This window comes from Prevotella veroralis, from assembly GCF_018127765.1.
GTDB lineage: Bacteria > Bacteroidota > Bacteroidia > Bacteroidales > Bacteroidaceae > Prevotella > Prevotella veroralis.
In genome coordinates this window covers 1,903,160-1,960,830 of sequence record NZ_CP072330.1, presented here as the reverse complement: position 1 = coordinate 1,960,830, position 57,671 = coordinate 1,903,160, and the positions used below count along the sequence as shown (strand labels likewise).

46 protein-coding genes (2 of these 46 running past the window's edge) are annotated in these 57,671 nt (G+C 43.5%); 19 read left to right on the top strand and 27 right to left on the bottom strand.

Annotated elements, in window-relative coordinates:
* The 6 genes from J5A55_RS08195 to polA form a co-directional block, all read right to left on the bottom strand.
* Window positions 1-1,038, bottom strand: the 5' portion of a protein-coding gene (locus J5A55_RS08195; RefSeq protein ID WP_004383055.1) for an Ig-like domain-containing domain. It extends 963 nt beyond the left edge of the window; only the first 1,038 of its 2,001 coding nucleotides appear in the window; the start codon lies at window positions 1,036-1,038; its stop codon lies off the left edge, out of view.
* A gap of 79 nt (window positions 1,039-1,117) precedes the next feature.
* A complete protein-coding gene (locus J5A55_RS08190; protein WP_004383052.1) occupies window positions 1,118-2,629 on the bottom strand; it encodes a GH3 auxin-responsive promoter family protein in 1,512 nt (503 codons plus the stop codon).
* Window positions 2,630-3,011: 382 nt separating this feature from the next.
* Window positions 3,012-3,230 (bottom strand): hypothetical protein, encoded by a 219-nt coding sequence (locus J5A55_RS08185; RefSeq protein ID WP_004383049.1) that lies wholly within the window; start codon window positions 3,228-3,230, stop codon window positions 3,012-3,014.
* Complete coding sequence (locus J5A55_RS08180) at window positions 3,227-3,703, bottom strand: DUF3990 domain-containing protein (RefSeq protein WP_004383048.1); 477 nt, start codon at window positions 3,701-3,703, stop codon at window positions 3,227-3,229. The genes J5A55_RS08185 and J5A55_RS08180 overlap by 4 nt, the downstream gene beginning before the upstream one ends.
* On the bottom strand, window positions 3,700-3,927 hold the full coding sequence (locus J5A55_RS08175) for a DUF3791 domain-containing protein (RefSeq protein WP_004383047.1): 228 nt from the start codon (window positions 3,925-3,927) through the stop codon (window positions 3,700-3,702). The genes J5A55_RS08180 and J5A55_RS08175 overlap by 4 nt, the downstream gene beginning before the upstream one ends.
* 106 nt (window positions 3,928-4,033) lie before the next feature.
* Window positions 4,034-6,796, bottom strand: a complete 2,763-nt coding sequence (gene polA, locus J5A55_RS08170; RefSeq protein WP_004383046.1) for a DNA polymerase I — start codon at window positions 6,794-6,796, stop codon at window positions 4,034-4,036.
* A gap of 94 nt (window positions 6,797-6,890) precedes the next feature.
* Here polA and J5A55_RS08165 point away from each other — a divergent pair, with 94 nt between their 5' ends.
* A complete protein-coding gene (locus J5A55_RS08165; protein WP_004383045.1) occupies window positions 6,891-7,871 on the top strand; it encodes a polyprenyl synthetase family protein in 981 nt (326 codons plus the stop codon).
* 390 nt (window positions 7,872-8,261) lie between these two features.
* On the opposite strand, the gene deoC is transcribed toward J5A55_RS08165, so the two are convergent.
* From deoC to mnmG, 6 genes are all read right to left on the bottom strand, one after another.
* The gene (gene deoC / locus J5A55_RS08160) at window positions 8,262-9,209 is read right to left on the bottom strand and encodes a deoxyribose-phosphate aldolase (RefSeq protein WP_004383044.1); all 948 of its coding nucleotides are present in this window, start codon (window positions 9,207-9,209) and stop codon (window positions 8,262-8,264) included.
* Between the two features lie 44 nt (window positions 9,210-9,253).
* Entirely contained in the window at window positions 9,254-9,601 is a 348-nt protein-coding gene (locus J5A55_RS08155) for a nucleotide pyrophosphohydrolase (RefSeq protein ID WP_004383043.1), read from the bottom strand.
* Window positions 9,601-10,053, bottom strand: coding sequence for a D-aminoacyl-tRNA deacylase (dtd, locus tag J5A55_RS08150; protein ID WP_004383042.1), 453 nt, complete (start codon window positions 10,051-10,053; stop codon window positions 9,601-9,603). The genes J5A55_RS08155 and dtd overlap by 1 nt, the downstream gene beginning before the upstream one ends.
* Window positions 10,054-10,087: 34 nt before the next feature.
* Window positions 10,088-11,920 (bottom strand): excinuclease ABC subunit UvrC, encoded by a 1,833-nt coding sequence (gene uvrC, locus J5A55_RS08145; protein ID WP_004383041.1) that lies wholly within the window; start codon window positions 11,918-11,920, stop codon window positions 10,088-10,090.
* Window positions 11,921-12,164: 244 nt separating this feature from the next.
* Window positions 12,165-12,695 carry an adenine phosphoribosyltransferase gene (locus J5A55_RS08140; RefSeq protein ID WP_004383040.1) on the bottom strand — a complete coding sequence of 177 codons (531 nt, stop codon included), beginning with the start codon at window positions 12,693-12,695 and terminating at the stop codon, window positions 12,165-12,167.
* A 74-nt stretch (window positions 12,696-12,769) separates the two neighbouring features.
* The gene (mnmG, locus tag J5A55_RS08135) at window positions 12,770-14,641 is read right to left on the bottom strand and encodes a tRNA uridine-5-carboxymethylaminomethyl(34) synthesis enzyme MnmG (protein WP_004383039.1); all 1,872 of its coding nucleotides are present in this window, start codon (window positions 14,639-14,641) and stop codon (window positions 12,770-12,772) included.
* 434 nt (window positions 14,642-15,075) lie between these two features.
* On the opposite strand from mnmG, the gene J5A55_RS08130 reads away from it, so the two are divergent.
* Window positions 15,076-16,305: an MFS transporter gene (locus J5A55_RS08130; RefSeq protein ID WP_004383038.1), complete on the top strand. Its 1,230-nt coding sequence runs from the start codon at window positions 15,076-15,078 to the stop codon at window positions 16,303-16,305.
* A 487-nt stretch (window positions 16,306-16,792) separates the two neighbouring features.
* Window positions 16,793-19,363 carry a beta-N-acetylglucosaminidase domain-containing protein gene (locus J5A55_RS08125; protein ID WP_004383036.1) on the top strand — a complete coding sequence of 857 codons (2,571 nt, stop codon included), beginning with the start codon at window positions 16,793-16,795 and terminating at the stop codon, window positions 19,361-19,363.
* A gap of 230 nt (window positions 19,364-19,593) precedes the next feature.
* On the opposite strand, the gene J5A55_RS08120 is transcribed toward J5A55_RS08125, so the two are convergent.
* The 3 genes from J5A55_RS08120 to J5A55_RS08110 form a co-directional block, all read right to left on the bottom strand.
* Window positions 19,594-20,667, bottom strand: a complete 1,074-nt coding sequence (locus J5A55_RS08120; RefSeq protein ID WP_004383035.1) for an acyltransferase family protein — start codon at window positions 20,665-20,667, stop codon at window positions 19,594-19,596.
* Window positions 20,668-20,900: 233 nt separating this feature from the next.
* Window positions 20,901-22,313 carry an aspartate ammonia-lyase gene (aspA, locus tag J5A55_RS08115; protein WP_004383033.1) on the bottom strand — a complete coding sequence of 471 codons (1,413 nt, stop codon included), beginning with the start codon at window positions 22,311-22,313 and terminating at the stop codon, window positions 20,901-20,903.
* 52 nt (window positions 22,314-22,365) lie between these two features.
* Window positions 22,366-23,574: a porin gene (locus J5A55_RS08110; protein WP_039851294.1), complete on the bottom strand. Its 1,209-nt coding sequence runs from the start codon at window positions 23,572-23,574 to the stop codon at window positions 22,366-22,368.
* A 505-nt stretch (window positions 23,575-24,079) separates the two neighbouring features.
* Between J5A55_RS08110 and J5A55_RS08105 the strand changes: the two genes are divergently transcribed.
* Window positions 24,080-24,718: a DUF4294 domain-containing protein gene (locus J5A55_RS08105; RefSeq protein ID WP_004383031.1), complete on the top strand. Its 639-nt coding sequence runs from the start codon at window positions 24,080-24,082 to the stop codon at window positions 24,716-24,718.
* A 324-nt stretch (window positions 24,719-25,042) separates the two neighbouring features.
* Here J5A55_RS08105 and J5A55_RS08100 read toward each other — a convergent pair whose 3' ends face one another.
* Genes J5A55_RS08100 through dapB form a run of 3 tightly spaced genes read right to left on the bottom strand, consistent with a single transcriptional unit; the run spans window position 25,043 to window position 27,960 of the window.
* Window positions 25,043-25,657, bottom strand: a complete 615-nt coding sequence (locus tag J5A55_RS08100; RefSeq protein WP_004383030.1) for a WbqC family protein — start codon at window positions 25,655-25,657, stop codon at window positions 25,043-25,045.
* 3 nt (window positions 25,658-25,660) lie between these two features.
* A complete protein-coding gene (gene lepB / locus J5A55_RS08095; protein WP_004383029.1) occupies window positions 25,661-27,190 on the bottom strand; it encodes a signal peptidase I in 1,530 nt (509 codons plus the stop codon).
* Between the two features lie 14 nt (window positions 27,191-27,204).
* Window positions 27,205-27,960, bottom strand: a complete 756-nt coding sequence (dapB, locus tag J5A55_RS08090) for a 4-hydroxy-tetrahydrodipicolinate reductase (RefSeq protein WP_004383028.1) — start codon at window positions 27,958-27,960, stop codon at window positions 27,205-27,207.
* A 174-nt stretch (window positions 27,961-28,134) separates the two neighbouring features.
* Here dapB and J5A55_RS08085 point away from each other — a divergent pair, with 174 nt between their 5' ends.
* The 3 genes from J5A55_RS08085 to dprA all read left to right on the top strand — a co-directional run bounded on the left by J5A55_RS08085 (window position 28,135) and on the right by dprA (window position 31,214).
* A complete protein-coding gene (locus J5A55_RS08085) occupies window positions 28,135-29,493 on the top strand; it encodes a DUF2851 family protein (RefSeq protein WP_004383026.1) in 1,359 nt (452 codons plus the stop codon).
* A 100-nt stretch (window positions 29,494-29,593) separates the two neighbouring features.
* Window positions 29,594-30,010, top strand: coding sequence for an acyl-CoA thioesterase (locus J5A55_RS08080; RefSeq protein WP_004383025.1), 417 nt, complete (start codon window positions 29,594-29,596; stop codon window positions 30,008-30,010).
* An 85-nt stretch (window positions 30,011-30,095) separates the two neighbouring features.
* Entirely contained in the window at window positions 30,096-31,214 is a 1,119-nt protein-coding gene (dprA, locus tag J5A55_RS08075; RefSeq protein WP_004383024.1) for a DNA-processing protein DprA, read from the top strand.
* A 1,234-nt stretch (window positions 31,215-32,448) separates the two neighbouring features.
* Here dprA and J5A55_RS08070 read toward each other — a convergent pair.
* On the bottom strand, window positions 32,449-33,378 hold the full coding sequence (locus J5A55_RS08070) for a tetratricopeptide repeat protein (protein ID WP_004383021.1): 930 nt from the start codon (window positions 33,376-33,378) through the stop codon (window positions 32,449-32,451).
* 142 nt (window positions 33,379-33,520) lie between these two features.
* Here J5A55_RS08070 and yfcE point away from each other — a divergent pair, with 142 nt between their 5' ends.
* Window positions 33,521-34,060 (top strand): phosphodiesterase, encoded by a 540-nt coding sequence (gene yfcE / locus J5A55_RS08065; protein WP_039851201.1) that lies wholly within the window; start codon window positions 33,521-33,523, stop codon window positions 34,058-34,060.
* Window positions 34,061-34,149: 89 nt separating this feature from the next.
* On the opposite strand, the gene dusB is transcribed toward yfcE, so the two are convergent.
* Window positions 34,150-35,106 (bottom strand): tRNA dihydrouridine synthase DusB, encoded by a 957-nt coding sequence (gene dusB / locus J5A55_RS08060; RefSeq protein WP_004383019.1) that lies wholly within the window; start codon window positions 35,104-35,106, stop codon window positions 34,150-34,152.
* A gap of 135 nt (window positions 35,107-35,241) precedes the next feature.
* On the opposite strand from dusB, the gene J5A55_RS08055 reads away from it, so the two are divergent.
* Window positions 35,242-37,119, top strand: coding sequence for a heavy metal translocating P-type ATPase (locus J5A55_RS08055; RefSeq protein WP_211802927.1), 1,878 nt, complete (start codon window positions 35,242-35,244; stop codon window positions 37,117-37,119).
* Window positions 37,120-37,387: 268 nt separating this feature from the next.
* Window positions 37,388-38,047 carry a hypothetical protein gene (locus J5A55_RS08050; RefSeq protein WP_004383017.1) on the top strand — a complete coding sequence of 220 codons (660 nt, stop codon included), beginning with the start codon at window positions 37,388-37,390 and terminating at the stop codon, window positions 38,045-38,047.
* Window positions 38,048-38,416: 369 nt separating this feature from the next.
* Here the strand turns inward: J5A55_RS08050 and J5A55_RS08045 are convergent, their stop codons facing one another.
* From J5A55_RS08045 to bamJ (J5A55_RS08020), 6 genes are all read right to left on the bottom strand, one after another.
* The gene (locus J5A55_RS08045; RefSeq protein ID WP_039851291.1) at window positions 38,417-39,439 is read right to left on the bottom strand and encodes a M28 family peptidase; all 1,023 of its coding nucleotides are present in this window, start codon (window positions 39,437-39,439) and stop codon (window positions 38,417-38,419) included.
* A gap of 24 nt (window positions 39,440-39,463) precedes the next feature.
* A complete protein-coding gene (locus J5A55_RS08040) occupies window positions 39,464-41,323 on the bottom strand; it encodes a gamma-glutamyl-gamma-aminobutyrate hydrolase family protein (protein WP_004383015.1) in 1,860 nt (619 codons plus the stop codon).
* Window positions 41,324-41,380: 57 nt separating this feature from the next.
* Complete coding sequence (locus J5A55_RS08035) at window positions 41,381-41,845, bottom strand: Lrp/AsnC family transcriptional regulator (protein ID WP_004383014.1); 465 nt, start codon at window positions 41,843-41,845, stop codon at window positions 41,381-41,383.
* Between the two features lie 208 nt (window positions 41,846-42,053).
* Window positions 42,054-43,070, bottom strand: a complete 1,017-nt coding sequence (bamJ, locus tag J5A55_RS08030) for a BamJ family beta-barrel-assembly machinery protein (RefSeq protein WP_004383013.1) — start codon at window positions 43,068-43,070, stop codon at window positions 42,054-42,056.
* Between the two features lie 265 nt (window positions 43,071-43,335).
* On the bottom strand, window positions 43,336-44,262 hold the full coding sequence (bamJ, locus tag J5A55_RS08025) for a BamJ family beta-barrel-assembly machinery protein (RefSeq protein ID WP_004383012.1): 927 nt from the start codon (window positions 44,260-44,262) through the stop codon (window positions 43,336-43,338).
* 94 nt (window positions 44,263-44,356) lie between these two features.
* Entirely contained in the window at window positions 44,357-44,962 is a 606-nt protein-coding gene (bamJ, locus tag J5A55_RS08020; RefSeq protein WP_004383011.1) for a BamJ family beta-barrel-assembly machinery protein, read from the bottom strand.
* Window positions 44,963-45,078: 116 nt separating this feature from the next.
* Here bamJ (J5A55_RS08020) and J5A55_RS08015 point away from each other — a divergent pair, with 116 nt between their 5' ends.
* The 6 genes from J5A55_RS08015 to J5A55_RS07990 all read left to right on the top strand — a co-directional run bounded on the left by J5A55_RS08015 (window position 45,079) and on the right by J5A55_RS07990 (window position 52,706).
* Complete coding sequence (locus tag J5A55_RS08015; RefSeq protein ID WP_004383010.1) at window positions 45,079-45,771, top strand: SIR2 family NAD-dependent protein deacylase; 693 nt, start codon at window positions 45,079-45,081, stop codon at window positions 45,769-45,771.
* Window positions 45,772-45,845: 74 nt separating this feature from the next.
* On the top strand, window positions 45,846-46,457 hold the full coding sequence (locus tag J5A55_RS08010; RefSeq protein WP_004383009.1) for a glutathione peroxidase: 612 nt from the start codon (window positions 45,846-45,848) through the stop codon (window positions 46,455-46,457).
* 1,118 nt (window positions 46,458-47,575) lie between these two features.
* A complete protein-coding gene (locus J5A55_RS08005; protein ID WP_004383005.1) occupies window positions 47,576-48,772 on the top strand; it encodes a serine/threonine-protein kinase in 1,197 nt (398 codons plus the stop codon).
* A gap of 142 nt (window positions 48,773-48,914) precedes the next feature.
* The gene (locus J5A55_RS08000; protein WP_039851289.1) at window positions 48,915-49,646 is read left to right on the top strand and encodes a M15 family metallopeptidase; all 732 of its coding nucleotides are present in this window, start codon (window positions 48,915-48,917) and stop codon (window positions 49,644-49,646) included.
* 127 nt (window positions 49,647-49,773) lie between these two features.
* Complete coding sequence (locus J5A55_RS07995; RefSeq protein WP_004383003.1) at window positions 49,774-51,084, top strand: THUMP-like domain-containing protein; 1,311 nt, start codon at window positions 49,774-49,776, stop codon at window positions 51,082-51,084.
* Between the two features lie 71 nt (window positions 51,085-51,155).
* Window positions 51,156-52,706 carry an endonuclease I family protein gene (locus tag J5A55_RS07990; protein WP_004383002.1) on the top strand — a complete coding sequence of 517 codons (1,551 nt, stop codon included), beginning with the start codon at window positions 51,156-51,158 and terminating at the stop codon, window positions 52,704-52,706.
* Between the two features lie 295 nt (window positions 52,707-53,001).
* Here J5A55_RS07990 and J5A55_RS07985 read toward each other — a convergent pair whose 3' ends face one another.
* Window positions 53,002-53,229 (bottom strand): hypothetical protein, encoded by a 228-nt coding sequence (locus J5A55_RS07985; RefSeq protein ID WP_004383000.1) that lies wholly within the window; start codon window positions 53,227-53,229, stop codon window positions 53,002-53,004.
* A 743-nt stretch (window positions 53,230-53,972) separates the two neighbouring features.
* Between J5A55_RS07985 and J5A55_RS07980 the strand changes: the two genes are divergently transcribed.
* From J5A55_RS07980 to J5A55_RS07970, 3 genes are all read left to right on the top strand, one after another.
* Window positions 53,973-55,154 (top strand): hypothetical protein, encoded by a 1,182-nt coding sequence (locus J5A55_RS07980; RefSeq protein WP_004382998.1) that lies wholly within the window; start codon window positions 53,973-53,975, stop codon window positions 55,152-55,154.
* A 176-nt stretch (window positions 55,155-55,330) separates the two neighbouring features.
* Window positions 55,331-57,274, top strand: a complete 1,944-nt coding sequence (locus J5A55_RS07975; protein WP_004382997.1) for a DNA topoisomerase IV subunit B — start codon at window positions 55,331-55,333, stop codon at window positions 57,272-57,274.
* A 320-nt stretch (window positions 57,275-57,594) separates the two neighbouring features.
* Window positions 57,595-57,671 carry the start of a S41 family peptidase gene (locus J5A55_RS07970; protein ID WP_039851192.1) on the top strand. It continues 1,510 nt past the right edge of the window, so 77 of the gene's 1,587 nt are visible here — the first part of the coding sequence; it begins with the start codon at window positions 57,595-57,597; its stop codon lies beyond the right edge, outside the window.

Sequence of the window (57,671 nt, the reverse complement as noted above, 5' to 3'; positions counted from 1 at the left end):
CGTCATATTGTAAGTCATCTTCATACGCAGGGTGTCTTGATTGATAAGCGCAGAGTCACGAAGCCAATAAGTAATGGTATCTTGGTTCATACTTGGCTCTTCCAAGAAGGCATCCTTAGCGTTGAAATTCAGTGGAGTAAGCTGTGGTAGGCTCGCATCTCCATAGCTAAAGAAGAGCGTGAAATGGTCTGCATCCTTTCGTTCTGACTTTATGAAGTATCGATCCGTTTGTACTGCTGTGAAGGCAGAGAGCGTTACGTCGTCTGGAAGAAAGTGGGTGTAAGGCACCTGCTTAATGTCTTTGATGTGCAAAGAATCCGTCCACAGCGTGTCTTGTCGTATGTCCGGCTTCCACGAAGGCATGATAACTTCAGGCGTGAAAGCTATCTCTTCGCTCTTTTGATCATACTTGTAGTTGCCGTCCGCATCCTTTAGAGCATAGATGCGATAGTCTCCTTTAGCAACACCACGTATCACAAAGTGCCCTCGACTATCGGTTCTTGAGACGCGCAACATCGGTAGTTTCTGGAAAGCAGTGTCACTTTGATTGCTGTAAAGACCCACGAGTATACCCTTGATAGGCTCTAGATTCTCTGCTTCCAACACATAGCCAGATACTTCGAGAGTATCAATATGATCGCCAGTAGAGAAGCTGTAAGTGTAATTACCTAGTGGATTGCCCTCGTTGTTATCGGAGATTGCATCCGAGAAGTCGATAGTGTAGGTTGTATTTGGCTGTAGTTTGTCTTGCAAAGCGACAGAGATATGCTTGCCTTGAGCCTTTATCTCTGGTGCTTCCAGCTGTGGCGGAGACACAACAACCTTCTCTGATGCGTTCTCTAACTTGATGAACTCATCGAAAAAGATGTTCACTTTCTTACTGTTTACATCGGTTGCTCGATCAGAGGGAGAGGCTCCTACGACCTTAGGAGGCGTCTCATCAAACCATCCACCATCGGGTTGTCCCATCTTAGCACACGACACTAACGATAGGAGAAGGAGGGTTATAAGACTATATGCGAGTGTTATTTTCTTCATATCTTATTGAACTTTTGTAGTCGATGAGGGGTGTATTCCAAGCATTCCATGAGGGTATTTACAATTAAGAAGAGCGTATTTACTGGTTCATTGTCAGTAATTCTTCGAGGTTAGAACGGCTGTTTGACAAGCGAGGAATCTTGTGTTGACCACCGAGCTTACCCTTTGTTTTCAGCCAATCATTGAAGAGATTCTTACGAGCAACAATGATTTCGAGGGGCTGAAGGGTCACATTATGATAGCGTTTAGCCTCATAATCAGAGTTGATCTCTTGTAGTTTGTTATCAAGGATAGTGGCAAACTCTGCAATAGACGCTGGTTCCTTAGCAAACTCAATGAGCCATTGATGTCGGCACTTAGCCTTTGCATCCATATAAATAGGTGCTGCGGTATAGTCTAATATTTGCGCTCCTGTAGCCTTACAAGCGGCATCAAGTCCCTTTTCTGCATTGTCCATGATGAGTTCCTCACCAAAGGCATTGATGAAATACTTGGTTCTTCCAGTGATAATAAACTTATAAGGACGGGTGGAAGTAAACTGTACTGTGTCGCCAATCTCATATCTCCAAAGACCGCAGGAGGTACTAATAAGCATAGCATAGTTGCGTCCTACCTCTACACCAGATAGTGGAACGATGTTAGGATGATCGTTTCCAAACTCGTCCATAGGCAAGAACTCGTAGAATACTCCATAATCAAGCATGAGCGACATACTGCTATCTGAAGGGTCATCCTGTATTCCGAAGAACCCTTCCGAGGCGTTATATGTCTCCATATAGTTCATTCCCTGCTTTGTTATAAGCTGTTCGTATTGTTCACGATAGGGTGTGAAAGCAATGCCACCATGGAAGAATACCTCTAAATTAGGCCATACTTCTTCAAGATGTCGTTTACCACTTAGCTCCATAACACGCACTAATACGGATAGCATCCATGATGGTACTCCAGAGATATTAGTGATGTTTTGCTTAAGAGTTTCCCGTGCTATTCGATCGCGTTTCACCTCGAAGTCACTCAATAGAGCAGTCTCTTTCTTGGGGACACGCACGATATTTGCAAGTGGATTAATGTTCTCTATGAGTATTGCACTTAGGTCTCCAACAAGTGAGTTGTGCAAGTTGTAATTGGGAGAATGACTACCACCAAGGATCAAACCTTTGCCATTGAAGAGCTTACTCTCTGGGTGATTACTAAGGTAATAAGCGATTACATCCTTACCACCTTGGTAATGAATGGTTTGCAGTCCTTCGTGAGTTATGGGTATAAACTTGCTCTTGTCGTTTGTAGTTCCTGATGACTTAGCATACCATCTAACCACTCCTGGCCATAGAATATCACGTTCTCCATGACGCATTCTATCGATGTCGTCCTTCAGTTCTTCATAGGTATTGACGGGCACGTTATGCACGAAATCATCATAAGAAGTGATGGTTGAGAACAGATGTTTGCGTCCGTATTCTGTATCTTTAGCCCGTTCTATAAGGTATTCCATAACCTCCTGCTGTATAGCTTCACCATCAGTTGTATAGCGATCTAGCTCCTTGCGGCGTGGTTGGAAGTATAGTTTGTTTACTAAACTAGTAAGACTCATTCAAATTTCATTGCTTGATTAAATTACAAAAGTACGCCAAAAATGCTAGATGTTAAGGCTTTTCTATCTTTTTAACATTGCTATAAGCAGTCTAAAAAGTGGTTTGTTAGTGTTTTTCACGTCGTTATTAACATGCCATTTAGCTGTCTCTAAGAGTTGGAATGGTTAACGGAAAGTCTCCTAAAGTTCCTCTGAAAGAAGGGATGTAAAGCTCCACTCAATCTCCCAAGTAGGGGAGGAATAGTTAACGGGATAGTGTGCTGTAAAGAAGGAAAGGCTCTCCTTGATTTGAAGAGGGCGTTTCCTTACTGCGAAGAGAGGCTTCCTTTGATGCAAAGAGACGCCCTCTTCAAATCGAAAAGGTCGTCTCTTTGGTTATTGCTTATTGCATTTTCCCTGTTAACAATTCCTTGTTAAGATAGTCATAGACGTATCCAGTACTCTGGAAATAAAGCCCTGTTCGGGTATCCTTGAGCTTTTCGTATGTGTCAGAATTATAGAGAGTATCAACTGCCTCTTGCATATCCATGTCCTTATCAGACATGAGTTTGAGAATGAGGTCACGTGTTATACACTCTATCATATACTTTGTTTCGTTCATAAGCGTTTAAGTAGTTGGATGGACTGTTGGGTTCCGAAGAAGTATTGAAAGGTTATTCCTTTCATGTACTTCAGCCTTTCTAGGAAAGTTTCGAAGGTTATCTCTTGTTCTATATAGCGTCTGATCTGTAGTCCGACACGGTCATTTGCGATTGGACCAATGACAATATCATAGTCATGTGTACTTTCACCGTCTGCAGAGTTGCGGTTGGCAAAAACGAACTCAGCCCATTCCTTGGTATATCCTTCAAATCTTTTGACCTTTAGGTTGGGGTTATCTAATTGCTTTTCGTCGAACTCATAGACATTTAAAATAGGTTTACCACCATTGGTGAAGGTCTTATATTCTGCCATCTCAAGGGCTTGTTTCTTGTCAGCACTTAGGTAGAAGCCTTTACCAAAGTCCTTGTTTGGTTTGGACTTAGCAAAGTCTATGACCGTTATTATCTGATTGGAACCATGGTATAAGGTCATACTAATGCTCCTCCTTGCCTTTGACAGAATGTTATTAAGTCATTGATAACGTCTCGAAAGCTCTGCGTGTGCATCACACCATAGAACCGATCAATGAGTTCAATAGCCTTATATCGTTTCAAATATCTATAGGCTTGTTTGTCAGTGAGATTCTTTCTTTTTGCGAACTCACTGATGATAGCAACGAAATATTCCGCTTTGTTCTTTGTTTCTTCCTTATCCATAACTCTGTTTTAAGCTATAAATACTAATGGAAATAACCCTTAATTGAGGAAGTTAAGTTTGTTTTTAGCACCATTCTCCTTTGATCCTGAAGAATTGAAAAGAGCCTTAATGTGCTTCTAACCAGTTCTTTCCCCAACCAGCATCAGCTATTAGTGGGACATTGAGGGGATAGGCATTCTGCATCTCTTCGAGGACTATTTTCTCCACCTTCTCACGCTCATCTGGATAAACAGAGAAGTTGAGTTCGTCATGTACCTGTAGTATCATCTTTGAACGGATACCCTCTTCTTTGAATCGATTCCATATCCGCACCATCGCAACCTTTATAATGTCTGCCTCTGTCCCTTGTATTGGTGCGTTGATAGCATTGCGTTCATCGAAACCACGGATGGTACCATTTCGACTGTTGATATTCGGTAGATAGCGGCGACGATGGAACAAGGTTTCTGCATAACCTTTGCTTCTTGCAAGCTCTTTCGCATGTTCCATGTAGGCTTGAACCTTAGGGAATGTGCGGAAGTAGTCCTGTATCAACGCCCTTGCCTCATTGTTGGGTATCTCCATCCTTTGGGCTAATCCAAAGGTAGTTATACCATATATAATACCAAAGTTAGCCTGCTTTGCCTTCTTTCTCTGTGCGTCCGTCACGTCATCAAGAGCCTCATGCCAGATCTTGGCAGCCGTCGCCCTGTGTATGTCGTAACCCTCTCTAAAGGCCTCCATCATATTGTCATCCTCTGATAGATGAGCCATGATTCGCAGTTCAATTTGGCTATAGTCAGCTGAAAAGAACATACATCCTTCCTCTGGAATAAAGCACTTTCTAATCTCTTTCCCATCGTCTGTTCGCACTGGAATATTCTGTAGATTAGGGTCGCTGGAGGATAGTCTTCCCGTTGCAGTTAACGCCTGATTGAATGAGGTGTGGATGTGTCCTGTACGGGAGTTTATTAGTTTCGGCAAGGCTTCGACATAGGTACTTAGCAACTTCTTCATGCCTCTGTAGTTCAGTATATTACGTACTATTGGGTGCTTAGATTCGATACTCTGCAACACTTCTTCACTAGTGACATACTGCCCAGTCTTGGTCTTCTTGGGCTTATCCAATATCTGCATCTTACCGAAAAGGATGTCTCCTACCTGCTTTGGGCTCGATATATTGAACTCCTCACCAGCCTCTTTAAAGATCTTCACCTCATATTGCCTCATACGTTCAGTGAATATCTTTGACGTTTCTTTTAACGCTTCCGTATCAATGCGAACACCGGTAAGTTCCATGTCAGCCAGTACACGGACAAGGGGCATCTCAATGCTCCAGAACAACTCTTCAACATTGAGTTCTTTCAGCTTAGGAGCGAGTACATTCTTTAGACGTAAGGTGATGTCGGCATCCTCGGCAGCGTATTCATAGATATCGGTAGGGCTCAAGTCGCGCATATTCTTTTGCTTCTTTCCTTTAGAGCCAAGCAACTCTTCGATGTGTATGGTTTGATATCCAAGGAGTGTTTCAGCCATGTAGTCCATGTTGTGACGAAGCTCTGGTTGGATGAGATAGTGTGCTATCATCGTGTCGAACATCGCTCCTTTCAATTTCACCCCATAGTTGCTTAGCACCTCATAATCGTACTTGATGTTCTGACCAACCTTTAGAATCGACTCGTTCTCATATACTGGCTTGAATATTGCAACACGTTTCAAGGCTTCTTCGCGGTTCTCTGGAATAGGGACATAATAGGCTTCCTTTTCCTCAACAGAGAAGCTCAAGCCCACCAATTCAGCACTGATAGCATCGGTAGAAGTGGTTTCTGTGTCTAAACTAAGTGTTTTCTTTGTTAAAAAAAGCTCACATAAGCGATGCAGATCAGCCTCATTATCAATGAGTTGATAGTTGTGTTGGGTTGTTTTAAGGCTCTCAAAACTCGCTTTTTTCGCTTCGCTTGGGGTGTCGGGCGTAAATTCTGCAAATAAATCAAGCTGATTTTCGACAACTTTTGACTTCTCTTTATCTTTGTTAAGAAACTTGTTAATAAGTGTCTTAAACTCTAATTCTTCAAATATTGCACGTAGTTTCTCCTCGTCCGGTTGCTGAACTTTCATATCATCGAGTTCCAACTGTATTGGAACATCCGTGCGGATTGTTGCAAGGAATTTAGATATTTTGATGTCCTCGACGGCAGCTTCAACTTTTTCTCGTAGTTTCCCCTTTATCTCATCAGTGTGAGCAAGCATGTTATCAATGCTCCCGAATTGGCTAATCAACTTCGCCGCAGTCTTCTCGCCAACCCCCGGACAACCGGGAAAGTTGTCTGCTGTATCGCCCATCAACGCCAGAATGTCTATGACTTGGGCTGGGGTAGGGATGCCATACTTACTTTCTACCTCCTTTTCACCAAGTGTCTCGTATCCTCCGCCATGCTTTGGACGATACATGTAAACGTTTGGTCCAATCAATTGACCATAGTCCTTGTCAGGCGTAAGCATAAAAGTTTCGATTCCATCGGCACCGAATCGGGTTGCAACAGTACCTATGATGTCATCTGCCTCGAAGCCATCTACCTGCAAGATGGGGATGTGCAACGCCTCTAATATTTGTTTGATTAAAGGAACAGAGAGCTTAATATCCTCTGGTGTTTCCTCTCTTTGCGCTTTATACTGGGGATACGCGTCGTGTCGGAAAGTCTTTCCATGATCGAAAGCAACCGCTATATGCGTTGGTTTCTCCTTCGTCAACACCTCATTCAGAGTGTTACAAAAGCCCATAATAGCCGATGTATTCAGTCCTTTGGAGTTAATGCGAGGACTGCGAATGAGTGCATAATAAGAGCGAAAGATCAGTGCGTATGCATCAAGAAGAAACAGTTTTTCCATAAAAGTAAATATGTATTTTAAGCTGTAAAAGTACTAAAAATATTCCATAATATGCGATTTATTGACTAAATTTGTATCAAATTTGAAGTCAAAGATGGATACCCTTTCACTAATAAAGCAACCGATTGAAGCAGAATTAGTCGATTTCATCGACCTTTTTAATAATGCTCTTGACCATGAGGACGGGCTTTTACAGATGGTTTTGAACCATATTAAGCAACGTGCGGGGAAGCGTATGCGCCCCATTCTAATTCTCTTGATAGCTAAAAACTTTGGTAAGGTTTCAAGCATAACACAGCATGCTGCAGTGGGATTGGAGCTTCTGCACACAGCATCACTTGTCCATGATGATGTCGTGGATGAGGCTGCTGAACGTCGAGGACAGGCTAGTGTGAATGCTGACTACGATAATAAGGTGGCTGTGTTGGTTGGTGATTATGTGCTATCAACGGCACTTTTGCACGTTAGTTATACCCATTCAGAGATGATAGTGCGCCGTTTAGCTGAATTGGGGCGCACCTTAAGTGATGGAGAAATACTCCAGTTATCTAATATACAGAACAAAGAAGTAACAGAAGAGGTATACTATAAGATTATAGAACGTAAGACTGCGGCTCTTTTCGAGACCTGTGCTGCGATTGGAGCAGAGTCTGCTGGCGCTACAGAAGAGCAGGTTGAGGCTGCAAGACTATTCGGTAAAAACCTCGGGATAGTGTTCCAAATCCGTGATGATATCTTCGATTACTATGATTCGGAGGTTGAGATTGGTAAGCCAACAGGCAATGATTTTGCAGAAGGTAAGCTCACTTTACCTATCATATATGCGTTGAATGCAACGCAAAATGAGGATATGATGAGGCTAATTCATAAGGTGAAAGCACATAATGTGACACATGAAGAGGTCGAGACCTTAGTTCGGTTTGCAAAAGAAAATGGTGGAATAGAATATGCGCAACGCCGTATGTGGGACTTCCATGCCGAAGCGCAAGGCTTCATCGACAAGTATGTTAAGGATGAAACGATACGTACTTCTTTGCAAACTTACCTTGATTATGTTATCAAGAGAAGGAAGTAATCACTCTTTCTTGTAGATTGATAGCACTCAATACGACGTCAGTCAATTTCGCAATCAAGCTATTTTATTAGTTATAAAAACGCCCTTCTTCAATGGATATAACAATTAGTTATCTTGGAGAAGGGCGTTTGGTGTTTTGAAAAATAATTTATTTATAAATTAATAATAGACTAATAATACAAAATTAATAATCTATTTTTAAAATTACGAAAAGCCTTTTTCTAATTTTAGGGAATGTTTTCTCTGATAAAGGTAAGTGTTTCTTGCTGTTTAAAGAAGCGTTTTCTCTTATAGTAATAGGTGTGTGGCAGGAATAGAGAAATGGGCTACAATGAAAAATCCCCACGCCTTTTATGAAAGGGTGGGGACGTTATGTGTTATGGTGTCAGTCTAGAAGAACTTAGTCTCCGAACCGATGATCTCACTTAGAAGAAGGTTTGTCAATCGACTTGTACCCATTCTGAACCAATAGTTAGTGAGCCACTTTTCACCTAGAACCTCTTTAACGATAGTATAGTAGATAACGGCATCCATAACCGTATTAATGCCTCCTGCGGGCTTTAAACCGATCTGTATGCCAGTCTTCTTGTGGTACTCCTTGATGGCTTGACAGAGCACATAAACCGACTCGGGAGTAGCACTAATCTTCTCTTTACCCGTACTTGTCTTCAGATAGTCAGCCCCGGCGTACATAGCGAGGATGGCTGCTGTCTTGATATCATGTGCATTGCGGAGGTCACCAGTCTCTAGAATTACCTTCATGGGGACGTCTCCACAGGTCTGTTTAAGTTCACTGATGGTATCACAAACGCCCTCGTAATCGCCTGAAAGGAACTTACCTACAGGCATAACAATGTCGATCTGCGTTGCACCATCCTTGATGGCAAGTGCCGTCTCAATGGTTTTTACCTCGAGAAGAGCCTGTGATGAGGGGAAGTTACCCGTCACATTCGTAATGTCAACACCATCTACTTCGAGGCTATCAGCGATGAGCTTCGTGAAACAAGGGTATGCGCAGACAGCTGCGACATGCGGAAGATCAGGGTATTCGCTATCGAACTTGTTTACTTTCTCTACCATTGCGAGCACCTTCTCTTCGGTGTCTGCAGTGCTAAGAGTGGTTAGTTCGACGCTACCAAGCAAGAATTTCTTTACTTCAAGATTATCATTCTCTGATACTTTCTCGGCTATAATCTTTGTCACAGCAGCCTTTACTTCCTCATCAGTGATGTTGAGGTTGTATTGCTCTAAAGCCTGATCGTACTCGCTCTTCTCAACGATTCCATTCGCTTTCTGCGCCTGGATATCCTTTGAAACGGTGTCTTTAATGATTCCCATATTGTTTGTTTTGTAATTAAGATATAGATGTTTTATTTATTAGTTTATGCTTTGTTTGATTGCTGATTATCAGTGAGTTTAGGGTTATTCTTGTGCCTGTATTTGTCACGTGACGTCTTTTTAGCAAAGCTGCGTTGCAGTTCTTCTGTGAGATTAACGCCTGTCTGGTTTGCAAGACAGAGCAAAACCCACAGAACATCAGCCATTTCTTCACCGAGGTTGGGCTTTTCTCCTGCCTTAAAGCTCTGGTCTCCATAGCTTCGAGCTATGACTCTTGCCAGCTCGCCAACCTCTTCTGTGAGGCAAGCCATATTGGTTAGTTCGCTAAAATAGCGTACACCATACTCCTTAATCCACTTGTCTACGGCCTCTTGAGCCTCTTGTATTGTCATTATTCCTTGTTTTTAGTGTCCATGCAGATGGTTACCGGACCATCATTTAGTAGTCTCACTTTCATGTCGGCACCGAACTCTCCCGTGCCAACGGGCTTTCCTAATGCTTCGCTTAACGCCTTGCAGAAGTAGTTGTAAAGTGGGATTGATACTTCATGGCGAGCTGCGTGGATCCAACTGGGTCGGTTTCCTTTCTTGTAACTAGCCATTAGGGTGAATTGAGAAACAACGAGTATCTCACCGTTGATGTCCATAATGCTGCGGTTCATTATGCCTTGTTCGTCATCGAAGATACGAAGTCCTATAACCTTATTAACCAACCACTTAGCATCTTCCTCAGTGTCTTCTTCACCAATGCCAAGCAAGATGAGTAATCCTGCTTGAATGCTTGACTTCACTTGCTGTTCGATAGTTACGGACGCTTCAGATACCCTCTGTATTACAATTCTCATACGGCAAATGTACAATAATTATTTGGTTATCTGCTTATTCAGCATGAAAATAATTGTAAACTAAGCTTGCTTTGCTTGCTCCTATTATACTCGTAAGTATCTGTCTATCAGCTTCTTTTATGTTCTTAACACTCTTCAGTTTCTTTAATAACATGTCTTTCGTCTTCGGACCAATGCCTTTTATGTTGTCTAACTCGCTGTGCAGCTGATGTTTAGAGCGTTGATTGCGATGGAAAGAGATAGCATATCTATGCACTTCGTCCTGTATCTGTGTGAGAACTCGGAATAGTTCGCTTTTCACATCAAGTGCTACTACCTGTTGCGGAAAGCCGAAGAGGAGTTCATTGGTGCGGTGTTTGTCGTTCTTGGCAAGTCCAGCAATAGGGATATTGAGGTGCAGTTCATCCTCAATCACCTCTCTTACGACTTCCATCTGTCCCTTGCCACCATCTGTAATGATGAGGTCGGGGAGGGGAGAACCTTCTTCTTGCATGCGGATGTAACGCCTTCTGACGACTTCTTGCATGCTTGCGTAATCGTCGGGACCTACTACTGTCTTGATGTTGTACTTACGATAATCTTTCTTAGAAGGCTTCATTCCTTTATAAACAATGCACCCGGCAACAGCGTCGGAACCGGAGATATTGGAGTTATCAAAGCACTCTATTTGGTAAGGGAGCTTCGGTAACTTTAGCTTTTTTTGCAGTTCTCGCATCAAGCGGGTCTGTTTCTGCTCTGGATTTAACTTCTCCATCTGTTTCAATCGATCGAACTTGTATTGCTTAGCATTCATCTCTGATAGTTCGAGAAGATGCCATTTATCACCGCGCTTAGGTATGACGAACTCCGCATCTTTTATCTTAAAATCAAGTTCAAAAGGTACTATTATCTCCTTAGCGGTGCTTTTGAAGCGTTCGCGAATCTCTAAAATAGCCAAGTTCAAGAGCTCTTCATCGGTTTCATCGAGTTTTCTCTTGTATTCATAAGTGAAACTTTGATTGATTGCGCCATTCTTAACATGAATGTAATTAACAAATGCGTTCTTTCGAGAATCATCATCTATGATGGTGAAAACATCCACATCTGTGATGGTATAACTAACGATCTCGTTCTTTGCCGCAAAGTTATCGAGGGCAAGATAACGCTGTTTACAGAGTTCAGCATCCTCAAACTTTAGTTCTTCTGCATATTTCTGCATCTTCTGTTTGAGCATTTGTTGTACGTTACGAGTATTTCCCTTTAATATTTCTTGTGCTTGTTTGATGGCTTCCTGATAGTCTTCATAACTTTGTTTGTTGATACATGGAGCTCCACAGTTATGTAGATGATATTCGAGGCAAGGCTTATATTTACCCTGTTCTATGCCTTCTTTTGTGATAGGGTAGCGACAGGTGCGGGGCTTATAAAGTTTTTTTATGATCTCTAAGATGGCATACATGCTTCCAATATGGCTGTATGGACCATAGAATGTACCGGAATGCTTGTTGATAGTACGCGTCTTGAATATACGTGGGAAATACTCATTTGTGACGCAGATACTCGGATAGGTCTTACCGTCCTTGAGTAATACGTTATACTTAGGTTTGTACTGTTTGATAAGTTGGTTCTCGATTAGTAAGGCGTCTTCCTCTGTATTGACAACGGTGTAAGATATGTCATGAATCTTAGAAACAAGTACCTTTGTTTTGAATCGATCCACCTCTTTGTAGAAGTAAGATGATACACGACTCTTAAGGTTCTTAGCCTTTCCTACGTAGATAATTGTATGTTCGGAATCATAGTACTGATAGGTTCCGGGCTTCTCTGGTAAGCTCTGTACAATACTCTTCAAATGGGCTAATCGCTTCAAGTTATCTTCTTTATTCATTTTGTGTAACTGCTTTGTTTAAAGGTTGTTTAGTGCCTTTCGTTTCACGTGGAACGTTAATATGCTTGCGAGAGTGTGGGTTCTGTTATGTGAGTTATTGTTTGTTTTATTTGTCACTAGCCTTGTCTCTACAGCCTCTGCTTGTTCACTTGAATGTGAGAGTCGCCTTATAAGGAAAAAGGAGCAACCCTATTTGTTGGATAGCTCCTTTCTTCTCGTTTCTTATTGGCTCTTTCTTGCTATATTAGAATTGGAGCAAAGAGGTGACTTCTATGTCCTTGCCGAATTGATTCCGACTATCAGGAAATTCGCTATGAAGCTCGATGATGAAGTTGCAATATACTTTCTTCGGATGGAACTTCTTGACTAAGTCGCATGCAGCTTTCATTGTTCCACCTGTTGCGAGTAGGTCATCATGCAATAAGACTATGTCATTCTCGTTGATAGCATCCTTATGGATTTCGATAGTATCAACACCATATTCCTTTGCATAACTCTCTTGAATCGTCTCGCAGGGGAGTTTGCCTGGTTTACGACAAAGCACCACTCCAGCACCAAGACGGGTCGCCACGGCTGAAGACATGACGAAGCCTCGACTCTCAATACCGACTATCTTGGTTACACCCTTGTCTTTGTAGAGGTCTACCATCTCGTCTGTAATTTCTTGAAGAGCCTCTGGTGACTTGAATAGGGTGGTCACATCGCGAAAGTTGACACCCTTTATTGGCCAATCAGGGATGCACCTCAAGTTGTCTAATAACAGTTTCTTGTTCATTTTCAGTTTGTTATATAGTTATGTTTTATGCGTTAGTTTCACGTGAAACGAGGTTCGTTTGTACGTGAGTTAGGCTATCTCCCCATGAGAACAAGTAGCACATTTATATCACTGGGACTTACTCCTGGGATACGACTTGCCTGTGCTAACGTCTCTGGTTGTATATGTTCAAGCTTTTGTCTACATTCTGTTGATAGGTCATGTAGCTCACTATATTTGAAGTGACCTTTAATCTTTATATCTTCTAAACGGTGCATCTTCTCAGCAAAAACACGCTCTCTATCAATGTAGCCTTTGTACTTTAATTTGATTTCTGCAGCCTCGGCAATTTCCTCCTTGCGGTTAGGTGTAGTCTCGATAACCTCTTTAAGATTTGGCATAACAGCCGAAAGGTTCTCGAAGTTGACCTGTGGTCGAGCAACAAGGTCGGTTATCTTTGTTGAACCTTTTATAGGAGATGTTCCTAATTGTACTAGGAAATCATTTACCTCTGTAGGTTTAACGGATGTTGTGTTACAGTAGTTAAGGATGCGATCAATATTCTCCTTCTTCTGAATCCACCAATCATAGCGATCACGTTTGGCAATACCTATATTATATGCACGCTCTGTCAATCGTGCATCTGCATCGTCTTGACGTAATAAAATACGATATTCTGCACGTGAGGTAAACATACGATAAGGTTCATCAACTCCCTTTGTTGTTAGGTCATCAATAAGAACTCCGATGTAACTTTCGTCTCTCTTCATAATGAAAGGATCCTTCCCTGTGCAGAGTAGGGCAGCGTTAATACCAGCAACAATGCCTTGTCCGCCAGCTTCTTCATATCCTGTGGTTCCGTTGACTTGTCCTGCAAAGAACAAACCATCAATGATTTTTGATTCAAGTGAGTGTTTCAACTGTGTTGGATCAAAGTAGTCATACTCGATGGCATAGCCCGGACGATAGATCTTAGCGTCTCGTAAGGCTGGAATCTTGTGTATTGCTGATAGTTGAATGTCCCAAGGCATACTTGAAGAAAAGCCATTTAAGTACATTTCATTTGTATCCGTTCCCTCTGGTTCGAGGAAGAGTGGATGGCTATCTTTGTCTGGGAAGGTCACAAGTTTCGTCTCTATCGAAGGACAATAACGTGGACCAGTACTCTGAATCTGCCCATTGAAGAGGGGAGACTCTGCCAATCCGCTACGCAAGACATCGTGTACTTCTTCGTTCGTGTTACATGTCCAGCATGGTAATTGTGGTAGATGTCGATATTGACCATGGTAAGAAAACTGGTGATAATCGCTTTCTCCAGGTTGTGGTTCCATCTCTTCAAAGTGTACGGAACGACGGTCTATGCGCACTGGAGTTCCGGTCTTCATACGTGCCGACCGAATACCATGGCGTGTAATACTCTCTGTAAAGTTGTGAACAGCGGGTTCTGCACATCGTCCACCTTCCACTTTTCGCTTACCAATGTGCATGAGTCCGTTGAGGAAAGTACCAGCGGTGATAATAACTGTGCGTGCATATAAGTCTATTCCCCATATTGTCTTGATACCCAGAACTTTATTGTTATCAACAAGTAGTTCGTCTGCTTGATCTTGAAAGATATCAAGGTTGTCTGTATGGTCAAGTCTCGTGCGCCATTCCCAGATAAATTTACCACGGTCACACTGCGCTCTTGGACTCCATACAGCTGGTCCTTTTGATCGATTCAGCATACGGAATTGAATCGCTGTAGCATCGGTTACCAGTCCCATGTAGCCCCCAAGAGCATCTATCTCTCTGACTATCTGCCCCTTAGCAATACCTCCGATTGCTGGATTACAGCTCATCTGACCAATCTTATTCATATCCATTGTTATCAAACAAGTCATTGCACCCATGTTGGCAGCTGCTGTAGCAGCCTCACAACCTGCGTGTCCACCGCCGATAACAAGTACGTCATACTTGAATTTCATCGTCTTTTTACAAAAGTATAGGGGCGCAATACCCCTAATTTATATCGTCACAAAATTAAGAAATAAATTCGAATTATATCTATATTATGGATAGAAAAGTTCCTTTCTAATTCCCCTCTCTTTTAATTCATCAGCCACGCTATACCTAAACCAATGTTACTGTATTGTGGTTAAAGTATGCCTTATCTGCGAAAAACAATGTCGTTTCGCTATCTGTCTTACGGCTAATAGCAATTCTTTCCATTCCTTTTTATTGCCGTGTTAACGTCCCACACATATCGTGCTGACACCCCACACAAGTGTTGCTAATGCTCCACACCTTAATAAGAAGAGTGTGATATAGAAGAAAGTAATTAAACGTTTAAAAAGAAGCCAATGCTTTATTGTTATGGAGACATACGTTCTTTGTTTATCAAGATAATGTGTAACTTTGCATGTTCGGAGATAATAACAAACAAATGGAACTAAGTAATAAGACAGAAGAAAGCAACGAAGAACGCACAGCCTTAGGTATTCTGCTCACGATAAGTTTTTGTCATCTCTTAGATGACACAATGCACTCAATGCTTCCGGCTATCTATCCGATGTTGAAAAGTGAGTTTGGATTATCCTTCTTTCAGGTGGGTATCATAACGTTAGTACTACAGTTAACCTCCTCCATCATACAACCCTTCGTCGGACTCTATGCTGACAAGCATCATGGTTGGTGGCAGTTGCCTGTGAGTATGGTGTTCACGCTCATCGGAATCTTTATGCTTTCGTATGCCGATAGTTTCCTTGTCATCTTAGTCTCTGTGTCGTTGTTTGGCTTAGGCTCTTCTATCTTCCATCCGCAAGGATCGCAAGTAGCGCAGCAAGCCTCTGGTGGTCGCAATGGTTTAGCACAAAGTATTTTCCAAGTAGGAGGCAATGGCGGTTTCGCTGCAGGTCCATTGTTTGCAGCATTGATAGTGATACCAGTCGGTCTGAGTGGTGTGCGCTGGTTTGCTTTTGCAGCCCTTCTTTTAGCTGTAATACTGGTTTATATAGGGAAGTGGCACGTAAAACAACTGAAAGTTGTGCGTAAACGGAGTAGGGCACGATGGACTACTGCAAAGAGTTATACGCGTCATCAGATCTATGGATTTGTCTTTATCCTCTTCGTATTGATGTTCTCTAAGAACTTTTATACAGAGAGTATGGTCAGCTATTTCACCTTCTTTCTGATCGAGAAGTTCGAAGTTTCTATTCAAACTTCCCAACTTTGCCTGTTTGTTTTCTTAGCAGCAGAGGTCATCGGAACGCTTCTTGGAGGCTGGATAGGCGACCGCTACGGGCGTAAATACGTGATATGGTTCTCTATCTTTGGTGCAGCACCATTTACAATCATGCTCCCTTACGTGGGTAGTCTTGCTGGAACGATTATCTTGTCGGCTATCATTGGTCTCATCATAGCGTCAGCTTTCTCAGCAATACTGGTCTATGCGACTGACCTTATGCCCAATCATATCGGTACGATAGCCGGTATCTTCTATGGACTCTCGTTCGGTCTTGGTGGTATTGGAAGTACTTTTTTTGGTTGGTTAGCCGATCAGACGAGTATTCTCTTTGTCTTTAAAGTAAGTACCTTACTCCCGTTATTAGGTATTATAGCCGTCTATTTGCCAAAGATGAAGCGTGAGTAAGCCAGTAGCCATCAAGAGATCTCACTCCATTTCTACGTTTCCTGTCATTTCTGTCATCCTTTTGTTGCTTATAAAAAGCTGTCTGTAAGTAGTTTATGCAAAATGTTAAAAGTGACAGCAACTTACTTTAAAAATAAATTAGGGATATTAGGTGCTGTAGAGATGAAGGTATAATCAATTTCAAATAGTTCTGTTATGGAACTAAAATACATGATAATATCAGTCAATATAGCAATCGAATAAACAAGTATCAGTGCCAAGATAACTACATCAAACCCACTACAATAACTAACTCTCATGCCCTTCTATTCCCTTCAAATAGCGTGTAATCTAATGTGATGAGCGTTATTTACGATGATACAAGCCCTTTTATTCCAATTAATTCCTTATCTTTGTAGCATAAATCAAATATATTACGTAATAACATTCATACATGCTTGTCCGTGTTGATAGAGGGCAGGCAGGAATCTAAACATTAAAAACCTACATGATTAAAAAGAAACTTTTAGTTACGTTTGCAGTAGGGCTATGTGCCTTAACTGCGGCTCATGCGCAGGATAATGAGTTCGATTTAGGTAGTCAGCGTTCGGAGATTCAGTTGGTAAATCCCGTTCCTGGCAATCGGATTGACCATCACGGACTCGTTATTAATCCAACTCCTCGTTCGTTGAAGATGATGAATGGTGAGACAATCGACGTCAGTAATGGTGTTCAACTCATCAATCCTGTTACGAACAAGAAGGTCAAGAGCATTGATTATCAGCCCGACCTCAACTTCATTCCATTGGTTAAGAAGGGGCTACCTCTGCGTATCGAGTTAGTGAAAAATACTGCCCAATTCACAAAGGATATGGCTGGTGTAGCTGCAACTAATGGTGCTTACGTGTTGAAGATAACTAAGAATGGAATCAACATACAGGCTGAGAATGACTTAGGAGTGTTCTATGCCATCCAGACCTTGCGCCAGATGATGGAGAGCCCAGCCGTTGAGATGGGTAAAAAACTACCTTGTTTGGAGATTACCGACAGTCCCGTTTTCCCTTACCGTGGCGTTGTTGAGGGCTTTTATGGTACACCATGGTCACACGCTGTGCGCCTTTCTTTGATTGATTTCTATGGCAAATACAAGCTCAATACCTATATCTATGGTCCGAAGGACGACCCTTATCACAGCTCACCTAACTGGCGTTTGCCTTATCCTGAACGTGAACAAAAGAACATCAAAGAGCTTGTTGATGCTTGTAAACGGAATCGTGTAGACTTCGTTTGGGCTATTCATCCGGGCAAGGATATTAAGTGGAACGAGGAAGATTATCAGAATCTTGTGCATAAGTTCGACCTTATGTATGCGGATGGTGTGCGTTCGTTCGCTATCTTCTTCGATGATATTGAGGGCGAAGGAACCAATCCTAACAAGCAAGTTGAGCTTTTAAACCGCTTGACTAAGGAGTTTGTAAAGGCGAAGGGCGACGTTTCCCCATTGATAATCTGCCCTACAGACTACTCCAAACTATGGGCAAAACCAGGTGAGGATGGCCCGTTGAGCATTTATGGAAAGACCCTTGATCCATCCGTGAGAGTGTTCTGGACAGGCGATGTAGTGTGCAGTGACGTTACAAAGAGCACCCTTGACTGGGTAAACAGCCGTATCAAACGACCCGCATTCTTCTGGTGGAACTATGCAGTTACCGACTATGTGCGCAACTTAATACTGCAAGGTCCGGTCTACGGATTGGACACCTCGCTCACAGCTAATGATATGTGCGGGCTCGTCAGCAACCCAATGGAACACGGCGAAGCCTCTAAGTTGTCCCTATATAGCGTTGCCGACTACACGTGGAATCCGTCTGCTTATAATGCAATAGATAGTTGGGAACGTGGATTAGAGGTCATGATGCCACACGCAAAGGCTGCTTATCGCACCTTCGCCATCCATTCTGCCGATACAGAAACGGGCTATCGTCGTGACGAATCATGGGAGACTGAACCCTTCCGATTGGCTGATTACTCCAAAGAAAAGCGTGATAAGCTCTATCAAGAGTTCCAACGTGTGGCAGAGGCACCAGCTACTATAGAGGCAGGATGCACCGATTCGCTATTGCTCAAAGAGTTGAAACCATGGCTTGTAGAGTTTGGTAAGCTCGGAGAAAGGGGTAAGAAGGCTATCGAACTCATGGATCTCTATCGTTCAGGTGACGCTGGAAAGTTCTGGAAAGCGTATGTGAATAGTGGTATGACTGCGGCAGATAAGCAGGCATACGAGGCTCATAAGTCGGGAACAATGAAGTTACAACCCTTCTACGAGCACGCTATGTCCGACTTAGGCGATGCTTTTTACGAGCAGCAATCAGGTCAGAAAGCATTTACCTTGCGTGGGATTGGCTCTTACAAAAGCCTTAGTACTACCCAAAGTAAATTGATGTTAGATGGTGACAGCATCACTTTCTACACCTCAGGAGAGAGCCAGAAGGCTGGAGACTGGATGGGTGTCGCCCTCCCAGAACCTATGTCTTTGCGTGAGATACACGTACTTCAAGGTAGAAACTCTAAGGATGATTGCGACTTCTACGACCATGCAGCGTTGGAGTATTCCGTTGATGGCAAGACCTGGAAGCCGCTTTTGACCGACTTGCACAACCAGTATGACATCCAGTGGAAGTCTGATAGTCCTATTGAAGCACGCTTTATTCGTTTGCGTCGACTCGATTCTGATCGTAAGAACTGGGCTTCCATTCGTTCGTTCGTAGTCACTCCTGTGGGGGCTGCTGATACAGCAACTGATGCGCTCCAGTTGGCGTTCGACCATCGTCCAGAGACTTCTTTCCATAGCACAGGCAGCCTTTCTTTTGAGGTTCCGAGCGGTATTACGGCTTACACCTTCCTACTTTCATTGCCAACGAACGAAGCTGTTTGCTTGCGACAATACGACAAGCGCGGTCGCTTGAAGGCGGAGATAAAGACCAACGAGCCGTTCTTCACCGCTAAAGTTGATAAGAAGGTGACCCGTATGGAATTAGTTGGTAAGGCTGATGTCTACGAGATTATACCTAAGAAATAAGTTCATTCTTTATACGTTTTATCGCCCTTCTGCGATAGAACTAAAGCCAAAAACAGGGATACACAAGCGTGTATCCCTGTTTTGTTGATGATATTCTCCCTTGCTTAAAGCCTATCGTTCTCTATGAGTTCAGCACATTCCAGATTATTACAAAAGGCTTGTAATGATTCTCCAAGTGCTTTGTAATGGTTCTCCAAAGCACTTGTAATAATCTGGAATGATATTTTCTGTTATTTTAAAAACGTTCTTTGTCCAAAGAAAAGACGAGAGAGTCCAATCTTATCCATCACCCACGTGATGGCAAAAGAGCCCGTTATGGCAAAGAGAACGCTTATGAGAAGGAACAACATGCCCGTTGGCTCTATCTTAATCAGTAGGTTTTGATAGTACTTGGCAAGCATGGTGAAGATGGGAGAAAATAGCAATAAGGGGAAGGTGTTGCGCCCAACAAAGAGCATGATACGGCGTAATTGCGTTGGAATTCGTAGGCGATAGAGCCACAATAACGTACTGATTACAAGATAAACGATACATATTCCGCCGTATGAAGCACGATTATAATTGTTGACATCAAGGCTAATTATGATCAAGAGAATTATGATCCACCATTGAGTTGGGAAACTTTTGCGGAAGTCTCCAACCCCTTGTCGGATGATGACACCGCCTAGGAAGTAGGCTGCATTAGCCACTGAAAGGAGTTGACAACCATGGGATAGGAGCCAAAGAAACAAGGTTAAGAGGATAGTTCGACCTATCCAGAGTTGTTGAGGCTGGTTAAGAGTGTTGATGAAGTTTGCTATTTTACCCTTTTTAGAGCCTTCTCTCGGCTTTAAATCCATATTGGTTGTATCTGTACCACTCGTCTTGAAAACTCGTCCTGACGGCGTTTTAAATGCCAAATAATAGGACAATCCACATAGAATTAACGTGTGTAAGTACCAATAAGGACCTATTGGATGTAGGAAGATATGGTCTAAGAGGATGGCAGGCGTTAGATGATTGATGTGTTCCCGAATGGGTAGGAGCGCCGCCATTAACGTGTAACTCGATTCCATAATGGCGTAAGGAATGAATATCCAAAGAAGCGTTTTGCCCAAAGCCGACCATGATTTGCGCACGTTAAAGAGGTAACCAGAGACTAAGAGAAAGCCTGGCATGTGAAAAGTATATACATATTGCTTAGCAACGGGATAGGTGTTACCGATGTAAACAAGGTGGAATGCAATCATTAAAGTTATGAAAACGCATTTGAGGAAGTCGAGTTCTTCCACCCTGGGCTTGGCTTTGTGTAATTGAATTATCATTTGCGCAAAGTTATGAAAAAGGTTGAGAATGACAAAGAAGAGCGTCGGTTTTCCTGTAAGAGAGGGTTTTCTTGTGGTTTTATACGGTATGAAGAGAAGGGCAGTTGTTGCTTTGTTTGAGGATAGATAAAAGGAAAGTGGATGTGTAGAAACCCTTGTTTTGACGCATCCACCTAATTTGTTTGTATGTGTTCAATAGACTTTATCGCCTATAGAAACGCATGAAATTTACTTTACTTGATATGCTCTTCCGAGTGAAGCATGTGCTCTGGAGATAGAATCGCATCCAACTTCTCCTTAGAAAGAATATTGTGTTTGAGGACGAGATCATAAACAGAACCACCTGTTTCGAGGGCTTCCTTGGCAATCTTTGTGCTGTTCTTGTAACCGATGTAAGGGTTCAGAGCGGTTACAATACCTATAGAATGCTTCACCATCTCTAGGCATCTTTCCTTGTTAACTGTTATGCCATCGATACACTTCTCACGTAGTGTGTCCATTGCATTAGGCAACCATGTGAGGTCTTCAATGAGGCATTCTGTGATGATAGGTTCCATGACGTTCAACTGGAGCTGACCTGCTTCTGCTGCAATCATAATGGTTGTGTCGTTGCCAATCACCTTGAAGCAAGTCTGGTTAGTGACCTCTGGAATGACTGGATTCACCTTTCCTGGCATGATACTTGAGCCTGGAGCCATAGGTGGGAGATTGATCTCGTTCAATCCACAACGTGGACCAGAAGCAAGCAAGCGGAGGTCGTTGCAGATCTTAGATAACTTAACTGCTAGACGCTTCAAAGCGCTTGAGTAACTAACATAAGCACCAGTGTCTGGGGTTGCTTCTACCAAGTCTGAGCCAGCAACAAACTGATACCCGGTTAGCTCTGAGAGCTTTTCTGCACAGATCTTAGGGAATCCTGGGGCAGCGTTCAAGCCTGTTCCTATGGCAGTACCACCCATGTTGATCTCATGTAAAAGGGCTGCATTGCGGTTGAGATTAGCGACTTCCTCCTCTAGAGTGTTTGCGAAGGCGTTGAACTCCTGACCGCTAGTCATAGGCACAGCGTCCTGTAGTTGGGTGCGACCCATCTTGATGATGTTCTTAAACTCATTGCCTTTTTTGCGGAAGGCATTGATCAAATGGTTTAGAGACTCAATCAGTTTGCTATTGAGAAGGATGAGAGTTAGACGTATGGTAGTAGGGTAGACGTCATTAGTTGATTGACCACAATTAGCGTGATCATTCGGTGCGCAGTATTGGAACTCGCCCTTCTTATGACCCATAACTTCGCATGCGCGGTTCGCAATCACTTCATTGGCATTCATGTTAACAGACGTTCCTGCACCACCTTGTACCATATCAGTAACGAAGTTCTCATGCAACTTCCCACCAATAATCTCTCGACATGCTTGAGCCATCGCATCGGCTACTTCGTTGCTAATCTCACCTAATTGTCGGTTCGTCTCAACGGCTGCTAGCTTCACATAAGCTATTGCTGTGACATAGTCGGGATAGTCACACATGCGCTTACGTGATATGTGATAGTTGTTGATGGCACGCTGTGTTTGTACACCATAGTACGCCTCTTCTGGTATTTGAAGTTCACCTAGAAGGTCACTCTCAATACGAAATTTCTTTTCTTCCATTGCTTAATTAATATTTTGTTTAGTATTATTTAGTATGCTTTGATACGATATATTAGTATGCTTTAATGCGATACATGAACCCAAGTTCAATGCGGTTTGTATTGTAGTTACTCAATCCGCTGAGTTCAGTAAAGCGTACCTTCTTATCTATATAAGCGAGGAACACACGTAGATCTTGGCTCTTGATAGGGTAGTATTCAACGCTTCCTACATAGCCATAACTCTTGCGGTAATCCTTCAAAGAAGGGATATTTTTGGCATTGACAGTCTCATACATGCCCTTAACCATTAGGTTCCAACGTGGTGTGAATTGCCAGTTTATTTTCGTAACAAAGGTGTTGTAATGCACACCAGCAGCCCACACGTTATTGCTATAGACGTTTGGACTGGCTGTTTGCATATCCTTTGAGGCGATACCAGAACGGTCGACTCCATCCGACGAACCTACATAATCGAAGTAACATTGTAGCTTCTCTAAGTTCAATCTCTGCCCAAGTATGACCATACGACTATACTTCTTACGTGCTTCCCCTTGTATTCCACATGCCCAGCGAGTCTGTAGTTTGTCACCAAAGAAGCTACCATTCCAGTTGACGATATAGGTTAATGGATGGCGGGAGGGCTTTAGCGGTTTCAGATTTAAGCCATTCCCATCCTCATACATGGCGTTTTCACCATAGATATCAGCGAACTTATTACTATGAGAGTTAGATACCTCAAAGGCAAACTCCTGCGTTGGAGTAGGGGTGTAAGCCACTGTCACACCAGCAACAAAGATGTCCATCTGCGAGAGAAAATCGGAGTATTGATAGATAAACAGCGGATTTTCATCATATTCGAAGCCTCCCCATATCTGCCCCATCTTACCTAATTCAACCCTCCAAGCGTCCGATACCTTATAACCAAGCATCATTAAGTCGGTCGCTTTAGCAAAGTTATCCTCGCTGGTAGCACCATTCGACTTGTTTAAATGGTGTCGGAAGCGGTAGTAGAGTTGGTCTGTTAGATGACCTTTAACCTCTATTCTTAGTTGTCTGTTGGCAAAGTGTGAACTCCAATCTTTGCTTGCGTCTTGGTCAAGTTGCGCGCTTGCAGCATAGTTGAAGTACACATTAAACTTGTCATTAGACTTCTTTAGCTTCACAACCTCCTCTGCTAATGATTTGAATTGGTCATCATTAGCACCGTAGCCAGTGTTGTCTTGCGCGGTTGCTCCCAACGACAAAGCCAAGAGCAAGGCGCAAAGTAAGGTCTTTTTCACGCTTCTTAGTTTCATTATAGATAGTTTCTTCTCCCACACGAGCACCTATGGAATAAGTGTCAAGGTAGATTTTAGTTCTGCAATTACTACTATTATAACCCTATCAGAACCATTGTTTTCTGTGTATAGAATTGTTTTCACAAATGTAGGAAAAATATCCATACATACAGAGAAGGGGGCGAACAAAAGTCAAGGAATTAACAATCTTTAGTATCACAAAGTAATCTGTCGAAGCCAACAAGGCGTTTTTCCTATGGTAAAAGTTACATTATGACAGGTCTGTCCTTCTGTTTCCTCGTGGAGAGATGAGGTTCGATGAGCGGCATTCGGAGTATTAATTCGTTACATGGATATGCCAATTTATTCCCTATAAAGTCGATAGACTCGATGAAAGCAGTTGGTTGATTCTTCGTTACTTAGCATGTAATAAGCATCTAAGGAAAATGACAAAATAATATTAAAAACCTATTCGTCTTCAGAAATAAATGCTACTTTTGTCCATAGTATGAGATTAATAACAAAACTTTTCACGCTTTTGTCGCTGTTTGCCTTTGCATCGGCAGCAATGGCACAAGACCATATCAACCCCGAAGACCGACCTGTTGACATGGATTCACCGACGTTTGTTCCGATGGTACACATCGGTAAAGCGAAGGTAGGAAGCGATAGTATTCAATACGTAAGGACAAGTAATGTGTATGTATTTCCGCCTATGGAGTTCAAAAACAAGTCTCAGGAGATGGCTTATAACCGCTTGGTTTATAACATAAAGAAGGTTCTTCCCATCGCTAAAGAGTGCCATCAGATCATCCTCGAGACGGGTGCTTACCTCGAAACTATCCCTACGAAGAAGGAAAGAGATGCGCACATGAAACGTGTGGAAAAGGAGATTTGGAATACATATAAGCCTCGCATGAAGAAGTTAACATTCACTCAAGGCAAGTTACTCATCAAACTCATTGACCGCGAATGTAACTCTACTTCCTACGAATTAGTGCAAGCTTTCCTTGGTCCCGTTCGTGCTGGTTTCTATCAAGCGTTCGCTTGGGCGTTTGGAAGTAGCCTAAAGAAGCGTTACGATCCACAAGGAGCTGATCGCCTTGTAGAGCGTATTGTACTGCAAGTTGAGGCTGGTCAATTATAGTGGCAAGCCTTAACTATTACCCTGAAAACACTTAGCAATACTGCAAAAGAGGCTTATCAAACTTGGAAAATAAACTAAAAAGTGGTGATGAATAGGTTAAAATACTAATAAAAATAATCTATTTTTTCAGATACGAAAAGGTCTTTTGCAGGATAGATAGGCGTTAGCAGTTGTTTAAAGAAGCCCCTTTTAAAAGAAAGAGAAGAGTAGGTGGTGTAAAGGCTAAGGCTTTCTAAAAGGAGAAAAGGGAGTTGGGAGGAAAGGAAAAAGGTTGTTTCAATGCGATAACCAATCGGTTAACATGCGTTGAAACAACCTTTCTCATTATAAGAATAAGACACTCTCATTGCCTTGATTAAATAGCAAGTCGAGGATACTCAAGTTCGGTTGGAATCCGTACTTATGCTGGTAAACCTGATAGTAAGTACATGGCTTGAACTCGTCATCACGCCCCGGATGCTTCGGGCGAATCGTTTCTCGGAAATCAATCACGCCCTCCGAGGGTTCCAGCTCATAGCTATCTGTACGCCTCATACAGGGCATTATGTCGATAAGTTCGCACATCTTCAACGTGATCTCCCAGTTGAAATCATAGAGAAAGTCCCACTTTCGTTCAAAGAAAGGGCGTATATCGTCCTCGTAATACTCGAAGAATGGACTTTCCCCATAGGCTGATTGCAACGCATACCAGTGCTGATGACGCCAGTTGGCATGGTCGCTTATGCGCACATCTCTCATCTCGCACTTCGCTCCCTCAAACTTCTCCACAGGGATGGAGAGCGTTTGTAGTCCGTTGGTGACTGCTATCACGCATCTATTTCGATAGGTTTGCTTCACGAAATGGTCGTGTTGCTCTATCAAACAAGTATCGTATCTATTCAGCTTCTGATACCATTGAACGGGACCAAAGTAGGTTGATGAAAGAAGTGCAGACGCCATTCTTTACTTGATATTATCGACCCAGTTGAACAGACGATGCCAACGAATGCCACCGAAGCCCTTACGATCTGGATCGCTAGACCACCATATAAAGATAGGCTTACCCACGATATGATCTTCTGGAACAAAGCCCCAGTAACGACTGTCGGCAGAGTTATGACGGTTGTCACCCATCATCCAGTAGTAGTCCATCTTGAATGTGTAACGCGTTGCAGGGCGTCCGTTGATATAGATCTTGCCGTTCTTTACCTGCAAATCGTTCTTCTCGTAAACCTTAATACAGCGTTCGTAAACAGGGAGGTTATTGAGGGTGAGGGTGATAGACTTACCCTTTGCAGGAATCCAGATAGGCCCGTAATTATCACGAGTCCAGCCTGTGAAAGCATTCAATGGATAGTAAGGACCTGAGTAGATGTCCTTATCTGTGACAGGACGAATAGCCTTGATGAGCCCCAAACGCCTCATTTCTGCAGCGGCTCTCTTGGTTAATGGCATGTAACCATCATACTCTAAGGCAGCGTTGTTAAGTACTATTCCTCTGCTAATATCGCTTCCGTGCAGGTTTGTTAGACACTGAACATCCTCATTACTAATCTCTAATTCCTTGCGAAGATCATCATATTGAGCACCGAGGAGGTCGGCTGTTGTGATGTTATTGAGCTTTACAAAATAGGTATATTGTACCTTTTCAGGTTCCTTGTTAGGCTTGCCATCAAGATAGATAATCTTATTCTTGATTTGAAGAGTTTGTCCTGGAAGACCCACACAACGCTTCACAAAGTTCTCACGGCGGTCAGTTGGACGCCAATCCAACGTGCCATAAGTACCCACATTATTAATAACGTAGTTCCGACCAACAGTGTAAGCATTATCATAAAAGGCACGTTGTTGAGCTATACTCATCTGATTCAACTTGATGTTCGGATGCTGTTGTGCCAACGTATTCTCGCCTAATGTGTAGACAGTTTGATAATAGTCTTGACCTTGATAGTTCGGTTCGCTCATAATCGTGTCACCTGCTGGATAATTAAAGACAACGATGTCGTTCAATTCAACCTTGCCCAATCCCTTTACACGGCGATAGTCCCACTGCGGCCAAGAAATGTAACTCTTCGTATTGATAATAGGGAGAGTATGCTGTGTCAAAGGCATTGTCAGCGGTGTTTCCGGTATACGAGGACCATAGCTGACCTTCGATACAAAGAGGTAATCACCAGTAAGTAGTGACTTCTCAAGAGACGATGATGGGATCACATAGTTTTGAAAGAAAAAGAGGTTAATGAAGTACACTGCGACCAAAGCAAACACTAGTGCGTCCACCCAACCCATAATGAATCGGACTGGACCTTCAGCCTCCTTCCACCACTGCCAACGTATCTTCTTGGTGATATAATAGTCGTAGATGAATGGCACAACGACTAATCCCCACCAGCTTCCAACCCATAGTAGGAATAGAAGATATAGAACAGTAACACTAATAAACTTCGCCCATTGCTTCTTAGGATCTAGGGCTGCTTTTTCCTTATCTATCATATCTTGAAATACAGTTAGAACTTAAATAAGTCGCTTGTAGTCAATAGACCGGTATGGTCTTTGGTGTATTCTGCTGCTAAGACAGCACCCAATGCAAATCCTTTTCGACTATGAGCATCATGTGTAATGGTTATCTTGTCGGCATCAGAGTCATAACTAATACTATGAATACCAGGCACTTCGTCGCGTCGAATAGATGCAATAGGCAGTTCGTTAGGAGCTACTTCGTTCGTACCAGACTCTGTACCATCTGCATTGTGCTGAAAGCCCTTCACCCACTTATCCTTTCGATCGATACAGTCGATGATGTCCTCTGCCAATGTGATAGCAGTACCTGATGGAGCATCGAGCTTATGCACATGGTGCACCTCTTCCATTGCTACATTGTACTGTGGGAAACCGTTCATGATCTTTGCTAAATAGCGGTTGACGGCAGAGAAAATGGCTACTCCTATGGAGAAGTTGCTCGCCCAGAACAATGTCTGACCACCCTCTGTACAAAGTCGTTCTACGTCCTCCTTGTGGTCATTCATCCAACCAGTTGAACCGCTCACTACCTTGACATTGTGTGCGAAAGCACGCTTATAATTGCCGAAAGCTGCCGTAGGGTTGGTGAACTCAATAGCTACATCTGCAGACGAGAAAGCCGGTGAATCGAAGTCATCGGGATTGTTTACATCTATAATACTAACGATTTCGTGACCACGTTCGAGGGCTATTTGTTCTATCATGTGCCCCATCTTACCGTAGCCAATCAGTGCTATCTTCATAATTAATACGTATTAAAAACAATGCAAAGGTAGCTGATTTGCGACATAAAACAAAATTACTTCACTTATTTTAAGTAAGGTGTAAGCAAGCAAAAGATAAAAAATAAGTATGCAAGAAGGGCTTTATAATCAAAAAATTCGTATATTTGTCTTCTGTTAATAAGCCACGAATCTATGATGGAACAGCTCATCCACTATGTATGGAAGCATAAGTTATTTCCTTTAAAGGGACTTCAGACTACCGATGGTCAGACCGTTGAGGTCATCGACCCAGGACTTCCTAACCGAAACGCAGGCCCCGACTTCTTCAATGCAAAGGTGAAGATTGGTGGGACGTTATGGGTGGGTAATGTGGAGATACACCTCCGTTCGTCTGATTGGTACCTGCATCACCATGACAGAGACCCACATTATGATAATGTAATACTACATGTTGCAGAGTCAATCGACCTTGCCGTCAAGACCAGCCGAGGTGATTATCCACCGCAAATGAGACTCGCTATCCCAGAAACTGTGCGTGACCATTATCAAGAACTACTATCAACCGATGACTACCCAGCCTGTTACAGGATTATACCCAACCTCTCCAAGCTCATGATTCATGCGTGGATGAATGCCTTACAAGCCGAACGCTTAGAGCAGAAAGCACATGCCATTACAGAGAGGCTACAGTCATGTAATGGTTCATGGGAGCTTGCTTACTTCGTAACCTTAGCCCGCAACTATGGCTTCGGCATAAATGGTGACGCCTTCGAAACGTGGGCAAAGGCTCTACCCTTGCATGACGTCGGTCACCATAGGGATGACTTAATGCAAGTGGAAGCTTTCTTCTTGGGGCAAGCAGGGCTACTCGAGCAGAACTCGATACCTAAGCGTTATCAGCAGGAGGCACTCAATGATGCTTATTATCAGCGCCTGAAGACGGAGTATCAATATCTATCTCATAAGTTCCAGTTGCACCCAATGGATGCAAACCTGTGGCGATTCCTACGATTAAGACCGCAGAATTTCCCCCACATACGCATCTCTCAGTTAGCAAACCTCTATTATGAGCAGCGTTCAGGACTATCTTGTCTATTAGAGTGTGAAACTATCAAGCAGGCACGCGAGCTTCTTTCGACGCAGGTAACAGCCTATTGGGAGACGCATTACATGTTTGGTATTGAGAGTAAAAGGAGTGAGAAACGACTGACAAAAGCCTCGTTAGACTTACAAATTATCAACACGGTCGTCCCCATTCTATTTGCTTATGGTAAGCACAAAAGCAATGAGAAACTTTGTGAACGTGCCTTCGACTTCCTTGAAGCACTAAAGGCTGAACACAACCACATTGTCCAGATGTGGGAAAAAGTGGGGCTATCGGTGGAGACGGCGGGCGACTCTCAAGCACTCATACAGCTCAAGAAAGAGTATTGCGACCCCAAGGACTGCCTCAGATGCAGGATAGGTTACGAGTATCTAAAGGCTCAATCCGTATCCACCCCAACAATGGGTGAGATGGAGAAGGGCGATATTTCAAACAATAGAAACTAATTAATTATCAAACTATAAAGCCTCATCAGATACATAGAGAATTGTTGTAAACGGCTTACAACTGCTGCTTTTACAGATGAGCTAACACACTTTTACAAACATGAAGACTAATTACATCTTTGAAACAAGGATGGAGGTTCGTGATTACGAATGCGACATTCAAGGGATAGTTAATAATGCCAATTACTTGCATTATACCGAACATACACGTCATAGATTCCTCCGTTCGCTAGGTGTGAGCTTCTCTGCTCTACACGAGAAAGGCGTTGATGCGGTCGTTGCAAGAATGCAACTGACATACAAAGTACCACTGACTTGTGATGACGAAATCATCTCTCGCATGGGACTCAAGAAGCAGGGGCTACGCTGGGTGTTCTCTCATGACCTCTTCCGAGCTAGTGATGAGCGCCTGTGTTTCCATGCAGATGTTGACCTGGTAGTGCTTATCAATGGGCGATTGGGCTCTAGTCCTGACTATGACGAGGCTTTCGCCAAGGTCTTAGAAACGGATGCGTAGTTTCAACATCCAACTCTTATCTCTGACAAAAGAGGGATAAGAGTTGCACAATAAACCTCTAATTCGATAAGAAAACCTAACCATTATGGAAGCACTCAACGCCATTCTGCTAACTCGCCTAACCCGTTTTCACCTCCGTGAGATAGCCGAATTGTATCGCAGAGCAGGCTCTGCAACAGCAGTAATAGAGCATAAAAACGATATTCGAGAGATTCTCCCTGATGCGTCCCAACATCTTATAACTGCACTCAAGGACGTGGATCGTCTTCGTGCAAGGGCTGAACAGGAATTGGATTATTGTCAGCAACATAACATCCGAACGCTTTGCATGAATGATGAAGACTATCCACAACGAATGAAGGAATGTGTGGATACCCCTCTTCTACTCTACTTTCAAGGTAATACAAACCTCAACGCACGCCATACCATCAACCTCGTTGGGACGCGCCATTGCTCCCCTTATGGGCAAGACATCATCCGCTTATTTATGAAGGAATTGAAGGCTCTGTGCCCAGATGTGCTTATCTTTAGTGGACTAGCATACGGGGTGGATATCCATTCACACCGAGCTGCACTGGAGAATGGCTTTGATACGGTAGGAGTATTAGCTCACGGGCTGGACGACCTTTACCCTCGTGGACATCAAGAGACTGCCCTCAAAATGATAAAACAGGGTGGTTTGCTCACGGAATACATGACACATACACAGCCCGTAGCCCGTAACTTCGTGCAACGCAACCGCATTGTGGCTGGTTGCTCGGACGCAACTATCCTCATAGAATCGGCTGCTAAGGGTGGAGGACTTATCACTTGTGGGATTGCCCGCAGCTATGGTCGTGAGGTATTTGCCGTTCCTGGAGCTATTGGAGCTACTTATAGCGAAGGCTGCAACAATCTTATTCGAGATAACGGGGCAGCCCTCATCACTTCAGCAACCGATTTTGTGAAGGCGATGGGATGGGATGAAGAGCAGAAACTATTGCTTGTACAACAGCAAGGAATCGAACGGGAACTTTTCCCTGATTTGTCGCCAGAGGAGGAGCGGATCGTTCGTACCTTACAAAGTAACAATGACTTACAGATAAATATGCTATCCGTAAAAACAGACATTGCCATCTCTCGCCTCACAGGTATTCTATTCACTTTAGAGATGAAAGGTCTCATCCGCGCCATGGCTGGTGGTTGTTATCACTTCATGGGGTAGTAGGGTAAGATGGAAAGAAAGCCCTTCTGTAATTCAAAATTATGGTTAGATAAAGTTGACGAGTACACGAGTTAACAGGTTAACAAGTTATTAGTTCTATTCAATGTAGTACCAAAAGTAGGGACAGACGCCCTCGTCTGTCCGCCCATAGTACCCTATTCTTTGCTAAGTAAATTGTTGAGCTTGCGGACAGACGAGGGCGTCTGTCCCTACTATGAAGCATTCATTTCAATCAACGAGGGTACTTCTTCTAATTCAAAATTTATAATTCATAATTCAAGATTATGATTACTTCTGTTGCTGAAAAGCGTCAATAAGTTTTTTGCTAAGGTATTTTTAACACAGAATACACGGATGGCACGAAGCCTGAAGGCAACACAGAGTTCCTAAAGGAACATGGGAATCCACGGAAGCTGACGCCCATGTACAATTCAAAGTTCAAAGTTCATAATTCAAAATTGTGGTTAGTACTATTTGAAGGGGGCGCTTCTTCAATGTGAAGAGACGCCTTCTTCATAGCAAGGAAACGCCCTCTTCAAAGCTAAGAGGGCGTCTCCTTGTTTTTACCCAGACTATTCCAGCTGACGAGACACAGCCTCGTTACACACCAATCCTACCTCTCCAGCCTTGCGAACTAGGCTTCCGTTAGGCGCTCCTTCTCTTTCGGACAAGTTGTGTGGGGATCCTTTTGTAATCTTCAAATAACTTGTTAACCTGTTAACTCGTGTACTCGTCAACTTGAAGTAACCACAATTTTGAATTAAAAGAAGTACCCTCGTTGATTGAAATGAATGCTTCACAGTAGGGACAGACGCCCTCGTCTGTCCGCAAGCTCAACAATTTACTTAGCAAAGAATAGGGTACTATGGGCGGACAGACGAGGGCGTCTGTCCCTACTTTTGGTACTACATTCAATATAACTAATAACTTGTTAACCTGTTAACTCGTGTACTCGTCAACTTGAAGTAATCACAATTTTGCATTTTGAATTATGAATTTTGAATTACAGGTGGGCGTCAGCTTCCGTGGATTCCCATGTTCCTTTAGGAACTCTGTGTTGCCTTCAGGCTTCGTGCCATCCGTGTATTCTGTGTTAAAAATGCCCCAGCAAAGAACTTATTGATGCTTTTCAACAATAGAACTAATCACTCGTCAACTTGTCAACTTGTCACCCCGTCAACTCTACCTAACCATAATTTTGAATTATGAACTTTGCATTTTGAATTAAAGAAGGCTACAGCATCAACTCCTTCACCACCCTCTCTTGTTCCCGATAGTAGGCTTTCTGATCCGCATCAGAGACGGGATTCACCTCCGAAAGACTAGCTGCTAAGTTCTGCATAGCCCATGTGATGGTGAAACCAGCCTGTCGCCTCGCCTCAAGACACTTGTCTAGTTCGTAACGCGCACGGGCTTTGTCTTGTCTAAACAACAATTCGGCAAGCGTGAAACGCATGCGTTGTCGGAACTTCTCATCCCTCTGCAACGTGATAGCCTTGCATAATAAGGCTATCTTATAACGCTCATCATCAATGAGGGTAGCCAACTCTTGGAATAGAGTTGACTTCTTCGATCTACTTATCAAATGCCGATAAATATTGATGGCTTTGTCCTTCTTGCCCATAATCTGGTAGATGATGGCCTTATAACGTTGGTTATCTCGGTTATAAGGACTATGTTTCAACGCTTCAGCAAGGATGGGGGCAGCCCGTAAAGCCATATCGACAGTAGGATTAGCAGCTACTTCCTTGAACACTTTCCCTACAATTCTCATTCCTGTGGAGGGCGTCACAAAGCCTTCATGCTGCGTCCCCTTCCAGTCGTCCTCAGTAAGTCGTGTGATGTCCCAATGCGTTATGAAGTCGAGCATTGAGAAGCTATTGTTATGTTCGAAGACCTGAATAGCAGCCCTCATCATCGCACTTTGCCCCTTTAAATCCGTGTCTTTCATTGTGGGATAAAGCCTCATTAGACTCTTAAAGATCTTATATGCCTCCTCTAAACGGCGTTGTTGATACCGTAAACGCATCATATCCACACCCACCCAGAACATGGCTATCGTTGTATAATGCCCCTTGTGAGCAGCATACAAAGGTAAGATTGCAGCGTAAGCATCCTCTGTTCGCCCCTGTCGTCGTAGTTCGAATACATCCTTCACATCCATAGTAATAGTAATAGATAGTTGTTGTTGCAAATATAAACAATAATCTTGAAAAATGCAGAAGATGGTGAACTAAATCGCAAGGAACGATATTTTCTGAATGAATTGCAGTACCTTTGCCTTAGAAACAAACAACAGAAAGAACATGAAATATCTATTTGTATCAGACATCCACGGCTGTTTGCCGACCATAGAGAAGGTGTTGCAATTCTATGATCGGGGGCATTATGACATGTTATGTATCCTTGGTGACATCCTAAACTATGGTCCGCGCAACTCTATTCCAGCGGGTATTGATGCCAAAGGAATCGTTGAAGTATTGAACAAAAGGGCGCAAGATATAATCGCTGTAAGGGGTAACTGCGATGCAGAAGTTGACCAAATGCTCCTGAAGTTCCCCTTGATGGCAGACTATATCATGCTCGTTGATGAAGGAAAACGACTCTTCCTCACCCACGGACACATATATAATAAGGAGAAGATGCCCATAGGTAACATTGATGCCATTGTATATGGACACACACATCTATGGGAGTTAACACATCAAGAGGATGCTTTGGTCTGCAACTTGGGATCGATCACCTTCCCTAAAGGAGGCAATGTTCCAACGTTTATGACATACGAGCATGGTGTCTTCACAGCCTATAACTTGGATGGAGAAGTCTTAAAGCAAGAACACATATAAGCCGTATCTGGCGAAAAAGAAAGGGATTGAACGTATAAAGCTAACGTTTAATCCCTTTTAAGTTTATCTTTATCAGCAATAAAGCTAACCTATTCTCTCAATCGCTCTCGACAGTCTTCAAGAATTGACATAAGCTCGTCTACCTTCGTAGCACGTAGCATGGAGATACGCATCTGTTTGAAGTCTGGAATGCCTTTAAATATCGGTGAAGCCGCAAGGTGGCGTCTTGTATGCAAGATACCACGGTATTCATCAATGCGTTCAACGTTGATCTTGAGCATTTCCTCTAGTACATCTATCTTCTCATCGAGGCTTATCTCTTCTGCTCGTGGGCTGAAGATCCATGGACAACCGAATGTTGCTCGACCAATCATAACGGCATCTACGCCGTAAGTATCGAACTTCTCACTTGCTTCTAAGCGATTCGTCACATCCCCGTTACCAATGATTGGAATCTTAATACGTGGGTTCTTCGTCACTTCTCCTATGAGTGTCCAGTCCGCCTGACCTGTGTACATCTGCGAACGAGTGCGCCCGTGAATCGTTAATGCTTGTATGCCGCAATCTTGCAGTTGCTCTGCTAGGTCGGTAATGATGAGGTGTTCGGTGTCCCAACCTAGTCTTGTCTTCACCGTAACAGGTACATTTACAGCCTTAACAACCTCTCTTGTGATCTCTAAAAGCAGTGGGATATTCTTCAACATACCCGATCCTGCCCCCTTGTTAGCCACCTTCTTCACCGGACAACCAAAGTTGATATCTATCACGTCAGGCTTTACTTGCTCCACAATCTTGGCTGCTTCAACCATAGAAGCTACATCCCTACCATAGATCTGTATGCCTACAGGACGCTCACTATCGTCTATCACCATCTTAGAAAGCGTCGACTTGATACTCCTAATGATTGCATCTGCCGACACAAACTCGGTATATACCATTGCAGCCCCATATCTCTTACACATCTTCCGGAAGCCTATGTCAGTCACATCTTCCATGGGTGCAAGGAACAAAGGACGCTCTCCTAAATCAATCGAACCTATCTTCATGCCTGCAAAGGTAACAAAAAAGCGAAAGAGAAAACGCCTAATTTAATAAAAAGAGGTAGCATCTTTGCAACTAGGTTGCGAAAGTTTATGCTTAACTTTGCGGCAGAATATTAATCATGTAACAGACTTTTAGCTATGAATAAGAAGTTATTACGCATCATTCTCACCGCTATCCTGCTTGCAGGAGCATGGCTGGTGGAGCATTATGCAGGACTTGCTATGTGGCAGGTACTGCTTGTTTATCTCATTCCTTACCTCCTCATTGGTTACGATGTATTGTCAGAAGCAGTGGAAGGAATCATGGATTTGGATCCATTTGACGAAGACTTCCTGATGGCATTAGCAACGATAGGAGCCTTACTCATTGGTTTCTTGCCTGGAGCAGAGCCTCAATTCGTTGAAGCAGTGTTTGTGATGCTGTTCTTCCAGTTGGGTGAGTTGTTCGAAGACTACGCCGAGGACAAGGCAAGAGATTCGATAACTGAGTTGATGGACATACGCCCTGACACTGCAAACATCGAACGGAACGGGCGCATTGAGGCGGTTAGTCCTGAAGAGGTAAGCGTTGGTGACACCGTAATAGTTAAGCCGGGAGAGAAGATACCACTTGATGGTACGATCCTTGAAGGCACTTCCAGTCTTAATACTGTAGCCCTTACGGGTGAGAGTCTACCACGAGATGTGCAAGAAGGAGACGCTGTTATCTCTGGATGTGTCAATCTCTCGGGCGTTCTGAAGCTCCGTGTCGACAAGTCCTACAGCCAGTCTACAGCTGCAAAGATTATCCAGTTGGTGGAAGATGCAGGTAATAACAAGTCGAGAAGTGAGTCGTTTATCCGCCGATTTGCACGTGTTTATACGCCAATCGTGGTCATTTCTGCCCTTGCACTGGCACTTATTCCACCTTTCTTCTACGATAGTTATGCCCCAGCCTTTGCTACTTGGCTATACAGGGCATTAACCTTCTTGGTTGTTAGTTGCCCTTGTGCACTGGTGATTTCCATCCCATTAACCTTCTTCGCAGGTATCGGTGGTGCCTCACATAAGGGTATTCTTATCAAAGGAGGCAACTATATGGATGCCTTGGCAAGGCTTCAGACCATCGTATTTGATAAGACAGGAACATTGACATACGGCACTTTTGAGGTGGAGGCAGTGCATCCTGACAACTGTTCGGAACAAGAGTTACTACACCTCGCAGCGCATGTTGAGCGTTATTCAAGCCATCCCATTGCCCTCGCCTTACGACAGGCTTATCCCCATGAGGCTGATAATTGCAGTATAGAAGATGTGCATGAAACGGCTGGACAAGGCGTTTCTGCAACGGTCAATGGGCGAGTTGTCAGCGTTGGTAACGACAAAATGATGAAAACATTAGGGCTTTCAATCCCCGTATGTAGCCGTTGTAAGAATCATGTAGGTACTATCGTGCATGTTGCCATCAATGGTGTTTATGCCGGACACATCCTTATCTCTGATAAACTGAAAGCTGACGCACGTGAGGCAATCAGCTCTTTAAAGACCTTAGGAGTGACCCGCACGGTCATGCTGACAGGTGATAAGGAAGATGCCGCACGCCAAGTAGCTGCAGAAACAGGCGTAACGGATTATCATGCCGAGCTGCTCCCAGCTGATAAGGTAGCACGTGTTGAACAGCTGTTGAGCGATAAGAATGAGAACGGAACACTTGCTTTTGTGGGTGACGGAATCAACGATGCACCTGTATTAGCGCGTGCCGACGTGGGGATAGCGATGGGTGCTCTGGGTAGCGATGCCGCTATTGAAGCCGCAGATGTTATCCTCATGGATGACAAACCATCGAAAATCTCGCTTGCAATCAGGCTCTCCCGTCGCACCATCTTCATAGCGAAAGAGAACGCATGGTTCGCTATTAGCATTAAAGTGGCAGTCTTGCTCCTTGCCACCTGTGGCTTTGCAAGTATGGGATTAGCCGTCTTTGCAGATGTTGGTGTAATGGTTTTGGCTGTTCTCAACGCAATGAGAGCACGATAAAGAACGTACTTTATTGGTCGAAATAACACACGACTCGTTTGTCTGAAGCCAATCGCGACTTGCTGACAAACGAGTCTTTTTATTCGTAAGATAGGATTTATCACATTATCAAAAACGCTTATCTTCACTTTAAATAATGTTAGTATCCTTTGTAATTAACCAAAAATTATCAACAAAGGAAAGCACAAACGGAAACTTTTATATAGCTTTGCAGCAAAGAAAGGAAAGGACTTCTCACAAGTTAACGGACTATTGATGAATTACAGCTATGGATAGGTTATACTCGGCGATACAGGGTTCTCACATGGAAAAGAGCTATGATAACATTCGTATCATGGCTTTATTGCTGTGGTTATTGTCGGTATCTTCCATGGTAGCACATGCCCAGAAGACGTTGGTTTGTGATGCTGCTACACACTTTCCCATACGTGATGTGCTGGTTAAAGTGGATGGTCGTAACCTCGGAATGACCACTTGGCAAGGACTAATCAACCTACCCGATACGTTCCAAACAGCCACTTTTAGTAAGAAAGGATACGTTCCCGAAAAATTGTTTAGAGCCGAAATTCTACGTGATACTGTCTTTCTTTATCCTGCAGAACATTACTTGGATGAGGTTATCGTGACGGGTCGGCAAACTACAGATGGGCGTGCCCTGCTGGAGAAAATGCCGAAACGTGACATCTTAGAAAAGCGTCCGAAGTGTAAGATACGAGAGTTTGATCTAGGTTTAATGCTCGATAGGAGATACCGAAGAGACAAACAGCACGTGGAGCAACTACGTAAGATTTTCAAGAAGATGGATGGAGTTGAAGACCATGAAGACCCTATTTTAAAGGCTTATAGACAAACGCTATTGGATCAGAGGAACGATTCCCTCAAGCAAAGTATGCAACGGAAAGAGGGGAAGAGTGAGCCTTCTAAATAGGAGAAGAGCATGAGCTAAAAGAGAGGAAACACTTAGTTAAGTGCGAGAAGAGCAAGTTTTGTTTGAAAAAATAGCTTATTTTATTTTTGCTTCTAATTTATTATTTCTCTATTTTTAGTCTATTTTTGTATTTACGAAATGCTTTTTTCTGCTTTACATTAAGTTCTTCTCCTTCGTAGAGGGATGTTTCTTGGAGGATAGAAGAGGGTAGGGAGGGCTGTGTAAAGCCTCATTCGGGGTAGCGATAGGTGTGCTTTAATCTTTTGGGGAACGCTTTTCACTTGGCTTGAAAACATATAGTACGAAAGAAGGCTAACGTCTTTGAGATTACTCAAAGAGTTAGCCTTATATGGAAAAAACTTCTTTCTCTTATTTAGTATATAGAACTTGAATGATGGTCTGACCCACTGCCTGCAGTGTATTCTTATCAATGTGTTCCATCGTATCATTGATGGTGTGCCACGTAGGACCAAAGCTGCTCTGTGCGCAATCAGGGTAGTATGGGATAATATCTATCGTTGGTATGCCTGCATTCTGGTTCACTGGGATATGGTCATCAGTAATCATTCCACCCGGAGAATCAGGGAAGTAAGAGCCAAAACCAGCCGACTTTGCTGCTGCCCACACCTTCTCAACAATGTTATTAGCGTATTGCTGTGACATTCCTTCACGATAGAACTGAGCGCCTTCACCGCCTACCATGTCCAAGAGAATGCCATATTCGGGCTTGATAGTGCCTGGGAAGTGTAGAGAATAGTACTGCGCACCGAGTGCCCAGCTGTCTCCTGTGTCCTGATAGTTGGTTTCCCACTGCGGAACTCCCCAATCCTCGGCATCGAAACAAACGAAGTCTACACCTATAGTAAATTTCTTATCCGCCTGTAACTGACGTGCAATCTCAAGCATAACAGCAACTCCACTAGCGCCATCGTTGGCTGCCATGACTGGTTTACGGTGGTTGGTAGAGTCTGGATCATTGTCTGCCCAAGGTCTACTATCCCAGTGTGCGCAGAGAAGAACACGTTTCTTTGCCTGTGGGTTGAGCCTGGCAATGATGTTAGTAGACTTTAGAACTGTTCCGTCATAGCCCTTTAAGTCTGCCTTTTGTTCCTCTACTTCACATCCAAAACGCTTGAATTGCTCCACAATCCACTTGCCGCATTGCTCATGGGCAGTAGAGTTCATGGTGCGAGGACCGAACTCGCATTGCGCAGCAGTGTATGCGTAAGCAGAGTCGGAATTGAACTTTGGACCAATAGGATGCGCTGTTGTAGCAGTATCAGCATCCGATGTTGCATTGTTATTACTTGCTTTTCCTTTGCATCCATAGGCTACGCTCGTCAATGAGAGTACTATGATGCACCCTAAAAGAATCCTTATTTTTGTTTTCATCATTGTTTATTGTAATCAAAAACACTATCTTACACTCTGCACACGAGCCATGACACGCAGCCAGTTACCACCCCATATCTTCTCAATATCACGTTCGCTATACTTTCGACGCAATAGTTGTAAGGTGAAGTTAATCATCTCGCTGGCATCAGCTAAGCCCCTTATCGTACCATCACCATCGAAGTCGGTGCCTATTCCTACATGGTCGATTCCCATGATATCTATGGCATGTTCGAGGTGAGCAATAGCGTCCATGATGGTTGCCTCACCGTCCTTCTTGAGGAATCCATGATACATAGTTATATGTGCAACACCGCCCTTCTTTGCCAGAGCACGCATCTGATCGTCAGTGAGGTTACGGGGAACGTCGCATAGAGCTTTACTATTGGAATGACTGCAAACTATCGGTTGGGAACTGATGTCAAGAGCGTCATAAAAGCTCTTCTCACCCCCATGACTCAAGTCGACCATGATACCATTTCGATTCATCTCTCTTATGACTTCCTCACCAAACTTACTAACTCCTCCATGTGTGTTACAGCCTCGTGCCGAGTCACAAATGTCGTTATCTCCGTTGTGACAAAGCGTGATGTAAACCACACCTCGTTGTGCGAAGTGCTTGATGTTCTCGATCTTATGCTCCAAAGCTAAGCCGTTCTCTATGGCAAACATAATACTCTTGCGCCCCTTGCGCTTGTCTTCGTAGAGGTCGGAAGGAGTGCGAGCTATACTGATGTAACGCTGGTTCTGCTTCACAATCTCCTCTATCTTGTCGAAGATGAGATCGGCATATACCGCAGGAGAAAGATGGTCGAGAGCCTTAGAGAGAGTAGGGTTGTAATGCTTCAATCCAGCGACATCAATCTTAGAAGAGAAGCTCTCTCCAATCTTTGGTTGTGGAAGATAAGCAGCCATCGTTACGGCATCTTGATGTCCTTCCGTCATCTTATGAAGATCGTAGAGAATACGTGGGTCGCGTTGGTCAAAGCGCACTCCTTGAGGGAAGAACATCGGTGTATCGCAGTGCGTATCGAGGGTTAGTACACGCTTATGAAGCTGCTTGGCGATATAGAAGTTGTTAGCTTGTGTGACCAACCAAAGGAACAGTTTGCCTCCATCCTCACCCAAACACTCAGGGTGCCACTGCACTCCCATGATGGGTTTAAACTCTGTGCTCTCCATTGCCTCGATAACTCCATCAGGTGCAACAGCCGTTACCCGAAAGCGTTTACCGGGTGTTTTGACAGCTTGATGATGGAAGGAATTGACGTAGATGCGCTCTTCCTTGTAGAGAGCATAGAGTATTGATGACTTGTTAAGCGTAACGCTATGCGTCCTCTCACTGCGTTCTGCGTCTTGAGAATGCTTGATGGTTGCAGCATGGAAGGTTGTGATTGTCTTATCCTTAGCTAATTTCTTCTCAACAGTAGCATCTGTTCTGATATAATCCTCATAGATATCCTGTTGTACAGAACCACCCAAGGCAGCAGCAAGCGTTTGTATTCCTCGACAGATACCCAGCATAGGTATCTGGCGATTGAAGGCTAATCTGGTAAGCATGAGTTCGGCTTGATCACGCTCAGCGTTGATACCATGGAGATGAGTAGAGGGTTCTTTGCCTACCCAAAGTGGGTTAATATCAGCACCACCAGTCAATAGTAGTCCATCAAGATGGTTTAGTGTATTGACAAGAACATCCTTATCAGCAACTGGCGGGATGAGTATTGGAATGCCACCAGCGGTTACTACTTGTTTATAATAGACGTCTCTTAATGTGGCATCACGCTCTGTAAAGTTGGTCGTGATACCTATTATCGGCAGACGCTTTGCCTCGGGGTAAGTCGCATACACCTTGTTAAGATGCGACTGAAAGTCGTATTTCATCTTTCCGCTCTATGTTCTATAATTCGTTATATCGTTGTTATCAAGTCTAAAGCAGGCTTATAGTTCTTCTGTTATTGGTATTTCACGCTTGATACTCTGCTCTAATGAGATGAGAGTCTCCGTTGAAACAACCCCTGGAATGCCCTGTAATTGGTTGTTAAGGAGGTCCATCAATTGCTCATTATCACGTGCATATAGCTTTAAAAGGATGGTATATGGACCAGTTGTGAAGTGACATTCCACCACCTCGGGGATGGCACTAAGACGCTCAACTACCTTTTTATACATAGAACCACGTTCTAAGTTGAGCCCGATGTAAGTACAAGTTGTATAGCCCAAGCTCTTTGGGTTGACATCAAAACCACTCCCCGTGATAGCTCCATTCTCGATGAGGTGTTGTACACGTTGATGTATTGCAGCACGCGAAACACCGCATTGTGCGGCTACATCTTTGAATGGCATACGTGCATTCTGCGATAGAATGCTTAAGATCTTCTTGTCTAATCGATCTACTTTCTCCATCTCCTTTGATTGATATAATTGATTTGTAACGTAATTAAAGATGCTTAATTGATATGAGCAAAAGTAGATAATAATTATTGAACAAGCAACAAAATGATAAACAAAATGCACCTCTTGGGTGCATTTTGTTTATATAGAAGCTAATAGTAAAGTGTTTCTTCAACTTTTAGCTTACGTTTGTTTAATTCAATAAAAGCAATCAGTCTATTTATTTGCCTGCTTTTGTTGTATTCTTCTTAGCTGGCTTTACAGTCTTCTTAGCTACTATCTCCTTAGAAGGGGTTACTGTTGAAGGTTTTACCTCATGCACTCCATCAATGTCTTTAAGCTCCAATGTGAAGATAAGAGTTGAATAAGGAGCGATGTCGCGACCTGCTCCACGCTCGCCATAAGCCAAGTTGTAAGGGATAAAGATTTCCCACTTAGAACCTACGGGCATAAGTTGTAAAGCCTCAGTCCAGCCCTTGATGAGTCCACCAACGTTGAAGGTGTCGAACTCAGTGCCGTGTTTTGCAGTTGAATCGAATACCTTTCCGTCGATAGTCTTGCCTTCATAGATTACCTGAACATCGTCAGTAGCCTTTGGAATGGCGCCTGTTCCTTTCTTAATAATGCGATATTGCAAGCCACTGGGGAGTGTTACGACCCCTTCTTTAGCCTTGTTTTCAGCCATGAAAGCCTCGTTCTTTGCCTTATTCTCAGTCTCTCTTTGCTGTCTGATAGCTATCTCTTGTTCCTTAAAGAACTTTGCTGCGGTTGCAGGAGACATCGTTGTTGAGTCCTTGGACATAGCTGCTACGACTCCACGGTATAGTATCTCTGTGTCAATAGGGCTCTTTAACTCTTCGAAGTGACTAACCATATTTGGGAGCAAACGGCTTTCTATCTGGCGACTAACGGCTATTCCTACTCCATAAGCAGCGAAGTTCGCATCCTTGCGTTTGCTGATTCCTTCCTTCAAGCCCCTGATGAAGTCGGGCATTAACTCCTTTGTTATACCGAACTGTTGCTCAAGATAGGCGTCCAAGCCGTTTGACATGGTCATACCTGTTGCGTAACTCAATGAATCGGCAGCACTCTTCAATACGATAGGTGCCGTCTTGCAAGTCTCTGAACACTCTGTTGTAGCTTTGTTCTTCTTATCTTTTTTCTTACTCTGAGCACTTGCTGTGTTTAAAGCTGAGCCTGCCGCAATAAGCAAAGCCAGCATGATTACTTTCTTCATAACCTATATTTATTTAATAAAAGATGTTTCCCTTTCCTATAGAAGATACTTTTTTGGACTCGTGTGTCCAACCGATTATACACGTCTGTATAACTGATTATACACGTCTGTATAATTGATTATACTCGTCTGTATAATTGATTATACCCGTTTGTATAATTCCCTATTCTATAAAAGATGATTGTTTACTTAAAAGGAGATGATTCAAAGAAGGTCAGGCTATGCACCTGACCCTCCTTATTTATTATCTTAAGATGTCTTGGAATTACTTTCCAGGCTTACCGCTAACCTGCTCTGGCATACCAGCAGGCATACCTGGCTGACCTTGTGGAGCCTTCTCAATGCCCAACAACTCAACCGTGAACACAAGTGTTGAGAATGGCTTGATGTCTGGGCTAGGCTGTTGTGCACCATAAGCAGCACTGTAAGGGATTGTAATCTCCCACTTAGAACCAACTGGCATAGTGGTCAATGCGGCTGTAAAACCAGGTATTACACCACTGACAGGCATAGTTGCATCATTGCGTTGATCAAACACTTTGCCCTCGATAGTCTTACCTACGTAGTTGACTTTCACTACATCTGTAGCCTTCGGAGTTGCGCCATTTCCAGCCTTAAGCTCTCGAACCTGTACACCCTGCGCAATGGTCTTTACGCCTGCTTTCTTTGCATTGGCTGCCATGTAAGCATCGCTCTTCTTCTTGTTAGCACCGTATGTTTTCTCTGCGTACTTCTGCTGAATAGCCTTTGAAACGGTCTGCTCTATGTTGCGAGCCTGTTCAACAGTCATCTTCTGATTCTTGCCCTTTGCACTTGCAGCAAAGCCTGCCAAGAAGTTCTTCAGAGAGATAGTCTTGGTTGAATCCTCACCAAAGATCTGGCGGTTAATCTGCTGTTTAATGACCATATTCATCTGCTGTCCGACACCGATACCAGCGTTATAAGCAGCCTTCTTCTTGTCATCTGCACCCTGAACACCATCGTTCATACCCTTGACGAACTCGTCAATATAAGCGGTATCAATCTGCATCTGCTGTAGATACTGTTTAACACTTTGACCCTGATCTACGCCGAATGCGTAGCTTAAAGAGTCTACATCAGACTTCAAATCCTCCTTAGGAGTAGAGTTGCCACAGGCTGTGAAGCCTACAGCTGCCATAGCCATTGCGGCTAAAAGATAAACTTTCTTCATTTATTTTATTGTTTAGTTTTTAGGCATTAATACATGTTCTGTAGGGCTATCATAAGTTATTAAGAGTACTTATAACGCCCTACCAGATATTAATTTATAATACTTTGAGTAATTCAACATCGAATACAAGTGCTGCAAATGGTGGTATCTGTGCACCTGCGCCACGCTCTCCATAAGCGAGATTGTAAGGTATGAAGAAGCGATACTTAGCCCCTTCCGACATCAACTGTACGCCTTCTGTCCATCCAGCAATGACTTGGTTGAGTCCAAAAGTGGCTGGTTCGTTACGTTGATAGGAGCTATCAAAGATCGTCCCATCGATAAGTGTACCCTCATAGTGGCACTTTACCTGATCAGTTGCGCTTGGTTTCTTACCGTTACCCTCCTTTAGTACTTGGTACTGGAGACCTGAAGGCAATACAACCATACCCTCTTTCTTTGCGTTATCAGCCAAGAATGACTCTCCAGCAGCCTTTGCTACCTTCCCAGCCTCAGCCGCCGCAGCACGTTGCTTATCCTCTTGTTCCTTGAAGAAAGTCTGTACCAAGGACTGTGCCTCAGCGTTATTAACCTTCAAAGGAGTACCTGATATTACATCTTTAACAGCCTGTGCGAAGTCGTCGATATCTAATCCCTTCGCTCCCATACCAGCGAGTTGGGAACCGATACCGATGCCCAGTGCATAGCTTAATTTATCCATTTAGTCTTGAAGTTATTTATTATTAGTGTGCAAAGATACTATTTTTTAAGGTATTGAATCACATTAATCGAATTAAAATAACTAAATTTGTGGAATTGAAACAAATGTAAGGGCGTATGAAGAAAATAGTATTCTTAACGGGTGCAGGTATGTCCGTCGAAAGCGGCTTCAAGACTTTTCGAGGTAACGATGGGCTTTGGGAAGATTATCCCGTTGAACAAGTGGCTTCTCACGAAGGCTGGGAAGCGAATCCAACATTGGTTAACAACTTCTATAACAGGCTCCGAAAGAAACTTTACACAGCATTGCCTAATAAGGGGCATCAGCTGATCAAGGAATTAGAAAAGGCTTATGATGTGGTTGTAATCACGCAGAATGTGGATAATCTACACGAGAAGGCGGGGTCGAGGAAGGTAATTCATCTGCATGGAGAACTATCTAAGGTGTGCTCAAGTAACAATCCTTACGACTTGAGATACATAAGAGAGTTGCCCCCAGAAGATTGTGAGGTAGCCCCCGGAACACTGGCTGGTGATGGTTCTCTGGAGCGTCCTTTCATTGTCTTTTTTGGTGAGGCTGTGCCCATGATAGAGCCTGCTATGGAGGAAGCTGCACAAGCAGATGTGTTCGTTATCATCGGTACTTCGCTGAATGTCTACCCTGCGGCAGGGCTCGTGAGATATGTTCGTTCAGGCGTCCCCATCTATCTCATCGACCCTGATAACGCCCCTGCTGGTAGTGCTGGGCACGTAATTCACATTCAAAAAGGGGCTACTGAAGGTATGGAAGAATTAATAAAGTTATTATAAAAGAACACCCACATTCATTGCAGCTACTCGATGAGTTTCGAAGGAGATTTGGCTTGGATGTGAAATAAAAGAGTATGAAAAGACTATTATCATTAGTTATCATTGCGTTGATGGCATTGCCTATTATGGCGCAGAAAAACGTTTATAAGTTCAGTGTAAAGGATGGCAATGAGAAGACCATCAAGTTGAAAGAGTATAAAGGAAAGGTGTTACTCATTGTAAACACAGCCACAAAGTGCGGCTTCACACCGCAATATGAGGCCTTACAAAAGCTCTATGACACTTATAAAGATCGTGGTTTTGTCATCTTAGACTTCCCTTGTAACCAGTTTGGAGCACAAGCACCTGGATCGCTCAAGGACATCCACTCCTTCTGTACGGGTACTTATGGCATCACGTTCCCACAGTTTGCTAAGATTGTAGTAAATGGTAAGAGCGAGTCACCCTTGTACACTTACCTTAAGGCACAACAGCCTTTTAAAGGCTTCGATACGACCACTCAGATTGGTAAATACCTTGATGAAAAGTTCAAGAACACTAATCCTAATTATGCAACAGACCCTAATATTAAGTGGAACTTCACGAAGTTCTTAATTGATAGAGATGGTCATGTCATCGATCGTTTTGAGCCTACTGCGGATATGAAAAACGTTGAGGCTGGTGTTAGAGCAGCTTTGAAGCTGTAGAGAAAGCCCCACCCAGCCTCTCCAAAGGAGAAGGAGTGCCTAACGGAAGTCGGTTAGGATATGTGGAGGGAAGAGATGGATCGTGTGTAGTGAGGCACTACCTCGTAAGCTGCGAACAAGAGGCTACACAGAAAGAGACGCCCCCTTCGATTTGAAGAGGGCGTCTCTTTGCTATGAAGAAGGCGTCTCTTCACATTGAAGAAGCGCCCCCTTCAAATAGTACTAATCATAATTTTGAATTATGAATTTTGCATTTTGAATTAGAAGAAGTACCCTCGTTGATTGAAATGAATGCTTCATAGTAGGGACAGACGCCCTCGTCTGTCCGCAAGCTCAACAATTTACTTAGCAAAGAATAGGGTACTATGGGCGGACAGACGAGGGCGTCTGTCCCTACTTTTGGTACTACATTCAATATAACTAATAACTTGTTAACCTGTTAACTCGTGTACTCGTCAACTTTATCTAACCATAATTCTGAATTATGAACTTTGAACTTTGAATTGTACATGGGCGTCAGCTTCCGTGGATTCCCATGTTCCTTTAGGAACTCTGTGTTGCCTTCAGGCTTCGTGCCATCCGTGTATTCTGTGTTAAAAATAACTTAGCAAAGAACTTATTGATGCTTTTCAACAATAGAACTAATCACTCGTCAACTTGTCAACTTGTCACCCCGTCAACTCTACCTAATCATAATCTTGAATTATGAATTATAAATTTTGAATTAGAAGAAGTACCCTCGTTGATTGAAATGAATGCTTCACAGTAGGGACAGACGCCCTCGTCTGTCCGCAAGCTCAACAATTTATTTAGCAAAGAATAGGGTACTATGGGCGGACAGACGAGGGCGTCTGTCCCTACTTTTGGTACTACATTCAATATAACTAATAACTTGTTAACCTGTTAACTCGTGTACTCGTCAACTTTATCTAATCATAATTTTGAATTATGAATTTTGCATTTTGAATTAAAAGTATAGCCGTTCAATTCTGCTACTGATGGTTACCTGCTTAACATCTATTTATGCTTAAAAGTCTGTAACTATGCTTTATATCATTTTTTTTTGCTAATTTTGCGCACAGAGATACATATTAACTATTTAAATGCGATCGATATCAATGATAGATAAGAACCATACATCCAACCAGTCGTCACAGACAGATGAAGAGCCTTTAAAGGGTAGTTACACAGATTATGAGGTGATTCCTTCACAAGGATATAGCCTTATTGTGAAATGTCACAAGGGTGATCAGACTGTCATCCTCAAGGGTTTAAAGGAGGAGAATAGCAAGCGTATGTTGCTAAGAAATGCCCTGAAGCGCGAGTTTAAACAATGTCACCGATTGAACCATACGGGCATTATACGCTATCAAGGGCTTGTGGAGGTTGAGGGCTATGGGCTTTGTATAGAAGAGGAGTTTGTAGAAGGTCGCACACTACAGGCTTATCTTAAAGAACAACACACGGATGATGAGAAGATCGCGATTGTAAATCAGATAGCAGATGTACTCCGTTATGCTCACAGTCAGGGGGTGATTCATCGCAATCTAAAGCCTTCTAATGTCCTTATCACTGCTCAAGGCGATCATGTGAAGCTGATAGATTTCAATGTATTGTCGCTTGATGACGTTAAAGCAACCGCTGACACGACACGCTTCATGGCACCAGAACTGAAAGACGAAACCATGACTGCCGACGGAACAGCTGATATCTATTCGCTCGGAACGATAATGAAAGCGATGGGGCTAACGCTTGCTTATAGTGAAGTGATCAAGCGTTGTTGTGCCTTCAAGCGCAGTGATCGTTATGCAAACATCGATGAGTTCCTAACCGATCTCAATCATGAAGGGTCGTCATTCACCATGCCTACGATAGGTAAAGGCACCGTTATGGTGGCTGTGATCGCTGTGATTGTGATTGTTCTTGGCGTTCTGACATATAATTATGGTGGTGCTTTGCTCAATCAAGTGGGCAAGATTGATGTCTCATCTGTCTTTAAGTCGGATGAGGAGACAGCTCCCGAAGATAGCGTAAAGGTCACTTCTCCTAACGAGCAGACCAACGATAGCACCCAGAATACGGCTCCAACGACAGGGAAACTCGCTTTCCTCAACACAATGAAGCCTGCTCTCTATCACGATTTGGATAATATCTTCAATAAGAACTCAGCCGATAAAGCCAAGTTATCGAAGGCTATCAAGAGTTATTATCATGGACTTATTCAAGCCAATGACACACTCGACTCCGAGCAAAGGGCTGAACTCGACCGTGTCTTCGGAGACTATGTAAAACAAAAGAAAGCGGCATTGAAATAAGCAATAGATAATATTTCCGCAGTGATACAAGCAATAACAGATCAGGTTCTATGTATTCCTTCAATCAATCATGGTTGTAAGAAAGCATAGAACCTGCCCTTTTTTAATCCTTACCTATTAGTCTGTAAAAGAGAAGTTGATGATGAAACGAATCTATTATGCACTACTCGCACTATTCCTTTCCACCACTTATATATATGCACAGAAGCCTGTACAGAGTCGTCGCTTGGCTGCTGGTCAATCTATGGAGAGGCAAGGTTTGGTGAATATTAAGCGTGTTGTGCCCTCAATAAAGGTTGCTTTAATGTATGCACGCACCGATAACTTCTGTAATAAACAGCTCTATCGCGATCTTCGTGATGCTTATGTTCTACCGAATTGTGCGGAGGCTCTGCGCAAGGCACAGGCAGAATTGAAGCGTCGCAGACCTGACTTGAGTCTGTGTATATTTGATGCTACACGTCCAATGAGCGTTCAGCAAACAATGTGGGACGCTGTGAAGAACACATCCAAGTACTTCTATGTGTCCAACCCAGCGCATGGTGGAGGTATGCACAACTATGGGATGGCAGTGGATATAAGTATTTGTAAGGCTTCATGGAACGATGCCACATGGTGTGAGGGGGCTGCACGTTGCCACATAGACACAATCCCTATGGGTGCGAAAGTTGATCACATGGGTGCTGCAAGTCATATAGATAAGGAACAAGGATTACTTACTCGGGGTATTATCTCACGTGAGGCACTTGCTAACCGACGGTTACTTCGAGAAGTTATGACCGCTGCTGGCTTCATGCCAATACGCACTGAATGGTGGCACTTCAACCTTTGTACGAGGGAATGGGCGAAGAGTAACTTGAGAGTGGTTCGATAGAAAAGCCTCAACAAAAGTCCCAACAAGCCTCACCCCCGCCCCCTCTCCGAATGGAGAGGGGAGTAGATAGTACCATTGGCTATTGTTAGATGGAAAGGGAAAGGTGTATAAGTAAGTACAAAAAGAGATGGTAAAACAGCAAAGGAATACGCTACAACAAGGAGAATTTCCTCTTCCGAGATACGTGCAAGAGACCCTCGACAAACATAACATACCACTTCCTTCTCCACTCGGAGATGGTACTGGGGTGAGACTCTTAGCCCTCCAAGCGCATAACTATCCTGACATTGACATGCCATTCTTGCTTAATCAGCTCACAGGATGGCTGAAGGCGCGCACCAAGTTGCCCTCATGGGCTGCGCAAGAGGATATTATCTATCCGCCACATCTATCTATGGAGCAGTGCTCAAGTGAGCAGACTGCATTGTACAAAACCAACTTGATAAAGGAACTAAGCCTCCGTAATACAGCCTCAGCATCCACTCGCTTTGTTGATCTCACGGGTGGTTTTGGTGTCGACTTCTCGTTTATTGCACGCAACTTCACCCATGCCACCTACGTAGAACGGCAAGAGCAGCTATGCAAGACAGCACAACATAACTTCAAGGTGTTAGGTTTGAAGCATGCAGAAGTGGTCAACACGGATGGCACGGAATACCTCCATCAAATGCAACCTGCCAATGTTATCTTCCTCGATCCAGCACGTCGTAATGAGCAAGGGGGCAAGACCGTACTGATAGAAGACTGTTCTCCCGATGTGTTGACAATAGAGAAAGAACTCCTACAGAAAGCAGACACTATCGTTCTGAAGCTCTCGCCAATGCTTGATTGGCAACGAGCTGTAAACGAACTAAACGTTATTGGCAACGTTGTACGTGAGGTTCACATCCTCTCTGTGCGCAATGAATGTAAGGAGTTATTGATTGTTTTGCAGAAAGGAGAGACCCTGTCAGACACTACAGCAGCCTCAATACCTAAACTCCGCATCGTTTGCGTGAATGATGGTGAGGTCGTTTCCTATTATGAAGAAGAGACAGCAGGCATCTTACCAAGCATTCTTTCAACCCCACCTACAGCTGGTCAATATCTCTATGAGCCTAATGCTTCACTGATGAAAGCGGGTTGCTTTGCCCTAATCAGTCGTCGTTATGAGGTTTCCGCACTAAGTGTAAATTCTCATTTATTTGTCTCCAATAGCCTTATTGAGCACTTCCCTGGTCGCTGTTTCTGCCTTGTAGCCGTTTCATCATTCAATAAGAAGGAGCTACGTTGCACCTTATCATCTATCAAGAAAGCTAATCTTGCCGTGCGCAACTTCCCTATGAGCGTTGCAGACTTGCGTAAGAAACTCAAGATAAAAGAAGGAGGAACAGATTATCTCTTCGCTACTACCGATGCAAATAACAATCACCTCTTACTCATTTGTACGAAGGTGTAAGCAATAAACAACGGTTATCTCTTCAGTAAGAAATTATCATCAATATTCATCAAAATAAATTATTAAAAACTATGAACAGGTTATTTAAAATGGTTATCGCCACGACATTGATAGGAATATCTATGTCGGCGAATGCTATCGACCGCCAAAGTCTTAAACAGTATGCCGCCTCTTTAAAAGGACTAAAGAAGGAGCAACTAAAGAATGCACTGCACACTCTGATGGACAAAAAGGATGTCTTGAAGTATGGCAGTGGTAACAAACGCACATGGTGGGGCTTTTGGTACACCGATCGTGACCCTAAAAACAATGAATGCTACAACCGTTATAGCGACAAGAAGTTCAACTTCGTCGAACACAACGGAGCAGCTATTGCAGGCATGAACATCGAACACTCGTTCCCAAAGAGTTGGTGGGGAAAGATCGAGAACCAGGCTTGGTGCGATCTATATAACCTCTATCCATCTGATGCAAAGGCTAACAGCGACAAGAGTAACTACCCAATGGGAGTCGTAGTAAATGTTACCAAGCCTGCTGGAGATGGCTATGATAAGGTCGGAACAGGCTATGCTAATGGACAACTCGTGAAGATGTGGGAACCGGGTAACCGCTTTAAAGGTGAGTTCGCACGCAGTTATCTGTATATGGCAACCACTTATCAGCACCTAACATGGGTGAAGACGGGACTGCAAAGCCTTGAGAATAACAGCTGGCCAACGCTTAGGGAATGGGCTTATAAGCTCTACCTCAAGTGGAGCAAGCAAGATCGTGTAGACCAACAAGAGATTGATCGCAATAATGCAGCAGCCAAGATACAGAATAATCGTAACCTCTTTATCGACTATCCCAACCTCGCTGAATATGTTTGGGGTGATAGTGTGGATGTTGCTTTCAACCCCGATCTATCCATAACGACGGCTTCTGACGATGCACGTTACACTGGTGCGGTTGTTCCACCATCAGATCCAAGCGAAGATCCAAGCAACCCCGGCGGTGGAGAAGGTGGTCAAGTAACTCCACAAAACGCTAAGACTTTCGTAAAAGCTACGGCTGTTCCCGCCGTTAATAACCAGTTCCTTCTTGTTGTAAAAGTCGGTGAGAACCTCTTTGCAGGTAAGACTATTCAAGGTACAAAGAGCTACGGTTATCTGAGTGGATCAGTATTAACAACTAAGAAAGAGATTATCTTTACTTCCGATGAAAACCTATTCTTTACATTAGAACAGGCTGCGGGTGGTTACTACATCAAGGACGCTAAGGGGCGTTACTTCTATCAGGACGGTACGCATAAGAGCTTTAATGTAGTCAATTCAACCGATAAAGCGACCATTTGGACTATAACTCCAAATACTGACGGAACATTTGTTATCACAAGTTCTGATGGTCACGTCGTACAGTACTCAACGCAATATAAGTCGTTCGGAGCATATAAACCAGCTAACACAAGTAACCTTTCTCCAATGCTGTATGTCTATGATCCGACAGCAGGAATATCAACTACTAACGTTGTAAAGAGCGATGATAACGCTGTTTACAACCTACAAGGAGTACGCATGCCAAAGGATGCGCAGCTCGCACCGGGTATCTATATCCGTGGTGGAAAGAAGTTTGTTGTAAGATAGGACATCGGTTTTGAAAGCCTCCCAAGCCCCTCCAAAGGAGGGGATGTTGCCTAACGGGATGTTATCAGACAGTTATTTAAAATAATAATGATACTATCCACTTCCCTCTCCAGGCGGAGAGGGAAGTGGAGTGAGGATTCTTCTCCATTTGAAGAGGGCGTTTCTTTGATGTGAAGAAACGCCCTCTTTGAATACAAGAATAATATCCCTTGTTTGAAAATCATGATTTAATGTAGGGACAGACGCCCTCGTCTGTCCGCTTGAACCTCCTTACCTCTTTGTGAAATACGTCCTCTTATGCGGACAGACGAGGGCGTCTGTCCCTACTTTGTGTACTATCATCGTATGCAAACGACAGCCTCACCCCCGCCCCTTCTCCGTATGGAGAGGGGAGTGAATGGTGCTGTTTGCATACAGAGAGTACATCGGTTGGTGTGTAACGAGGCGGTGCCTCGCTATCTAAAACAGCAAGACTAAAAACAAAGAGACGCCTTCTTTCAATCGAAGAGGGCGTTTCTTTCATTGCAAGAAGGCGTTTCTTTGATGTGAAGAAACGCCCTCTTTGAATACAAGAATAATATCCCTTGTTTGAAAATCACGATTTACTGTAGGGACAGACGCCCTTGTCTGTCCGCTTGAACCTCCTTACCTCTTTATGAAATACGTCCTCTTATGCGGACAGACGAGGGCGTCTGTCCCTACTTTGTGTACTATCATCGTATGCAAACGACAGTCTCACCCCCGCCTCTCTCCGTATGGAGAGGGGAGTGAATGGTACTGTTTGCATACAGAGGGTACATCGGTTGGTGTGTAACGAGGTGGTGCTTCGCTATCTAAAACAACAAGACTAAAAACAAAGAGACGCCTTCTTTCAATCGAAGAGGGCGTTTCTTTCATTGCAAGAAGGCGTTTCTTTGATGTGAAGAAACGCCCTCGTTGAATACAAGAACAATATCTCTTGTTTGAAAATCACGATTTACTGTAGGGACAGACACCCTCGTCTGTCCGCTTGAACCTCCTTCCCTCTTTGTGAAATACGTCCTCTTATGCGGACAGCCGAGGGCGTCTGTCCCTACTTTGTGTACTATCATCGTATGCAAACAATACTATCTACTCCCCCTTTCCATTCGGAGATAGGATGGGGGTGAGGCTCCTTCTCTAATAGAGCGAATCAGTTAAAAGATACGTTAAATTTGCCCATCTGCTGTTTTTTTAGTATTTTTGCACGTTTAAGAAAAGGAATATAACGAACATAGAATATATATAATGTCATCAATTCAGATTAAGAGAGTAGAGACGAAGAAAGACCTCAAACAGTTTATTGAGTTCCATTACGACCTCTACAAAGGGAACCCTTATGATGTGCCCAATCTCTATAGTGATGAAGTAAATACACTATCAAAAAACAAAAACGCAGCCTTTGACTTCTGCGAAGCTGAGTATTTCCTTGCCTTGAAAGAAGGGAAGATAGTAGGTCGCGTGGCTGCTATTATCAACCATAAAGCAAACGAGAAATGGAAGAAGAAGGACGTTCGCTTTGGTTGGATTGACTTCATTGATGATATTGATGTATCGCGTGCTTTGTTTGAAGCTGTTGAGGAGTATGGTCGGAAGAAAGGCATGAATGATATCGTTGGACCACTTGGCTTCACCGATATGGACCCTGAAGGAATGTTGACCTGGGGCTTCGATAAGCTGGGAACAATGGCAACCATCTATAATTATGAGTATTATCCACAACACATGGAAAAACTCGGTGGATGGGAGAAGGACAACGATTACGTTGAATACTACCTCGTGGTGCCAGAGAAATCACCTGAGAAATATACGAAGATAGCCGAGATGGTGGAGAAAAGATACAATCTCCACGTGCGCAAACTGACGAAGAAAGACATCTTCCAAGGCGGTTATGGTAAGAAACTCTTCGACCTCATCAATCTCACATACAGTGATCTTTATGGGTTCTCGGAGCTTACGGATCGTCAAATTGACCAATATGTCAAGATGTACTTTCCATTAGCTGACCTCAACCTCGTCACTGTTATTGAGGATGGAAACAAAGACAACCAACTCGCCGGACTTGGAATTACGATCCCATCGTTGAGCCATGCACTTCAAAAATGCCGTCGCGGGCGTCTGTTCCCATTTGGTTGGTGGCACTTACTACGCGCTATTAAGTTCCATAAGACCGATGGTGTGGATCTTCTCTTGATGGGTTTTCTACCCGAATATAGGTCTAAAGGAGCCAATGCACTGCTCTTTGCCGACCTTATCCCACGTTACGTCGACTACGGATTCAAGTGGGGTGAGACGCAAGTAGAGATGGAGAGCAACGAAGGAGTGCAGAGTCAATGGGGACCGTTAGACCCTATTAACCATAAGAAGAGGCGTTGCTATAGAAGAAGTCTTACCCTCGCACCTGTTACAAGGGCAGAGGGAAGTGAATAATTCGATGTTCTGTCCTTTCGTCTCGGTATAACAGTTATTGTTTAGTAATACATTAATTTTAGAATAATTAAGTAGCTTCTATCTGACAAAAGAGTGTATGTTCCTTTGTTCACGCATGGTTACATACGACTCTCCTCTCCGTTCGGAGAGAGATTAAAAGTGAGCTTTTAATATTTATGGACGAATTAGTTAAACCCGTAGAATACACCGATGACAACATCCGACACCTCTCGGATATGGAACACGTGCGTACCCGTCCGGGCATGTACATCGGTCGTTTAGGTGATGGAAAGTTGCCCGAGGATGGCATCTATGTGCTTTTAAAGGAAGTCATAGACAACTCTATCGATGAATTTAAGATGAATGCGGGCGATAGAATAGAGATAGATATTGAGGACAACCTGCGTGTTAGCGTGCGTGACTATGGTCGCGGTATTCCACAGGGAAAGCTCGTTGAGGCGGTATCAGTGCTGAATACGGGTGGTAAGTACGACTCTAAGGCATTCAAGAAGAGTGTCGGATTGAATGGAGTTGGCGTCAAGGCGGTTAATGCACTTAGTTCACACTTCGAGGTGAAGAGCTTCCGTGAGGGTAAGGTGCGTGCGCTCTCATTTGAAAAAGGTAATCTTCAAGGTGATAAAACAAAGAAGACTAACGATGAGAGTGGTACTTACATCTACTTTGAACCTGATAACACGCTATTCAAAAACTACTCTTTCCATGATGACATAGTTGAGGAGATGCTCCGCAACTACACGTATCTTAATACGGGGCTAACCATCATGTACAATGGTAGACGCATATTGAGTAGGCATGGACTAAAGGACTTGCTGACGGATAACATGACGGGAGATCCATTGTATCCTATCGTTCACATGAAGGGAGAGGATATCGAGATTGCTTTCACACATACCAATCAATATGGTGAGGAGTACTACTCTTTCGTGAATGGTCAGCATACAACACAGGGCGGTACACATCAGACTGCTTTCAAGGAGCATATTGCCAAGACGATAAAAGAGTTCTTCGGCAAGTATGAGTATGGTGACATTCGTAATGGATTAGTGGCTGCTATCGCTGTTAACGTTGAGGAACCTGTGTTTGAATCACAGACTAAGATCAAGTTAGGTTCAACCCTTATGGCTCCCGAAGGAGAGACGATTAACAAGTACGTAGGCGACTTCATTAAGACAAATGTCGATAATTACCTTCACATACACAAGGAGGATTTCACCGACATATTGGAGAGTAAGATCAAAGAAACCGAACGGGAACGTAAGGCGATGGCTGGTGTTACGAAGCTGGCACGCGAGAGGGCGAAGAAAGCAAACCTACATAATCGTAAGTTAAGGGACTGTCGTATTCACTTCTGTGACGTTAAGAACGATCGGAAGGAGGATAGTTCTATCTTCATAACGGAGGGTGATTCGGCCAGTGGAAGTATCACTAAGAGCCGCGATGTGAACACTCAAGCGGTGTTCTCATTGCGTGGTAAGCCGCTAAACTCATTCGGTCTGACGAAGAAGGTGGTGTATGAGAATGAGGAGTTCAATCTCCTGCAAGCTGCTTTGGATATTGAGGACGGTCTCGACTCACTGCGTTATAATAAGGTGATAGTGGCTACGGATGCCGATGTCGACGGTATGCACATTCGCTTACTGATAATTACTTTCTTCCTTCAGTTCTTCCCTGAGCTAATAAAGAAAGGGCATGTATATGTCCTTCAGACGCCCCTCTTCCGTGTTCGCAACCGTCGGACAAAAATCAAGGATAAGCAGGTTCTTGCTGATGCCGACGCTCGTCGTGCGAAAGGAGAGAAGAAGAACGACTTTATCACACGCTACTGCTACTCTGAAGAGGAGCGTGTGGCAGCTATCAACGAGCTTGGCCCTGAACCCGAGATAACACGATTCAAAGGTCTTGGAGAGATTTCTCCTGATGAGTTTGCACACTTTATAGGACCCGACATGCGCCTTGAGCAGGTTACACTCCATAAGAATGATCAAGTGTCAAAGTTGCTTGAGTATTACATGGGAAAGAACACTATGGAGCGTCAGAACTTCATCATTGACAACCTCGTAATCGAAGAGGACTTGCCAGAAGAGCAAGGGGAGATGTAAAGGAGGGCTTCGTCATAAAGCTAATTTACTATCTTCTCGTCTCTAAAGCATAGTCGATAGGGACTTTCAAATCAGTCGACTGATTTTTAAAAACACTCGACTAATTTTTCAAATCAGTCGAGTGTTTCTCTTAAAAAGGTCGTTAGTTCTTTCGGAAAAGGTCGTCTGTACACTCCGCAATCGTCATAAATACGATATTAAACAAGCAATAGCTGTTAATAACATCAGCGAAATAGAAGGGCGAAAGAAGGGCTCGAATAGTAGTCCTATGCGTCGTCTTTCAAAGGAAATAGAGTTTCATTAAAATACAATATTAGTCTATGAGAAGGTATATCTGTCTTTTACTCTTTTACATCTTTACCTTTTTACCATTGTCAGCGCAGCCGAAGAGCAATTC

What these genes read in the sequence shown, in the direction of transcription:
- J5A55_RS08080 (WP_004383025.1), top strand. Translation starts at nt 29,594, where the DNA reads ATGAAGACTAATTACATCTTTGAAACAAGGATGGAGGTTCGTGATTAC.
- J5A55_RS08190 (WP_004383052.1), bottom strand. Translation starts at nt 2,629, where the DNA reads ATGAGTCTTACTAGTTTAGTAAACAAACTATACTTCCAACCACGCCGC.
- dprA (WP_004383024.1), top strand. Translation starts at nt 30,096, where the DNA reads ATGGAAGCACTCAACGCCATTCTGCTAACTCGCCTAACCCGTTTTCAC.
- J5A55_RS08040 (WP_004383015.1), bottom strand. Translation starts at nt 41,323, where the DNA reads ATGAAATACGACTTTCAGTCGCATCTTAACAAGGTGTATGCGACTTAC.
- mnmG (WP_004383039.1), bottom strand. Translation starts at nt 14,641, where the DNA reads ATGAAATTCAAGTATGACGTACTTGTTATCGGCGGTGGACACGCAGGT.
- deoC (WP_004383044.1), bottom strand. Translation starts at nt 9,209, where the DNA reads ATGGGAATCATTAAAGACACCGTTTCAAAGGATATCCAGGCGCAGAAA.
- J5A55_RS08180 (WP_004383048.1), bottom strand. Translation starts at nt 3,703, where the DNA reads ATGACCTTATACCATGGTTCCAATCAGATAATAACGGTCATAGACTTT.
- J5A55_RS08010 (WP_004383009.1), top strand. Translation starts at nt 45,846, where the DNA reads ATGAAAAGACTATTATCATTAGTTATCATTGCGTTGATGGCATTGCCT.
- J5A55_RS08130 (WP_004383038.1), top strand. Translation starts at nt 15,076, where the DNA reads ATGTTCGGAGATAATAACAAACAAATGGAACTAAGTAATAAGACAGAA.
- J5A55_RS07995 (WP_004383003.1), top strand. Translation starts at nt 49,774, where the DNA reads ATGGTAAAACAGCAAAGGAATACGCTACAACAAGGAGAATTTCCTCTT.
- J5A55_RS08015 (WP_004383010.1), top strand. Translation starts at nt 45,079, where the DNA reads ATGAAGAAAATAGTATTCTTAACGGGTGCAGGTATGTCCGTCGAAAGC.
- J5A55_RS07980 (WP_004382998.1), top strand. Translation starts at nt 53,973, where the DNA reads ATGTCATCAATTCAGATTAAGAGAGTAGAGACGAAGAAAGACCTCAAA.
- yfcE (WP_039851201.1), top strand. Translation starts at nt 33,521, where the DNA reads ATGAAATATCTATTTGTATCAGACATCCACGGCTGTTTGCCGACCATA.
- polA (WP_004383046.1), bottom strand. Translation starts at nt 6,796, where the DNA reads ATGGAAAAACTGTTTCTTCTTGATGCATACGCACTGATCTTTCGCTCT.
- J5A55_RS08105 (WP_004383031.1), top strand. Translation starts at nt 24,080, where the DNA reads ATGAGATTAATAACAAAACTTTTCACGCTTTTGTCGCTGTTTGCCTTT.
- dusB (WP_004383019.1), bottom strand. Translation starts at nt 35,106, where the DNA reads ATGAAGATAGGTTCGATTGATTTAGGAGAGCGTCCTTTGTTCCTTGCA.
- J5A55_RS07975 (WP_004382997.1), top strand. Translation starts at nt 55,331, where the DNA reads ATGGACGAATTAGTTAAACCCGTAGAATACACCGATGACAACATCCGA.
- J5A55_RS08165 (WP_004383045.1), top strand. Translation starts at nt 6,891, where the DNA reads ATGGATACCCTTTCACTAATAAAGCAACCGATTGAAGCAGAATTAGTC.
- lepB (WP_004383029.1), bottom strand. Translation starts at nt 27,190, where the DNA reads ATGATAGATAAGGAAAAAGCAGCCCTAGATCCTAAGAAGCAATGGGCG.
- bamJ (WP_004383011.1), bottom strand. Translation starts at nt 44,962, where the DNA reads ATGGATAAATTAAGCTATGCACTGGGCATCGGTATCGGTTCCCAACTC.
- J5A55_RS08125 (WP_004383036.1), top strand. Translation starts at nt 16,793, where the DNA reads ATGATTAAAAAGAAACTTTTAGTTACGTTTGCAGTAGGGCTATGTGCC.
- dapB (WP_004383028.1), bottom strand. Translation starts at nt 27,960, where the DNA reads ATGAAGATAGCACTGATTGGCTACGGTAAGATGGGGCACATGATAGAA.
- J5A55_RS08120 (WP_004383035.1), bottom strand. Translation starts at nt 20,667, where the DNA reads ATGATAATTCAATTACACAAAGCCAAGCCCAGGGTGGAAGAACTCGAC.
- J5A55_RS08140 (WP_004383040.1), bottom strand. Translation starts at nt 12,695, where the DNA reads ATGAACAAGAAACTGTTATTAGACAACTTGAGGTGCATCCCTGATTGG.
- J5A55_RS08085 (WP_004383026.1), top strand. Translation starts at nt 28,135, where the DNA reads ATGATGGAACAGCTCATCCACTATGTATGGAAGCATAAGTTATTTCCT.
- J5A55_RS08000 (WP_039851289.1), top strand. Translation starts at nt 48,915, where the DNA reads ATGAAACGAATCTATTATGCACTACTCGCACTATTCCTTTCCACCACT.
- aspA (WP_004383033.1), bottom strand. Translation starts at nt 22,313, where the DNA reads ATGGAAGAAAAGAAATTTCGTATTGAGAGTGACCTTCTAGGTGAACTT.
- J5A55_RS08045 (WP_039851291.1), bottom strand. Translation starts at nt 39,439, where the DNA reads ATGAAAACAAAAATAAGGATTCTTTTAGGGTGCATCATAGTACTCTCA.
- J5A55_RS08035 (WP_004383014.1), bottom strand. Translation starts at nt 41,845, where the DNA reads ATGGAGAAAGTAGATCGATTAGACAAGAAGATCTTAAGCATTCTATCG.
- bamJ (WP_004383013.1), bottom strand. Translation starts at nt 43,070, where the DNA reads ATGAAGAAAGTAATCATGCTGGCTTTGCTTATTGCGGCAGGCTCAGCT.
- J5A55_RS08155 (WP_004383043.1), bottom strand. Translation starts at nt 9,601, where the DNA reads ATGACAATACAAGAGGCTCAAGAGGCCGTAGACAAGTGGATTAAGGAG.
- J5A55_RS07985 (WP_004383000.1), bottom strand. Translation starts at nt 53,229, where the DNA reads ATGAAAGAAACGCCCTCTTCGATTGAAAGAAGGCGTCTCTTTGTTTTT.
- J5A55_RS08100 (WP_004383030.1), bottom strand. Translation starts at nt 25,657, where the DNA reads ATGGCGTCTGCACTTCTTTCATCAACCTACTTTGGTCCCGTTCAATGG.
- J5A55_RS08175 (WP_004383047.1), bottom strand. Translation starts at nt 3,927, where the DNA reads ATGGATAAGGAAGAAACAAAGAACAAAGCGGAATATTTCGTTGCTATC.
- J5A55_RS08055 (WP_211802927.1), top strand. Translation starts at nt 35,242, where the DNA reads ATGAATAAGAAGTTATTACGCATCATTCTCACCGCTATCCTGCTTGCA.
- J5A55_RS08050 (WP_004383017.1), top strand. Translation starts at nt 37,388, where the DNA reads ATGGATAGGTTATACTCGGCGATACAGGGTTCTCACATGGAAAAGAGC.
- J5A55_RS08185 (WP_004383049.1), bottom strand. Translation starts at nt 3,230, where the DNA reads ATGAACGAAACAAAGTATATGATAGAGTGTATAACACGTGACCTCATT.
- bamJ (WP_004383012.1), bottom strand. Translation starts at nt 44,262, where the DNA reads ATGAAGAAAGTTTATCTTTTAGCCGCAATGGCTATGGCAGCTGTAGGC.
- dtd (WP_004383042.1), bottom strand. Translation starts at nt 10,053, where the DNA reads ATGAGAATTGTAATACAGAGGGTATCTGAAGCGTCCGTAACTATCGAA.
- J5A55_RS08070 (WP_004383021.1), bottom strand. Translation starts at nt 33,378, where the DNA reads ATGGATGTGAAGGATGTATTCGAACTACGACGACAGGGGCGAACAGAG.
- J5A55_RS07990 (WP_004383002.1), top strand. Translation starts at nt 51,156, where the DNA reads ATGAACAGGTTATTTAAAATGGTTATCGCCACGACATTGATAGGAATA.
- uvrC (WP_004383041.1), bottom strand. Translation starts at nt 11,920, where the DNA reads ATGAATAAAGAAGATAACTTGAAGCGATTAGCCCATTTGAAGAGTATT.
- J5A55_RS08005 (WP_004383005.1), top strand. Translation starts at nt 47,576, where the DNA reads ATGATAGATAAGAACCATACATCCAACCAGTCGTCACAGACAGATGAA.